Here is a 50,388-nt window from a genome sequence, read left to right as displayed (position 1 = left end):
GGTCTGCTCCGCAGACACGACGCGCCGCCGCTACGCGGCGGAAAGACCGCCACCCCTTCGGGGCGGCCCGTCCCCTCCGGGGCCGGGGCTGCTGGCCTCCGGCCGGAGCCAACCGGGCCTGCTGGCCTGTTTCTTTCCCTGTACTGCGGTGCGGCGGACGCGCGCCCCCTCCGGGGTCGCACGAAGCGTGCTACAGGGAGGGGGTGGGCCTGTCAGTCGGCTCCCAGTATGCATATGAGGGTGGGTTTTGGGGATCGGAAACACTCCCCCGCACCGTCCGAAAGTATCCCCTGACCTGAACTCAGGTATGCACAATGGGGTGCCAATTGGAGTCGCAGAGCACTGCCCGTGCGCGAACACCGCACCAAACCGGCAGCGATAAAACCGCAGAAACGTCGGCAGCCAAACCGCAAAAACGTCAGCACTATCTCAACACTGAAAAGCGACAACACTCACTGACACTCACGCGGCCAACCACTGCCAAAACAACGCGGCCCATCACTCTCTGGCCCGGAAATGAGGGAGAGCCAGCAGGCTGATCACCGTGGCTGCGGCGAAGAGGGTGCCGGCCACGAGGAACGGTGGTTGAAGACCGAGCGCACTGGCGAGCCAGCCGCCCAGCAGAGCCCCGAGGGCCAGCCCGGAGGAGGACAGCAGACGGGCAACGCGGTGCAACGTGCCCAGCGATGGCACATTCTCCAGCGAGTCATCTTTTGTCATCTGCCGGTGCAGGGCTGCGACGTTCCCGCCCAGCTGGGCCAGCCGGTTCCACTGGTGGTCATTCAGCGTGAACCCGCCCGCCCGCGCCTCGGACAACCACCGTCACACTGTCCGCGGTTTCACGCCCGCGGCCTCGGCCATCACCCGCACATGCAACGACGAGACCGACCCCTGTCCCTGGTCCACTTCCAGTAACCGACGGACCACCACACCCCGTGACAGCCGCTCTGCCTCCCTCATACACGCCGGCACACCCAGCCCCCAGGACCGCGTGCACAGGAATGAGCAATCCCATGACAGCCACCAGCGCGAGAAGAAACGACGGCCTACCAGGCCGACACCCCGTCACCCCCGGCTGACACCCAACCCGCCGCCACCACACCACCCGCTCACACCTTCCCCGTCTCATTTCAGGGAATTGGTGAGGCGGGGGCTGTAGAGGGCCCGGCCGCCGGGTCCGAACTGGCCGATTTCGGTGATCAGGGCCGCGCCGTCGGCCAGCTCTTCGTCACCGCATCCGGTGACGTCGAGCGGTCCGCCGACCATTTCGCGGTAGACGTGACCAGGGCGGGCGTAGGGGTGTCGGTCGTCGTGACCGCTGCAATAGACCCGCCGGCGCGGAACGCCCATGCCAAGCAGCCTCCCACCCAACACTGACACCGCCGCAGAGCCTCCAGGACGCTGCGGCGGGGCAGTGTTGGGTGAGAATCTGGCGGTGACTGACCGCCGCCCGCTGGGCACCGGACCGACCCGAACCGACATAGCCCGTCCGGCAGATGCTGTGCAGCGTTCTCCGCTCGCTGCTGAACGCCTCCACCGCCAGGACGTCCCGGAGCTGCCCGCTACCGCTTTGCCCGGCGCGGCGGGCGGGCGGCGGCGGCTGGGTGTCCGTCGCCCCGACGAAGCCCCGGCGTCCGTTCCAGCCCCCGCCCCCGTCCCTGTGGCAGGCGCTCCGGAGGGGTAGTCGGGCTCCCGGCCGCCACTCACCAGGCGCTGCGACCTGTACGGGAGGCCGGGCTGCACAGCCGTGCGGGGACCCTGCTGTGTGCCCTGCACTGTGCCCGGCGTGGTGAGCTGTGTGCGGCGGTCAATGGGCACCTGTGGCGACGGTGACGGCGACGTTGGCCGTCGTCGCCAGGAGCGTCGCTCCGCCCAGAGCGACCGTCAGCGGCGCCACGAGGGCGGGGTGGCGGTGGACGGCGTAGCCGAGGACGGTGATGGCCAGGACGCCGAGTACGGCCAGCAGCAGAGCATTCATCAGGATGAGCGCGAACATGGGCTTCCCCCTCGGGATCGTGTGGACAGCCGAGGGAGTGTGAGTGGTCCCCGGCCCTGGTGTCGCGGGCAGCGGCCCGGACAGGAGGCGTCAGGATCAGGGGTCGAGGGGTAAGCCCCGCAACCCTGGCCTGGGCAGGGGGTTTTGCCGCTGGCGTGGGGAGCGCAGGGTGGGGAGGTGCGGTGGGGGCAGGGTGCGCGCCGTTCGGTTCCGCAGTGGAGGGCTCGCCGGGCAGGCCGCCGATAGATTGAGAGCCGTGTGATCACGAGCAGTAGGGGGTGGAGATGGCCGGAGAGTCCTGGGTATCGGGGGAATGAGGACAGGCCCGCGGCGCAGGCGCCCTCGGTGCCGGCACCGGCGGCTGTGCCGCCGCCACCGAGGCAGCCGCCACCGTCTGCGGTGCCTGCGTTGGTGGCGTGGCTGCGGGTGCCCCGGCCCGGGGCGGAGCCGGGGATTTGGTGGTGCGGTCATGTGCCGCCCAAACCTGGAAGCGTAGACGGCACTCCAACTCGGCAACTCGTGGCCGGAGCGCTCGCCTCGGGCCTGATTTGCTGGGTTTTTGTGGCCAGGCTGTGGAACAACTGCTTGGGGAAGTGGTGGCTGTGACCGTATGTGGCGATCAGGCCGGATTCCATGCGAGGGGAAATGTCCTGGGTCGTCGGCTCATGGATCTACGCCCTCGGGATTGTCGCCGCGATCCTCGTGTTCTTTTTCCGGCTGGGGCGCTGGCCCGAATTGCTGCGGTGGATCTGGCACCGGATGACCCAACCGGTACAGCCGCCCGGGGCGCCGCCCATTCCGCTGCAGCAGCCAACGCCCCCTCCCGAGACGGACGCTGTGCAGTGGCCGCAGCTGCGCGCCGAGGGCGCCGAGGGGCGCTGCGGACCGGCTCCGGGATGAGCTGCTCGCCGGAATGCTGGGGGACGTCGACCGGGCGCGGCTCCTGCGTGCGTGGCAGGTGGCGCGGCTCCAGCGGCGTCAGGAGGCTTTCGTGCGGGAGGTGCTGGCTGAGGGAGCGGCAGCGTGCCCGCATGGGTCCTGGCAGCGTGATGTGCCCGGCTGGGTGGCCCTGCACGGCCTGGTGGTGCGGCAGGTGCGGATCGGGCAGGCGGATACGACCGAGCGCAGCCCGCACGCGTACCGGGGAGCTGGCATCGTACTGGATCCTGGGGTGCTGGGCACCTCGGTCCTGGCGGTCGGCCTGCCCGGATCCGGGAAGACCGCACGGATCGTGCGGCCGGTGGTTGAATCGCTGTGTGTGCAGGCCCTGTCGGGGCAGGCCGCGGTCGTCTACCTGACGTCGGGTGGCGCCCACCGCCCGTCCGACGACGCTTTCGACGTGATCGTGCGCGTCGGTGACCCGGACTCGGCGTACGGGCTGGACCTGTACGGCGGGGTCACCGACCTCGACGAGGCCGCGGCCATGCTCGCCGAGGCGCTGGTGGGCGGTCTGACGGCCACGGCGAGTGGCCGGGGACAGTCGTGCTGGCGCAGCTCATCGGCCCGTTCCAGGCCGTGCACGGCCGCTTCCCCGATGTGCCCGAGCTGCGGGACCCAGCGAGGAGACTGTGGCCGAGCTGGAGGCCAAGGGCGGGCGCGCCGGCACGTGGGTGCGGGAGGTCGATGCCTACCGGCGGCAGGCACGCACAGGTCAGCTCATCTCTTTGTTGGAGGACCGTGTGGCGCTGCTGGGCCGGCCCATCTTCGAGGGGTTCTTCACCGCCCCTGGTTCAGTTCCGGGAGCGCACCGGCCCTTCAGCGTCCGGGCGCTGGACCGGCTGGTGCGCGCACGGATCGACCTGCCGGAGCGCGGGCACGTCGATGCCTCCCGGATCCTGGCGCGGCTGCTCGTGGCGCAGTTCACCGTGTGCGCGGTGGCGCGCGGTGACCAGTCGCTGTTGGCCGGTCTGGTGCTGGACGACGTCGTGCAGACGGTCACCTCGCAGGCGCTGCGCGGGCTCCAGCGGCTGCGGTCGGCGCATGCGGGGGTGCCTGCTGACCTTGCGCGGCCTGGACAGGTGGCCCGCCGAATGCGTGCCTGCGTGGGTTCTGTGGCCGGATGCCACGAAGCCGGAACGCTACGGGAGCGGCACGGCGCATCGCCGCTCCGCCTTCGTTGGTCAGATGCGTGGGCCGAGGAACAGGCCACCGCTCGCGTCGATGGTCTGGCCGGTGATCCAGCGGGCGGCGTCGGAGGCGAGGAAGGCGACCACGTCGGCTACGTCGTCGGGTTCGCCCAGCCGGTTGAGTGCCGTCATGCCGGATATCTGTTCGGTGAGGCCCGGCGTGTCGAAGGCAACTCCGTTGGTCGCCGTCCTGGTGGCCCCAGGGGCGACCGCGTTCACTGTGATCCCTTGGGGGCCGAGTTGGACGGCGATGGTTTTGGTCATCGTCTCGATCGCGCCCTTCGTCATGGCGAAAGATGTCTGGGTCGAGTTGGCCATCCGGGTCGCCACCGACGAGACCGAGACGATCCGGGCGCCCTGGCTCAACAGAGGCAGCGCCCGCTCGGTGATGAAGTACGGCGCTCGCACGTTCACCGCGAACAAGTGGTCGAACTCTGCCCGGGTCGTCACGCCGAGCGGGCCGGCCGGTGCGGCCGCCGCATTGTTGACGAGGATGTCGAGCGGCCGACCGGCCAGGGCGGCCTCCACGCCGGTGAACAGCGTCTCGACGTCGCCGTCCACGCCCAGTTCGGCTCGGATGGAGAAGGCGGTCCCACCGGCGCGTTCCATCGCGTCGACCGTGGCAGCCGCCCCGTTCTCATCCGTGCCGAAGTGCACGATGACCGTGGCCCCTTCGGTCGCGAGCCGAATGGCGATTGCCTGCCCGATGCCGCGCGACGCGCCCGTCACCAAAGCCGTTCTTCCCGTCAGATCGCTCATGTCTTCACCCCATCTAAGTGTTAGTCACTAACGTGATGGTAGTGTCTAGCACATGAGTGAGCGGCAACCAACCCTGCGGGAACGACGGCGATCCGAGACACGGCGCCTGGTCCAGGCGCATGCAGTACGGCTGTTCACCGACCACGGCTACGACGCGGTGACGGTGGCCGACGTCGCCGAGGCCGCCGGCGTCTCGGCAATGACCGTGTACCGGCACTTTCCCACCAAGGAAGACCTCGTCCTCATCGACCAGCCCGCCCAGCTCATCACCGAGCAGGTCGCCGCGTCCTCCGCGATGCACCCCCTGGTGCGCCGCGTCGGCGGCGCACTCATCGACGCGGCCACCGCCCTGACGGGCGGCAACGGGGACGAACCGGGGGCGAACGAGCAGTTCCTGCTGGACTGCCTCCGGCTCATGGTCTCGACGCCCGCGCTGCGGGCCCGGCACCTGGACAGCCAGTACGCGCTGCAACAGGCCATCGTCGACGCCCTCGGGGATGACGCGACCGATCCCGACGCCGCGTTCCGGGCCCAGGCGGCGACCAGCGCCTGCATGGCCGCGATGCACACGGCGCTGACGCGTTGGGCCGAAGACGACGGACACACCAAGCTGCCCGACCTGATCGCACAGGCGCTCGCCGCGTCCTTCGGAGATGACGCCGTCGCCACCCACCGGGACGACTGAGGCGCCACGGACCAGGAACTGTCATCCCTCTTGACCATCGAACACAGCGCGGTGCCGGTGCCTCCCGAAGCACTCAACAATCGCTGTCGACACTCGTGAACAAAGCCACCCGATCCTGAGGCGGCGGGACGTCAGGCCGACCGGCACCAGGCCCCGCGACGTGATGCCGTACACCATGCGACGCGGGACCCACACGGCACGGCACGGAGCGCGGAGCGGGGCGAGGAGCGGGGCGAGGAGCGGGGCGAGGGCAGACAGCGACGTGGTGACGCGCGGCGGACTGCCACGGCGTCCCCCACGTCCGACCAAGGGCCGACACGTCCCCCACGTCGAACTCGCCCCCCGGGGCCGGCGCCGTTGCACCGCCTTGCCGTACCGCCCCGGCCGTCGGGACGGCACGGCCCAGGGAGCGGCCACCAACTCGGCACCGGCCCCCGCCCTCCCACCTTCCCGCCCTTTCTGCCGCACGGTTCAAGGAAAGGAGTGTCGTAATGGGGAGTAGCCGGGCTCCGCCCCAGCGCCTACCACGCTGCCCGACCTCGGCCCATGCGCCCCGGCCACGGACCGTGACATGCCCTGCCGTATGCCTCGCTGTGTACCCTGCCCCGCCCCCTTGCCCAACCCCCTGCCCCGGCCCTGCCCGCAGTACACGCCACGCACAAAAGCCAATCCAGGCAATGAGCCGCCAGAGCAGGACACGAGCCGCGACCCCAACTCCCAGCGAACTACGGGCTACTGCCGCATCAGGCGATGTTTGCCCTGTTGTCGGTCGGCGGTGCCAACGTGTGCTGAGTAGCGCGGCTACTCGGCGTCGAGTTGGTGGTCGGCCCAGACGTAGCTTTCGGGCAGCAGGTCAGTGATGGGGACGGTTCGGATGTGATCGTCTTCGCCGACGATGACATTGAGGGCTGGGAAGTAGTCGAGGAGAACCTGGCGACACCGGCCGCATGGGGGAACAACTCCTCGGTCGCGGTCGCCCACTGCGACGATCGTGTTGAGCTCGTAGGCGCCCTGGGCGGCTGCCGCGCCGATGAGGACCAGCTCGGCGCAGGGGCCTCCCGTGAAATGGTAGGCGTTCACGGCGGTGACGATTCGGCCGTCCTGGGCGCGGGCCGCGGCTGCCATGGTGTGGTTGTCGCCCCGGCAGCGAGTGCGAGCAACGTGTGCCGCGGCCTGGATGAGTTCGTGGTCGACGGGGTGGGTCTGCGTGGTCATTTCTCTGCCTTCGTCAGGTGTCACGTGACGTTGACCCGAGTGACGTGGGAGCGCAAGCAATTATCGGCGGTGTGCCTGTTCCGCCAGATGAGGTAGCGGCGGATCATGCTGCCCTGTTCCTTGTGGCTGACGTGGTTTGGTGCCGTCGAGTGTGAAGTAGCGCAGGGCGGTGAACTGGGCTTCGATGCGGTTGAGCCAGGAGCTGTTGGTCGGGGTGTAGGCGATCTCGACGTTGTTCGCGGTGGCCCAGGTGCCGACCCGCTGGCACTTCTTCGTGGTCAGGAGCGGGGAGAAGTTGTCACAGACGACCGCGATACGGACCTCGGGCGGTTGAGGGTTCGCAGGTAGCGGCAGAACTCCAGGAACTGGGTGCGCTTCTTGACCGGCTTGATATGGCCGTAGACCTTGTCCTTGGCCAGGTCCAGTGCGGCGAACAGGTGCCGTGCTCCGCCGTAGCGGTTGTAGGTCGCCCGCCGCTTGCGGCGTGGTTCCCGGTCGGGATCCTTGTGCCTGCCGCCACGCTCGGCCCACCGCCGGCCCGGGTGGGGTATCAGGTTCAGCGGTCCGAACTCGTCCATGCAGAAGACGACTTCGGGCTCGCCCGCCTCGGGTAGACCTCGCCGTCGGCGATCGCGTAGAGCTGCTCAAGTTCGAGGTCATCAACCCATCCGAAGCGGGCCGCACTCTTCGCGGAGGGGACTCCGACCGAGCAGCCGTAACCCGCCAGCGAGGCCGAGGGAGGCGCGCCCTTGCGGCACGTTCGGCGCACCGCTCTCCCGGCCCCCTTTGCCACCCGCCAGCGTGCTGGCCAGCCGCTGACAGCCGTCTGGTCCACACCGCCAATGCGAGGCTAGCGCGGCTGGTGGCGTCGCTGCCTCCTGCCCTGCCAGGTCAGTGCGGCCGCGAGGAGAACAGCGATGGTGAGCGCGGTCAGCGAGGCCGTCGCGGCGTCGTCTTGCTGTGCGATCGCATCCGCCGCTTGGAGCGTCTTCGCGGCGCCGTGGACGGCGAAGCCGGCGGCGAAGCAGCCGAAGCCGAAGCCGGCGGCCTGTGCGAGAAGGGTAACGGCCCTGCCGACAGCCGTCGGCAGGAACTGGGCCAGGCTCGCGCACAGCAGCCCGCTGGCGAAGACGTCGAACACGGCGATGACCACCCGGCTGTCGTGCTCGACTCGTCCCCATGTGGGACCGGCATCCGGGAGGCCCGCGACACCGAATGCGGTGATCAGTGCCATGGTGACCGCAATTGCCCGGTACTCCCTGCTTGTTGTGGGTATCGGCGCGGGAAGGCTCCTGGTGTCGTGCTGTATGTGGACCCGCGGCCGGATCCGGACCCGAGTGGGCTGCTCCCCACGGACGATGGCCAGCGCCTCGGCGACCGTCGGCCGCGCGTCCGGGTCCTTGTCCAACAGTCGGGTGATGAGCTGGGTGAGCCGCCCGGCCCGTTGCGGCGCCGGGGCCTCCTCCAGCAAAACCGCCGCCAGCGTTGCATCGCGGGTGGCGCGGTGAAATGGCGAGACTCCCTCGATAGCCTGGTAGAGCGTCACACCGAGGGAGAACAGATCACTGGCGGGGAGCCCGTCCGTGCCGCGCAGGCGCTCGGGGGCTGTGTACTCCGCCGAGCCGACGAGCATCCCCGTGGCGGTCAGCACGGTGTCCGTGTCGTGGACCGCGATGCCGAAATCAGTGAGCAGCGTCTTCCCGTCTCCGGCGAGCATGACGTTGCCCGGCTTGATGTCTCGGTGCACGACGCCTTCCTCATGTGCAGCGCCGATCGCCGTCAGCAGCGAGACGGCGACGTCGGCGGCCCGGTCCACCGACAGCGGGCCGATCTGCTCGATGTGCTCGCCCAGGGAACGGCCGTCAATCAACTCCATGACGATCCAGGGCAGATCATCCTCCACGAGCACGTCGTGGATCGTGACGATGCCCTCATGTCTGCGCAACCGGGCAGCGTTGCGGGCCTCGCGTGTGGTACGCGCGAGTCGGTCCGCGTGGTCGGCCTCGGACATCCCCGGCACCAGTCGCAGTTCCTTGATCGCCACATCGACGCCCAGGGTCTCGTCGTGGGCGCGCCAGACTCGCCCGAACCCTCCAGCCCCCAGCTCGGCGGCAAGCCGGTAGCGCCCGCCGATCACGTCACCGGCTTGCCTCGTCGTCATGAACACCCGCCTGCCTTGCCGAGTACGCCAATTGGGTCAAGCCGGAGACTAACTGTTGCGGGTCATGAGGTTGTAGACGCTGGGGCTGGTATGTGAGGCCAAGACTTTGCAGAAGCCTTCGGGGGGGTGCCATCACTGGGCAAGACCCGGGTCAGCCTCCTCGCTAGACACCCGGTGGTCAGGCGTCCTGCTGCCCTGCTGCGGCCATGACTCGTGCGGTGCGGCGCTGGTCGTCCTCGCACAGGGTCCGGCCGATCTGCACCTCGAAGCGACCGGACTGGCGGACGGTACGAGCCATCCCACCGCGTGCGGTGCAGGCCAGGCGGTCACGTCCAGGAGCAGCCCCGTCCAACGGCCCGCCCACCAGCTCCCAGTAGGAACGGCCGGAGTGGGGCATCAGCGTCTGCAGCAGGAAAGAGGAGAAAACCGCTGCCACAAGATTGGCAACACCCGGGCAACATTGCCGGGCCGCTCCAGCCCACAGGCAGGTCGGTCCAGGACGTGCGTTGGTCCGGGCGGCAGATGTCGCACAGGCGGTCCGGGGGCAGTGCGGCCAGGATCCGGCGGGCTTCATCCGTGGTGACCAGCTGGCGGCGCCAGCCGCCGCGGGCCTGCCCGCAGGAGCGGTGGTGCAGCTGCCACCACGGGCCGCCCCCGTGCACGCCCGAGGACCGAATGGCCAGCCACTGGCGGCCGGCCACCGCGCCCTCGCTCGGCACCTGCTCGTAGGACTCGCCCGGGATGGGCGCGATGTGCTCCGCAGCGACGCTGATGGCCACCAGGACGCCCCCGGGCGGGGCGTGGCCGTTCCGGTCGGGGCGGGCCGGGAGGATCGCCTGGCACTCGTACCACCAGCAGCCGTCCCTGGCACGGGTCCGGGAGACGACCACGAACATCCAGCTCCTGGCCGTCAGGCATCCACGCCCGCGCCCACGACCCCACACCCTGCCCCGACCCACCCATATCCGAATTCCAGTTCGAACGGGCAGGTGGGGCCTCAGGAAGCCCGGCGCTTCACCTGGCGTCAGGGGCAGTCGCCTTCCCGGTCCTGGGGCGGCGGGGCGTCAGGCCGACCGGCACCAGGTCCCGCGACGTGGTGCCGTACGCGGTGCGACGCGGTGCCCACGTGGCCCAGGCGGCGCGGCGCGGGGCGCGGGCAGGCAGCGACGTGGTGACGCGGGACCGGCTGCCACGTCCGGCCAGGGCTGACACGTCGCCCACGTCGATACTCGACCCCCGACTGGGCGGGGGCCGTGCGCCGCGTCGCCGTGCCGCCCCGGGCCGTCGGGGCGGCACGGCCCGGGGCCGGCCACCAGTTCGCCAACACGGCGCACCGGCCCCCGCCCTCCCGCCTTCCCGCCTTCCCGCCTTCCTGCCTTCCTGCCTTTTCTGCCGCGCGGTCGAGGAGAGGAGTGCCGTGATGGGGAGTAGTCGGGCTCCGTGCTGGCACTTACCACGCTGCCCGGCCTGGGCGGATGCCGTCCGGCCACGGACGGTGACCTGCCCTGCCCTTTGCCCTGCCGTGTGCCTGGCTGTGTGCCCTGCCCTGTGCCCTGCCCTGTGCCCTGCCCAGCCCCCTGCCCTGTGCCCTGCCCTGTGCCCTGCCCTGTGCCCTGTCCAGCCCCCTGCCCGGCCCTGTCCGCGGTACAGGCCGCGGGCAAGAGCAGCTGCTATGACAGCCACCAGCACGAGAAGAACATCACCGGCTCACAGCCCAGCAAGCCGTCGTTCCTGATGACACCCAACCCGCCGCCACCACACCCCCAACCCACACGCGCACCGCGTCCGATCCGAGCACGGCGACGGAACTCTGCCTGAGCGCCGTCCCCCACATCGCGCTCGCCGTCACCCTGGACTGACCCAGATCAGCACTGCTCGGTGCCGTACGTCTTGGTCGATGGCCCAGGCCCGCGAACGGCCGACCACCGGTAGGCAGCCCCGCGAACGGGGAGCGCCGTCCTGGCGTTGCAGCCGCCCGCACGGCCTCCCAGTCGATGTCGGCGCGCTTCCCAGGAGGGCTTGGAGGTCACCGAGGCGGTAGAGGGGCACGGTAGGGGCTTCCCGGCGGCGCTGCCACCGGCTGAGGGTGTAGCGCACGGGTCAGAACAACACCGACGACGTCAACCCGACGCTGTTCATCCAGCTGGCCGGAGCACGTCGCGCGCTCCAGCCACCGGGCGGTTCCCTTCGTCAGGTGCGGCTCACTTCATCAGGTCGAGGTGCCACTGACCGCTCTCGTCGCTCCAGCACGCGTAACCCTTGTACTGAGGATTCGCACCCTGTGTGAGCAGCTTGCCCCAGTAGTGGCAACCATTGGGCCCGTTGACCTTGTAGGTCGCGTCCGGAATGCCGTCACCCGGCGTGCCCGGACCGTCGGCCAGGGCGGATCCTGCGGACATGCCGGAGAAGGCGGCGACACCAGCGATGACGATGGCCATCTTCGTAAGCTTCTTACGCATCTTGCTCCCTGCATACTGTGGACAGTCGTACGGCAGGTTCGATGGCGGACCCGGCGCAGAAGTTCACAATGCCGGGGGAAATATTTACGTCTCAGACGGATCCAGCAGCCGGTGCGGCTTCAACGTCACATGAGTACCGGGGACCTGGTGGGATGAGAGGCCATCACCTGGCAGGGGCGGCACCTGAGGCGGGCGCTGGAGCTTTGGGCCGAGCGCTGTGCACGCGCCGCCGCTGCGTGCAGCGAACTTCCCCTGGAGACAGCGTCGTGCTACCGGTAATGGTTGTGGTGCTGCCGCTTGCAGCACCACGCGGGGGCCCGGCGGGCTCGGAGAGCGTGACTCCGTGCCGGAGTCTTGCCAGGGCGGGTGGCACAACTCTGTCAGCCCGGCCACAAAGATTCTCCCGTCTCCAGCACCACCGAGAACGCGGTCGTCGGCGCCGTGACGGGTCCGATCGCCATGCCGCACACGCTGCTGCTGGGATGCTGGGACCTGACCGGGCGACTGCGCCTGGTCGCCCACACAACTCCCCTGTCCCCGTCGCTGAGGCAGCAGATCGACGGGGTTCCTCGGGCCGGCCGCGCCGGATCACCCTGGCGCAATGTCACCATCTCCGCGGGCTGGGGAACGCGGAAGCCGCTGCAGCACCGATGCATCGACCCCAGGGTGGCGGTCGAGTTCGAGGGCGACGCCGGGCGGGACTCCGGCAGGTTCCGGCATCCGGTGCGGGTGCGGCGTCTGGCCCCGACCTGCCTCCCGGCGAGCTGCCGCAGTTCTGAGCAAGGTCCACGGTGTCGACGGTCAAGTGATTCCCCACACTCGACGGCTTGTGCGTCACGTAATTCCCCCGGGGGAAGACGTTGCCCAGTAACGGAGAACGTCAAGAAGCCTCAGGGGCGAGCAGGTGTCGCAGTGCCGTCGGTGTGCGGCCCAGGTACTGACGCATAGCCCTGCACAGGTGTGCCTGGTCGGCGAAGCCGAGGTCTGCGGCGAGCGCGCCGAGGCTGTTCTCTCCCTCCTCCAGGCGGTCGAGGGCGCGGCCGATGCGCACGCGATTGCGGTAGCGGGTCACTGACACCCCCAGTTCGCGGCTGAAGGACCGGCTCAGGCGGTAGGGCGAGACCCCCAGCATTTCGGCGAGCGGGAGCAAGCCGGCCGAGGCCGGTTGGCCTTCGGTGATTGCCTGGCGGGCCGCCGCGACAAGAGCCGCTTCGTTTCCAGAGGCTTGCGTGCCGAGCGGGGTTCGCCCGGAGACGACCTGGCCAACGGTGGTGGCGAGCAGGCCCAGCAATTCCTCCGTCAGCGCATAGTCCACGTCCCCGGTCCGGGCGGCCGCCAGGAGCCGGCGATGGGTGAGGTCGAGTCGGGCATCGACATAAACGCCCTGTGCGGCCAGGCGCGCGACGTCACCTGCCATGACGCGCCAGAGCGCCGGCGTCAGGCTGATTGAGGTGCAGTCGTCGCCTCCGGCAGGGTGGGCGAAGTGCTCCTCCTCACCCGGCACGCCGACATAGGCCATCGTCGAATCGACGTCGGCGTCGACTCCGGCTGCGCGCCTGCGGAATCGGCCACGGCGCACGAGCACTACCCGGTAGTCCTCCCGTACTTCGGGCTGCGACCAGCGCGCATGGCCGTCCTGGCATGCCACAGCCGTGATGCTGAAGTCGGGTCGGGTGGCGAGAGCGGTGGCGGCGAGCACCCTTGAACGCTACGCCGAGGCTCTGACAATCACCCCCGCAAGGATGTTCAAGACGGGGACCCACTGCCGCGAGCAGGCTGGTCGACGTGCCGGCCCGGCCGCCCGGCCCAGTGCACCAAGACCGCGTCATCGGTACGGGCAGGGCCCGTTACACCTCACCAACACCCATACGAAGGGTTCCTCGCATGCCCGCTCTCGAGGAGTTCACCGCGGTCGTCATCGACTGCACCGATCCGACCATGCTCGCCGGGTTCTACAGGAAGGCCACCGGCTGGGAGGTCACCTACAGCGACCAGGACTTCGCCTCCCTGGGCAACGGCGGTCGAATGCAGATCGCCTTCGTGCGCATCGATGGCTACCAGGCGACAGGGTGGCCCGACGCACGCAAGCACGCGCACCTCGACCTCACCGTCACCGACCTGGAGAGCGCCGTCAAGGAGCTGCTCGCTCTCGGAGCAGCGAAGCCCGAGTTCCAGCCCGACGAGGGCAAGTGGGTGGTGCTCACCGACCCCGAAGGGCACCCCTTTTACCTCACAACCGGCGACTGACAACCCACCAGACAGGGAGACCACACATGGCTCACATCCACAAGGAATTTCTGGTCGAGAGCGCCCCCGACGACGTCTGGGCGGCGGTCCGCGATGTCGGCGAGATACACCGGCGCCTGGCACCCGGCTTGGTCACAGACACACATCTCAAGGCGGATACCAGGGTCGTGACCTTCGCGAACGGCGTCGTGGTGCATGAGCTTCTCGTCGACATCGACGACGAAGCCCGCCGGGTCGCTTATGCGGTGGTCGGCGGTTCACTGGCGCCGAGGCATCATCACGCGTCGATGCAGGTCTTCGCCCACGGCGAGGAACACAGTCGGTTCGTCTGGATCACCGATGTGACGCCGTACGATCTCGCGGGGCCTATCGCCGAAATGGTCGACCAGGGGGCACTCGTCATGAAGCGAACGCTGGAGACCTCGGCCACGCAGGAAAACTGAACCGAGCGCCATGAAGTGCGGCGCGGCTCCGGCAGGGGCAGGCCTGCTCCCGACGGAGCCGCGTCCGGGGATCCCCATGGGGAAGCTCGTGGACCTCTCCCTGGGGTGAGGTGGGTCAAAGTGCGTGAATGGTTGATGCCCCCCGATTGGGCAGCTCGTGCTCGCTCGCGCGTCTTGAGGCCACGCGTCGGCGGCGCCGCTCAGAGGCTGCACACGACGAGGCTTCGCCCCTCCGGGAGGGATTCACAGCGCCGGCGCATCCCTGCTGCTGTTGCCGCGAGCAGGGTCGGCACCGACACGACCACCGCCCAGCCGAGGTGCCGTGTGTGGGCCGCCCTGCATGCGTCATCTGCACCAGGCTCGGACCCGCCGTGGAGCGGCTCCTGGCGGGCGTCCACCGAGTATCACTTGATCTGTGGGTAGCTCCTGTCGCTGATGTCGGGTTCGCTGTCGAGGAGCCAAAGGATCACCCCGAAACCCGAGAGGGCTAAGAACTCCTAACGAAATGATCTAATGATCTCTGGTGGTTGCAGTGCTCTGGGATCGATGACGTCACCTCAGCAAGACTGACGTTCTAATGTGGCCGTCGACCGAAGGAGGCGGCACATGGCCGACGTGATGGAGCTGATCTGCTATCCCATCAAGGGATGCGCAGGCACGTCGATGAGCGATGCGCTCCTCACGCCGGCGGGCCTCGCGCACGACCGCAGCTTCATGGTCATCGGCGAGGACGGGGTCTACCGCACCCAGCGCCGCCACCCCCGCCTCGCCCTGATCCGGCCCGCCGTCAGCGCCGACGGCACTCGACTTACGCTCGACTCGGCCGACAGGACGGGCCGTTACGGCACGGTGCGCCTCGCGGTGACCACGTCCGCGCCGCGCCGCGACGTCGATCTGTTCGGCGCCGCCTTCCAGGGGATTGACCAGGGTGACGACGCCGCCGCCTGGCTCTCGGAGGTCCTCGGTACCCCCAGCCGCCTGGTCCGCGTGCCGCCGGAGCACGACCGGGTCGCCGACGGCCTGACCCCTGGCCCCTCCGGCTATGCCAACAGCAGCGCCGTGCACCTGCTGTCCCGCGCCTCCCTCACCCTCCTCAACCGGCGGATGGCCGAGCGTGGCGCCCCGCCTGTGTCGATGAACCGCTTTCGCCCGAACATCGTCGTCGACAGCCGCGACGGTCACGGTCCTGACAGCGACGGCGGCGGCTGGGCAGCCGTACCGCACGCCGAGGACCGTGTACGCCGCATCACCATCGGCGGGGCCGAGTTGGGCTATGCCAAGCTCGCTGTGCGCTGTGCGGTCACTCTGGTTGAGCAGGAGGTCGGAGCGCGGCGGGGACGGGAGCCTCTGCGCACCCTCGCGGACTACCGGCGAGCGGCGAGCGGGGGCGTAGTGTTCGGCGCGAAGTTCTCCGTGATCCGGCCGGGGAAGCTGTCGGTCGGCGACGAGGTGGTCGTCCAGCAGTGGGGCGACGCCGAACTGTAAAAACACCTAGTCTTCTGAGTCAGAAATTCCGTTCAGATATGAGGCAAGGCGTTCGAGGGTCTCGTCCGCAGCCTTGGTCCAGATGTAGGGCCTGGGGTCGGTGTTCCAGTCTGCGATCCATGTCCGGTTGTCCTTCTCCAGGGCCTGGACGGTCTTGTGAACGCCTCGCCGTATCTGTGCACGGCACGAGCGTTTCCTACGCGAGCGGGGAGGTGCGGCGCAGTTGGGGGTCGAGCGGTGGGAACTGACGGGCTGCCAGGTATACGCCGAGAAGTCCTGGGGGCGAGGTTTTTCCGCCCGCTTGGTGGTGGGGCCAGGCCCAGGGCTTCGACCGGCCCGACGTGCGGGTGGCCTTCGCCGGAGGTCTGCTGCGGGCCAACCGCTGGTACGTTTCGGCTGCCGTGCCGCGCCACCGGGTGCGGCTGCGCGGTGAGGGAGCGGGCGACCCGCTCCTGGGGCTGCCCATCCCCTCGCTGACTCCCCACCGTCTCGGCTACTCGGAGCAGCACTTGGCAGGCGAGGTCCGGCCGGAGGTCGACCGCGACGGCAAGCCGCTGTACGCGGCCCCCCGCCCCCCCCCCGCCTCGCCAGCCTGGAGAGGGGCCGAGCACCCGGTCTTCTTGAGAGGGAGGCCGACGCTCGCAACGGAACGCCGGCCTCCGTGCGGGTGACGCGCGGCAACGCGTATCCGCTGGAGTCCCTGGTCGTGTTGGTGGAGCCCGCAATTCTCAGGGAGCGGCACGGGGGGTGTTCCCCGCACTTTGAAGATGGTTACAGAGCCCCGTCATCAATTGGCAACCGGATTTGGGACGACGCTGCATCTTCGATCCCCAGTTCAGCACCGAGCACCGGCGCTTGTATGTCCGCTGCTGGTCAGAAGCGTTGTTGCCGCATGTGGATGGGACAGTTCTGCAGGTGGGCACCGGGACAGGAACGCATCATTCCTTCCCCGTCGCCTGGAGCCCCTGTTTCTCCAGCTGGCGGGTGGCACGATGCTGTTCCGCCACCGGTGTCGGCAAGCACCGGTCGGCGTACAGACATGTGGAGCCCGCAACGCGCCCGGTGAACCAACATCCGGGCGGCCGAACCTCAGGAGGCATTCCGATGTCCCGCCTTCCTTCCCTGCCTTGCTGTGTCGAGCCGAGGCTGCCCGACCGGCATCGGCTGTCCACACCGGACGTCGTGGTCATCGTCGTGATCACCGTGCTGGCGAGTATGCTGGCGGTCGGCGGACTGCCGCCGTCTGCGATCCTGGACGTGCTGGGCGTCGCGAGCGTGGTGGCGCTCGGCGTACTGGTCGCGCTGCGCGGTGGCAGCAGGCTGAGCCACCTGGTGATACGGGGCATGCAGGTCAGCTCCCCGGTCTGAGGAATCGGGACCGTGGGGCGCAGGGAGAAGCCGATCATCACGTCGAACCGTGCGCTGGCCGACCTCGCCCGGTGGCTGCGTCAGCAACGAGTGGCGCACGGCCTGACGTACGCACAGCTCGCCGCCCGCACGGGGCGGCACGCCACAACGCTGCAGCGGGCTGCTTCGGCGGCTTCGGTGCCTACGGCTGCTGTCGTCGAGGCGTACGCCCGGGGTTGCGGTGCGTCGGTCGAAGTCGCTCTTCAGCTGTGGCGGCGGGCGCGGCAGGAGCGGCTACGCACGTCCGCGAAGGCGAAGGACCGGCAGTCGGTGGAACCGGAAGCCGTCACCGACGCTGCTGCGCTGGCCGCCGCCCTGTGGGAGCTCTACAGCAAGGCAGGCGGACCCTCCGTGCGAGAGATGGAGCGCCGCGCGGGCGGCTTCGGTAGGCTGCCGCACAGTACGGTCCACCGGATCCTGCGTGGGCAGGCAGTTCCCCGCGACGTTCAGCAGCTTGTGGCGTTCCTCATCGCGTGTGAGATGCCCGCCGGAGAACAGCAGCCCTGGGTGGACGCGTGGCGCCGCGTGTGCGAGAGCGCGCCACCGGTTGCCACTGAGGCCGACGCCGAAATGCCGTCTTCTGGAGGGGCGCTGGCGGCTGAGCGCACTGTCATGGCAGCCGAACCGATGCGCCAGGAGCCGGCGTCCGGGGCGCGCGACCGAGAGATTTTGCTGGGCGAACGGCGGGAAGGAGGGCTGCGCTTCTCCGTCCTCGGCCCGGTGCGTGCCTGGCGGGACGGCCAGGCGCTGAGCATGGGATCACCACAGCAGCGCGCGCTGCTTGCGACCCTGCTGCTGCGCGGCGGCCGTACGGCGACCGCCGAGGAACTCATAGACGCCATCTGGGGCGAGGAGCCGCCGGAGCAGGCCAAGGCTGCGCTGCGCACCTATGCCTCTCGGCTCCGCAAGACACTGGGTGGTGAACTGCTGGTCAGCGAGTCCGGTGGCTACGCCGTCCGCACCGGGCTCGACGCCGCGCTGGACGTAGAAACCGCACACGAGCTGGCCGTACGCGCCGAGAAAGCCGCCACCGGCGGCGACCGCGCCCAGGCCCGCGAGCTGTACATCGCAGCCCTGGCCCAATGGGACGGCGCACCACTCGCCCACATCCCCGGCCCATTCGCCGAACACCAGCGCGTCCGCCTGGAAGAATGGCGCCTGGGCCTGCTGGAACTGCGCCTCGACCTCGACCTTCAGGTCGGCTGCCACGCCGAAGCCGTCAGCGAACTGACCGCACTGACCGCAGCCCACCCCCTGCGCGAACGCCTCCGCGAACTGCTGATGCTCGCCCTCTACCGCAGCGGACGACAAGCCGAAGCACTCGCCGTCTACACCGACACCCGCCGACTGCTCGCCGACGAGCTCGGCGTCGACCCCCGCCCCGAACTCGCCGAACTCCAGCAGCGCATCCTCGAAGCCGACGACGAACTCGCCTACCGGGCCGACACCCGCTCACCCTCCGCAGCCATCGCTGTCACCCGGCCCGCACAACTGCCCGCGACCGTCGCCGACTTTACTGGCCGAGCCTCCTTCGTCGCCGAACTCAGTGACCAGCTCACCCAGGCCGAAGGCACCGTCATGGCCGTCTCCGCCGTCGCAGGCATCGGCGGCGTCGGCAAGACGACCCTCGCCATCCACGTCGCACACGCCGCCGCCGACCACTTCCCCGACGGCCAGCTCTACGTCGACCTCCAAGGCACCGGAGCCTCACCCACTGACCCCGAAGCCGTACTGGGCGCCTTTCTCCGCTCCTTCGGTATCCCTGCCGCCTCCGTCCCCGATGGCGCCGAGGAGCGCTCCGCCCTCTTCCGCTCCCTGCTCGCGGGCCGCCGCATCCTCGTCCTCCTCGACAACGCCCGGGACGCCGCGCAGGTGCGGCCCCTGCTGCCAGGCACCGCCGGGTGCGCGGCCCTGGTCACCAGCCGCGCCCGCATGGTCGATCTCGTCGGTGCCCACCTCGTCGATCTCGACGTGCTGTGCCCCGACGAGGCCATGACCCTCTTCACCCGCGTCGTGGGCGAGGAACGGGTGCTCCCGGAGCGCGAAGCCGCGATGGATGTCGTTGCGGCCTGTGGGTTCCTGCCGCTGGCCATCCGCATCGCGGCGGCCCGGCTCTCGGCCCGCCGCACCTGGACGGTCTCCGCCCTCGCCGCCAAGCTGCGCAACAAGTCGCGCCGCCTGGATGAACTCCAGGTCGGTGACCAGGCCGTCAAAGCCACCTTCGAACTCAGCTACAGCCAGCTCGACCGCGAACAGGCCCGCGCCTTCAGGCTGCTGGGCCTCACCGAGAGCCCTGACATCTCGCTCGACGCCGCCGCGGCCCTGCTCGATCGCACCCTTGCCGAGACGGAAGCCGTTCTTGAGGTCGTGGTGGACACCTCTCTGCTGGAATCCGCAGGGCCGGGGCATTATCGGTTCCACAACCTCGTGCGTCTGAGTGCGAGGAGTCGAACGGATCAGCAGCAGGGAGATGCCACGTGATCCCAAACGACCATGGGGCCGCCCTCCTCCGTGCCGGTAAGGGGCCCCTTGCTTGTCGTCCGCGCGGCGCAGGAGCAGGCACCGTAAGGCTGCACGGCCGATGCGGATGCTGATGGTCCGGCGGTCTGGTGCCTAGTGCTGTGGCCGGGAAGGTTTGCCGGGTTGGGGTGGCCTGAGCCCGTTGTCAGAGCCTCCCGATAGCGTTCCGGCAGCCAGAGCCGACTCTTCTCCGGGAGAACATCCGTGGACATCCTGCTCATCGCTGGCCTGTGGTTCGACGGATCCGCGTGGGACGACGTCGTGCCCGAACTCACCGCGCTCGGCCACCGTCCCGTGCCGCTCACCCTCCCCGGCCAGGGCGACGGCACCACCTCCGCGACGCTCGACGACCAGCTGGCAGCAGTACTCGCCGCCGTTGACGCGGCGCCCGGGAAGCCCCTGGTGGTGGGGCACTCCGCGGCGTCGAGCCTGGCCTGGCTGGCCGCCGACGCGCGACCGGAGAAGGTGGCCAAGGTCGCACTGATCGGCGGCTTCCCCGCCGCCGACGGGCGGGCTTACGCCGATCACTTCGCGATTGAGGGCGGCACCATGCCCTTCCCAGGCTGGAGCCCTTTCGAGGGAGCGGACTCCGCCGACCTGGACCAGGAGACCCGGCACCGCCTTGCGTCCGCCGCTATTCCTGTCCCCAAGGGGGTCGCCCGGGGAGTCATGCGCCTGACCGACGAGCGCCGCTTCGACGTCCCCGTCGTGGTCGTGTGTCCCGAGTTCACCACCGCCCAGGCCAAGGAGTGGATCGCCGCCGGCGAGAGCCCTGACCTCGCCCGCGCCACCCACCTTGAGTACGTGGATCTCGACTCGGGCCATTGGCCGATGGCCACCCGCCCCCGCGAGCTCGCCCGCGTCCTGGCGGAGGCCGCGAGCTCGTAGTGCTGGGGGGGTAGGCCACTACCGGTAGTGGCCTACCCCCCCCAGCGGATGCCCTTTTCACTGCGGATGCGGGCGCGTTCCTTGCGTTGGGCGGCGAGTATGTCGGGGTGGCGGGCGTTGGCGTTGCGCCAGCGCAGGTAGGCGTGCAGGGCCCCGTGTCTGCACCGTGTGGTTCGGATGGTTGGAGTTGGCCAGGGTGAACTGCCGCAGCGGGCCGAAGTGCGCCTCGATCGGGTTGGCCCAGGAGACGTAGGCCGGGGTGAAGCACAGCTCGACCTTGTTCTTTTTCGCCCAGCGGCGGAGGTCCGTGCCGGTGTGGGCGGAGAGGTTATCCAAGATGATGTAGATGGGGGCGCCGTCGGGCCGGGCGGCGCGGATCGACTTCTATGCGGCCAGGGTATTGGCGGTGCCTTTGTGGCGGCGGTTGACGCCCCACAGCCGGTCGTCGCCGACGGAGTAGCAGTCGTGGAAGTAGGTGATGCCGTGAGAGCGGCAGTAGGTCGCCAGCAGGCAGTCGGGCTTGCCCTGCTTGGCCCAGCAGGAGCCTGTGGTCGGCCGGATGCCCAACGGTCCGAACTCGTCGAAGGCGAAGACTTGGCCCGGGAAGTGCTCCAGGACATGCTCGATGCGGTCGAGCTTGGCGTCGCGGCCGGGGACGGGGTCGGGGGACTCCTGCCACGTCTTGGTGCGCTGGAAGGTGACGCCGCGGCGCCGGAGCAGGCACCGTAAGGCTTTCCGACCGATACGGATGACACGTCCGTGCACGTAGCGCAGGTAGGCGGCGAGTTTGCGGATCGACCAGCGGATGAAGGGCTGGCCGAGCTTGGTGGGGCGGGTGGTGGCCGCCTGGACGACGATGTCCTCGTCGTCAGTGCTGAGCAGGCGGGGACGGCCTCCCGCCCATCGAGGGTCCAGGCAGGCCAAGCCGATCTCGTTGAACCGGTGGATCACCTCTCGCACCGTGTCCTCGTCGGCCTGGACCAGGTGGGCATCACCGGAACGTGGTTCCCGCCGGCGGACGCCAGCAGCATCATCGCCCGCCGGTAGCGCACCGAGCTGGTACTGCCACGGCGCACGATCTGCTGCCGCTTCTGCCCTTCCTGATCGGTCAGTCTGCGCACCCGCACAGGCTCGGCCACCACACCTCCAGCGGTCGGAACGGACGTCACCGCCCATCCAACCGCCAACCTGGCGAACCTTCCCGGTCACAGCACTAGACAGACCCTCAGCCACTTCACGAATCTCCTCGTCGACGCTGCCACGTGCCCGGGCGCACAGGTCGTGGAGAGCAGCGTGCAGGCCGAGGTGGTCGAGCAGTTCGGCCATGCGCCGGTAGTCGTCGCTCTCCGCCGCCTCGTCCAGCAGCTTCCATGCGGCTGGTGGGACAGCAGCCTCGGCGGCGGAATGGGACAGCCTGCCGAGGACCTGCCGCACCCGAAGCGTGTCTCGGACCCGCAGTGCGGTCCTGAGCAAAGAGGGGACGAGCGCTTCGGTGATGTCGGTGTCGAGGGCCGCCAGGAGCAGTAGCGCCTCTTCCCGTGTTTCGAAGGACTTCAGGGCTTCCCCGAGCGCGCGCACGGCGGCGTCCCCGTCCTGTCGCAGCGGGACGAGTGAGCGGCTCAGGGCGCCGGCTGCCGCGAGAGCATCTGAGAAGGGCTCCCACTCCGGTTCGGTGTTCGACACGTCAGTGTTCCCTTTCACTGCACCCGGTCCCAGAAGTCACCAGCACTCATCTGCTCCGTGGGACAAATTGTTCGGTGCCCCCACCGTACGTTGCGACCCCGGCATCACAGCCGCCCTCACAGCTTCCCAACGGAGCCCTTCGCGCTCCAAGAGCGCCAAGACGAGGACGAAGCAAGGGTCTGTACGGTCAACGGTCCTGTCTCACATTCGGCGGTGACGGAGAGTCGTGAGGGTATAACCGGATTGCGCATCGTAATCCGTGCGGTATGAACCGTCATGCTTTCATTTGGGCGAACAGTTGGAATCCCTGGGGGCCACCGTCGTTGCGGGCCTGCCAGCAGCCCCGGCGGTCACGTCCCACGACTCTTCCGTGCGGGCGCCGTTATGGCGCGTACGGGAACGACTGGCGGCCGCCTGGATGCCCGTGGTGTACGGCGGTGTGGTCTGGGCGGCTCGATCCTCGCTGTTGTTGTGAAGCCGAGGATCAGTCTCGGAACCCCTTTGTGGTAACGGTTCCCCTATTGGCGATCGAGACTTGGGAATAGGTCCCTGTCTTCCCAGTCTTGAGTGAATGCTTCCAGCATTCTCTCGTAGTGGCGGGTAAGTTTGTGGTTTACGGTGGCGAGAGAGTTGCTATGCCGTTTCTCGAGCTCACTCCTCAGCCAGTTCCATCGAAATCGGTGAGCGAAATACTGGACAATCTCTGCGGATCCGGACAACTCGCGCGAATCGACGGTGTACAGGATGGCGGTCTTCACTTCATCCGGCTCAGGAGCTGTTTCGACACGAGCAGCGAGATCGGCCAATGCGGGATCGACTGCGAGCGTGGAATGCCTCTGGTCAAGGATCGCGGATATCTCGCGGAAACCGCTGACAAGCGTTTCGTGGAGTGATGATTCGGGCATTGTGCTGTTCTCTGGCCCATCAGGCGGTTGGCTCATTGAGCCATATTATTTACCGCTGCTCCTTGCGGCACCAGCAACAGCAGAAGTGATCTCACGCCGTCCCGGCCAGGCCGGCGCAGCAAGGCACGGGGGATCACACGGTGAGGCGCGCGCGGATCAGGTTGTGGTCCGAGAGACCGTCCGTACTCTCGACGGCGGCACTGCTGACCCCAGCGCCGCGCACGACCACATGGTCGATCCACTGCGACGCCGAGCCTGATGTGTGCGGCCGTGTCGGCAGGGCGCCCGGCGGGAGATCCACGACCGCGAAGCCCGGTCCCAGAACCGATACCACGGTGGCACGGCCGGTGTTGAAGTCACCGAGGAGCACCGCCGGGCATCCCGCCGGTGTGGCGGCCAGCTCGGCCAGACGTGCCAACTGGCCCGTGCGCCGTTGATCGCCGCTCACATGCGTGGCGACGACCAGCATGCCGTCGGTCTCGACAGCGAGTGCGCCCTTCCCCGAATCATCCTCGAAGGACTCAGCAGCGATCTGGCGGCTCGGTCCGTCGACCAGAAGCACGAGATGTTCCCCGGGCTCTCGCAGCGAGCAGGTGCCCCGACGCTGTGCCGGAACGCGCGGATACCTCAACGCGTGCACCGTCCGGCCGGGCAGCGCACCGCGGAGGGCGTCCAACTGGTCACCGCTGACTTCCTGAAGAGCGATGACCTGCTCGTCTCGGCCCTTCAGAAGGGCTGTGACCGCAGTGATCCGCCCGGACTCGTCCGGGCAGCGCACAAGGACGTCCTCGTCCCAGTTCTCGGCATGCACGCGGTGCAGGACATTCCAGCTGGCGACCGTCATCACACTAGGTTGCGCGGCCACAAGCCTCACTGAAGCCTTCACACCGAACCACTGAAAATGACCCCGGGCAGTTGGCATTGCAATCCGGCATCCAACGTCAACAACCTTCACCTCTCCCTACCGACCATGCTGTCCGAGCAAAGTCGACTAGCGTACCACTCCGCGACGACAGATCCCGTGAGGTGAAGTTTTCGTCTCCTGGTGCTGGGCGCACCAGGCGGTATTCGGCGACGACAAGAGCCGTCCGTCGCCCCCGGCTCTCTCCTCGGCGCGGTCACCGACGAGCGCGCGGGTCCTGACCGCCCGCACCGGGACCGGACCATTGCTGCGGGGTGCTACGAGCCGCCACGACGGTCCTCGATGATCCAGTCGTCACCCAGTTCGCAGCGCAGAGTCTCCAGTGCTGCGTCTGCCTGCTGCCGGAACAGCGTCCACTGCTCCGGCGTCCACGGGGACGGGTCGGGTGGGTACTCCCAGCCGATGGAGGACTGGTACCACTCGCACAGCCGTTCCAGCTCGTTACGTGTTGCTGTGCTGAGAGGCAGGCGTTCCAGCTCGCAGGGGAAGCCGTAGGGGCTGTCGAGGTCTGAAAGGCCTGGCCACAAAGGGGTGTGCGGAACACCGGCTTCGAAGAAGTACCGCAGGTGATAAGCCATACGGCACCCTACTTACGGCACCTGGCAAGGGTCCGCTCAGCTTCGCCCCAATCGCGCATACGCTGGGCGACACCCCTGAGCCGCGGCGGCGTATCGCCCTGGATGAGTACGAGATCGCCCTGCTGGCACAGAGGTGGGAGCAGGTGGACAGGTATGACGCAGACGGGCTCGCGGTCCTGGCGCTCCGTGGCCCGGCCGCCTCCTTCGAAACGGTGGGCAAGAGCAGTCCATAGCCGCCCCGGCGCCCCAAGCACGTGCGTGCCCCCGGTACATTCCTACCCGCACGCCGATGCCCGCCGGTTGTGGGCGGCGGACTGGTGGCCTCCGGGCTGAACCGGGGTCAAAGCTGCTGCGGGCGGTCGGCGGCCCGGTCGACTCGGGCGTCAGGAGTGACTGGCAGGTATTCGATGTGAGGCTTGCTTCGGGTGTGCTGGGCGGTCTCAGCGCTGCAGCCGACGTAGGTGGACAGCAGGACGTAGTCGCTCGTGACCAGCCAACTGCGGTCCTGCAGCCACCAATACGCAGGCCCGCCCTCCCCAACCCGCTCTGCTGCCGCCTCCCGCGCCGACTCCAGGTCGGCCAGGGAGGGCCGGACAACGGCAGGCGCGTTGCTCAGCTGACCAGCCGGCGGACATATTGATCACGTCTCGCACTGTGACCACTTCATCAGTGTCAGCGGCGCTGATGCGGATGCCGAAATCGTCCTCCAGCAACAACCGCAACATCGCCAAATCCAGGTCGCCCGCGCCGAGGTCCTCCAGGAGTCGCGCAGTGGCAGTGACCTGAGCCAGTGGCACGCCGAACGTCTCGGGGATAGGTGGCCGCACCCGCTGCTCCAGGTACTGCGCTGCAACGGAAGGTGCCGACAGCGGCAGCATGCCGGCAGCAGCCAGGACTGGTGCGGGGGCGCCTGCCAACAGTGGAGGGAGAGCAGTGCCAGTGTGGCCGTACGGTGCCGGGTGTTCAGCAAGTGGCACGAGTGGACACCGCCCCGCTGACAGTGGCGGGCGCTCGCTCCGGAGGTGTCGACGCAGTTGTGAGTTGGGGGGCGGGTTGGGTGTCAGCGGAGGTGACGGACTGTTGGCCTGGTAGGCCGTCGTTTCTTCTCGCGCTGGTGGCTGTCAGGGGGTGACCAGACGGCTGTCAGCGGCTGGCTAGTACTGCAGTCGCATATCGTTGCCTGAGCTGGTCGGTTTCGTTGTCCCGGGCATGGTGGGGGTGGACGAGGCTTGCCTGGGGGCGGCTGAGCTGGAGTCGGTGTTCGCGCGGGTGGCGGGCCGGTTCTCGCGTGTGGATCTGCGGTGGCGGATGCGGGACTACGTGCGCGGCCTGCTGGCGCCGGTGGAACGGAAGAACGGCTGGCAGCTCGCCGAGTATGCAGGCCACCGCGGCCCCGCTGGCTTCCAGCACCTGCTCAACGGTTCGACCTGGGACGCCGACGCGCTCCGGGACGACGTGCAGCACTACGTCGCCGAACGATTCGGCCGCTCAGGCGGCGATTGATCGTGGACGACACCGGCTTCATCAAGAAGGGCACGGCCTCGGCTGGTGTCCAGCGGCAGTACTCCGGCACGGCCAGCCGCACCGAGAACTGCCGGATCGGAGTCTTCGCCACCTACGCCTCGACCAAGGGTCGGGCACTGGTGGACCGACAGCTCTACCTTCCGAAGTCCTGGACAGGTGACACGGATCGGTGCCGGGCAGCGGGCATTCCGAAGAACCGCGGGTTTGCGACCAAGGGCGAGCTGGCGCACGGGCGATGATCCTGCGGGGCCTGCCCTCGCCCTTGCCGATCGCCTGGGTGACCGGTGACTGTGCTTACGCCAGGAATGGCGGATGCGCCGCACCCTGGAGGAGGCCGGTGTTGGCTATGTCCTGGCCGTGCCGAAGTCCCAGCAGTTCCACGCTCCTTTCGCACGTATCGACCACGCCATCGCCCAGGCGCCGGAGGAAGCCTGGGAGCGGATGCCTGCGGCGACGGCGCGAAGGGCCCTCGGGTTTACGACTGGGTCGCCGCCTGCCTGTCGGCCATCGATGTCTTCGACGGCGACACACCGCCCCATCAGCGGTGGGCTGGCCCGCCGCAGTCTGACCAGGGCTGATGAGATCGCCTACTACGTCGCCTACGCGCCCAACGGCACCACGGTGGCCGACCTGGTCCGGGTCGCCGGGGCCCGCTGGGCGATCGAGGAAGCCTTCCACGCGGCCAAGAACGAGTGCGGCCTGGACCAGTACGAGATCCGCCGCTATCCGGGCTGGTACCGGCACATCACCCTGGCCATGCTCGCCCACGCCATCCTGGCCGTCCTCGCAGCCCAGGCCACCGAAAAGGTGGCTGCAGAAACGACGCCACCAGCACTGTCCCCGTCACCGTGGCAGAAGTCCGGCGACTCCTGGACGTACTGCTTCCCCACCCCGAGCCCCGAGGCGACCCCATCGCACACGCCCTGAGATGGTCCCGCTGGCGCAGACAGCACCAGGCCGTAGCCCGGCACTGCCACTACCGAAGAAGAACCAGCTCAGGCAACGGTTTGCGACTGGAGTACTAGCCGCCCGGTGGCAGCCGTTCGGCCACTTCATCACAGCCACCACAGCAGAAGAACATCACCGGCTCACAGCCCAGCAGGCCGTCGTTCCTGATGACACCCCACCCGCAACTCACATCACGAGTAGCGCCGCCAGTTGTTGGTTTGGGAGGCATCCGGATTCGCAGTCGAGTCATGTTCAAGAAGTTCGGTTCTGGCTCGAGTTCCGTGTCCTGCACACGTCGAGTGCCGATCGGGCGGCGGGGTCGGCATCGGGAAAATTGCCCGGACATCGCCATCCGTTCTCCTGGACGTTCGAGATCCAAGTCTCCCCGGTATCCCGGGCCTCAGGGCCCGTTTTGAGCCCTGGCCCGATAGGTGCGCTTCTTGGCGAGGGCGCCGCAGGTCTTCATCGAGCACCAGCGGCGGGCGCCCGCACGGGAGGTGTCGACGAACGGTGTACCGCACGCGGGGTTTCCGCAGATGCGGACGCGTGTGCGGTGTTCCGAGCAGCAGAGTTCGATCAGATCCCGCGCAACCATGGAGAGCACCGCCGCGACCCTGTCTCCGTGCCAGCGCACGGAGGTCGCGTCGGCCGAGAGTTCGGGTACGGAGGTGGGCTCGGCGGCCGCGCTGTTGATGAGCGCGATGTCCTCGCGGGCGGGCGGGGCTCCGTCGGCCAAAGCCTGGCCCGTCCGCTGGATCGCCTCGCGTAGTCGTCTGGCGTGGTCCAGGTCGGATTCGGTGCAGTCCGGCGCCACCGTGGTGCAGCCGCTCTCGACGCTCCAGCGTCCCAGGTCGTTGGGCCGGGCCAGCCGTTCGAAGGGCGTGTCCGTGCCGCGATCGGCCAGGGTGCCGACGAAGGCGAAGCACAGGCGCGCGTCGTCAAAGCGGAAGTCGGCCTTGGTGCGCTGGCGCCCTCCGCGTCGACCGCCCTTGTCGTTCATGTCCACCACTTTATGCGGTTGACATCGCGTCGGACAAGTACTTGGCTTCAAAGTCCACCGCTTGAACCGGTGCACTTTGAGGTCCTCGCCGCATCACGAGCCACAAGGAGGTCGCGTCCATGCGCGCCGCAGTCATCGAAGAACTCAACAAGCCGCTCGTCATCCGCGACGTGCCCGACCCCGACTGCCCGCCGGACGGCGCGATCCTGCGCGTCGGCGCCAACGGGATCTGCCGCACCGACTGGGCACTATGGTCCGGGAACTTCTGGACGGGCGGCCCGAGCGTCAAGCCCCCGTTCGTCCTCGGCCACGAGTTCGCCGGCACCGTCATGGAAGTCGGCCGGGACGTACGGCACTGGCGGGAGGGTGACCGCGTCATCTTCCCGATGAACCCCGGCGAGGGCTCCTGCGAGATGTGCCGCAGCGGCAACCAGCAGGTGTGCGAGCACGTGGACTCGCTCGTGCCCGGGGTCTCCTACTGGGGCGCCTTCGCCGAGTACGTCATCGTCCGCTTCGCCGACGTCAACCTGGTCCGCGTGCCGGAGTCCGCCGACTTCGTCGACGTCGCCGCTCTCGCCTGCCGCTACATGACAGCCTTCCACGGCGTCGTCGACCAGGCGAAGGTCCGCGGCGGGGAATGGGTCGCGGTGTACGGAGCCGGCGGCGGCATGGGCCTGTCGACGGTGGAGGTCGCCGCGGCGACGGGCGCCAACGTCATCGCGATCGACATCACGGACGAGAAGCTGGAGGCCGCGCGGGCCTTGGGCGCGGTCCATACCATCAACGCGGCGAAGGACCAGCCCACGGAGGCGGTGAAGAACCTCACCAGGGGTGGAGCGCATGTGTCGGTCGACGCCGTCGGGATCGCCGAGGCCTGCCGCAACTCCGTCCTGTCCCTGCGTACACGGGGCCGCCACCTCCAGCTCGGGCACACCACCGCCGCGGAGAAGGGGGAGGTGGCGCTGCCGATCGACGTCATGATGGTCAAGGAGCTGGAGATTCTGAGTGCCTTCGGCATGCAGGGCCAGCGATTCGGCACCATGCTGAACATGATCTCCGCGGGCCGCCTCAACCCCGGCCGGATCGTGACCCGCACCGTCGGCCTGCACGAGGCGAACGGGGTGCTGGAGTCCCTGGAGACGTACGGACCGACCGGCGTTGTGGTCATCGACGAGTTCCAGGCCTGAGCCATCCCGCCCGGCACCGCACGCAGCAGCACCCCTCTCGGGGAAGGAGGATAGTTCGGGGCGTCGAACGTCGTGCCGTCGCCGGCAGAGCAAGCCGTTCTGCCTGCCGGCGGGGTCGCCGTACCCTCCTGTGCGGTTTGCCCGCCGGATGTGAGCAGCGGCTGGATACCCCCGCGACCGGTATGCGGTGGCCGGTCGGGTTGCAGGTCAACGAGACTCGCGCGCTGTGGATGAGGACAATGACTCCGGCGGCGTCCTCTCTCCGAGGGCTGGACGTTGGTGACACTGCCGCAAAAGGCGTGATGCCGGCGGCTGGTCGTCGGCGCCGCTGTGCGGCCGGTGACAGTTGTAGTGGATGTTCCAGACGGCAATCGCAGCCGATCGCGCGTCTTCGCTGGTGAAGTCCCGGGCGCAGAGCAGTTCTTCGGCCAGGACGCGCTGGTGGCGTTCCACCGTCCCGTTGTGGCGGGCTGTGCAGGGCTTGGTCTTCTGGTGGCGGGTCTGGTTACCGACGATCCGGGCGAAGTCGCCGGATCGTCGGCAGGCGCCGTTGTCGGTGACGATCCTCTGGATGTGGTTGATGCCGTGGGCAAACCAAACCCTCGCACGGGCGAGGAACGCCGCCGCGGTGAAGCCCTTCTCGTCGTCCAGGGGTTCGATGCAGACGAGCCGAAAGTGACCGTCGACGATGGAGTGCAGGTAGATGTGGCCGCGCTTCGCGCCGGCCGTCTTCGCCCGTGCCGTCACCTTGGCCTGGTCGCTGTTTCGGCCGTGGATCCGCCGGCCCCCGCCGTCGGGGATCCGGCAGGCCTTGTTCAGCCCAAGTGGACCATGTGCCCGGGCCGGCGGGCAATGATCTTGCCGGGCCCTGCGGTCGGTGCCGCCGCTGGGGTCGATGAACCGTGGTCGGCCCAGCCCGAGCCGGCTCAGGTGGCGGCCGACCGTGCGTCGGTCGATGACGGTGCCCAGGTCGGCGGGTTCGTCGGTGATCCGTCGGCGGGCCACTTGTGCTCACGCGGCCATGCCTCGACCTGTTGGATCGCCTCGGGCGGCGTCGCGGTCGGGCTGCTGTGCGGTGTCGAGGGGCGGCCTGGAAGACCGGCTTCGCCATATCGCCGCCATCGGTCGACCCACTTGGACGCGCACGCACGCGAGATACCCGTCTCGGCTGCTACGTGAGCGATCGGTCGGGTCCCACACCGAGCGATCAGGCGGCGCCACCCCTCCAGGCTGAGCGGGGCGTTGCGATGCACCATGAGCACGTCCATTCTCGTCGGTGGCAGGGTTACGCCGTGGTCGGACGGTCGCGCTGCATCTCGCACAGCTCCCAGATGGTGTTGCGGGTGGTGTCGTCCAGGACGGCATCGGGCCACGGGGTCGGCTTGGCCTTGCTGTTGAAGTAGACGCCGTTCGTTTTGCGCTCCTCGGGGCTGGAGGCGAGGTACACGCTGGAGCGCGTGGCCCTCAGCAGCGCCCGGTGGCCGTAGACGACGGGCATCGCCAGCCGCAGCAACGGGACGATCGGGCGGGCCAGTGGCGGATAGGTGCCGACGGTGAGGTTCTTGTTCATCGAGGTATAGGCATGTCCGGGGTAGGCGACGTTCAGCGTCACCGGTGTGGCCGCAAGTTCCTGGGCGAAGCGGTAGCTCATCGCCATCTGCGCCAGCTTGGTCTGGTTGTAGAACGACAGCCCGACATAGGACTTCTCGCCCTGCAGGTTGTCGAGGTCGATCCGCCCCCGGGGGATGCCGCCGGTGATGTTGATGACCCGGGCCTGCCCGGACGCGGTCAGGGCCGGCATCAGCCAGTGGGTGAGGCAGAACGGCGCGACCACGTTGACCGCGAACGCGGTCTCGATACCGTCCTCGGTCACCTCGCGGTGGGAACGGGTCGCTCCGGCGTTGTTGATCAGCACGTCCACGCCGCCGGCCCGGCCGCCGGCCTCCTGGGCGAGGCGACGGACGTCGCGCAGCCGGGACATGTCGGCCGTGATCGCCGTGACGTCGTCATTCCCGCTGGTGTGACGGAGGTCCGCCACGGCAGCGTCGGCGCGGCACTTGTCCCGTCCGACGAGGATCACGCTCGCGCCGAGCGCGGCCAACTGCCGCGCAGTCTCCTTGCCGATGCCACCCGTGCTGCCGGTCACCAGGACGATCTTGCCTTCCATGGACACCATCCCATTCGCCATCTGTCACTTGGTGACATGATAGTCATCGAATGAAGCAAAGTAGACTGAGTGCATGAAAGAAGGACTGCGCGAACGCACCCGCCGAGCAGTGCGGGCGGAGCTCACGCAAGTGGCCATCGACCTGTTCGCCCGCCAGGGCTTCGACGAGACGACCGTCGAGGACATCGCCCGAGCAGCCGGCATGACCAAGCGCAGCTTCTTCCGTTACTTCCCGACCAAGGAAGACGTCGTCTTCGACGGCATCGACCTCACCGGAGAGAACGTCGTCGCCGACATCGCAGCGCGACCAGCAGGCGAAGGGCCGTGGGAGTGCCTGCACCACGTCCTGAAGGCTTGGCAGGAAGAGATCCACGCCAGTGAGCAGGCACTCGCCACCATCCGCCTGATCGAGGCAACGCCCGCACTGGCCGGGCGACTCCACCAACGCAGAACCGAATGGCGCAGGCGAGTCAGCGACGCACTCCAAGATCGGCCAGGGACCGACCTCGACCCCTACACCGCGGACCTGCTCACCAACGCCGCTACGGCCGTACTCGACGCCATATCCAGCCAGTGGGCCCGATCAGACGGGAACGCGGACCGCCCAGCCCTCCTAGACCAGGGGTTCAACCAGGTCCACGTTGATCCCAGCCCGCGGCAGGTGTGACCCGCCTCCCCGTCAAACTGACCGCAACCAGAGCGCACGCATCGTCGATTCGACCGCGTCCACGCACGTCTCCGGGTACCCGGGGAACGCGCCTGCGCCCGGCTCGATCAGTGGCCCATCCTGCGTCTGGCCAGCTGCTCGGCCCACCCCGTCGGAACCGTCATCGCTGCTGTTCATACGCTTCTGACCTGCGGCGTTTCCGCATGAAAGAGGTTCACTGAGCAGCAGGTGGCCGTCAGGTCGTTGGCCAAGAGCGCGTGGCAGTCCGGGAGCAGGGCGTCGAGCGGGTCCCGGGGGGGGACGGGAGCGGTCGAGCGGTCCGACGGCCGCGAACGTCTCCCGTACGTCGGGGCAGAGGATGGCGGTGAAGCGCTCGAAGTACAGGCGGGCGGCCGTGCCCTCGACACCGCAGAGTTCGTCGATGCGACTGACCCCGGCTGCCTGCGCCGCGAAGGCGGTCAGGGCGTCGAGGACCGGGGCGAGAGAGCGCTTGCTGCCTGGCGGCTGTTGCGGCGCAGGCCCCCGAGGTGATCGGGCACGCGGTACGAGCCGTGCTGCGGCTTCGGCGACGCGAGATCCGCCTCGGGGATCAGGCTCGTGCACGTGTCGGCCGTGATGGTGATCGAGGAATGGCCGAGCATCCCTCTGGATGCCCTTCAGGTTGGCCCGGCCTCATGGGCCGGCGTCGCCGCACCGTGGCGGAGGTCGTGGAGCCGGACCGGCGGGAGGCCGATCTCCTCGTACAGTTCGATGCGTCACCGTGTGACGTTAGCGCGGTGGCGTTGGCGCGGTGGTTCATCTCGCCGCTCTCCTGGGGGAAGACGCGCCCCGTCTCCACCCAGGCGCTCCCCCACTCCTCTCGCTCCTTGTTGCCTGTCAGCGCGGTGATGCGAGGAACCCGTCGACAACGCGACGAACCATTGAGACCGCGTCACTTTCACCCACGCGCAGGGCGGTGTTTGCGGCGTTGAGCACCGCGTCGATCTGAAAAGCCGCGAGGTTCACGTCCAGTTGGGCGATCTCCCCGGTGTCCACGGCCCGGCGTAGTTCGCCGGCGAGGAGAGCGAGCCATGTACGGCGATGGAGCAACAGGGTGTCACGGACGTGTCCGGGCCGGCTGTCGAAGTCGGGGAGGCTGGCCGCCCAGAAACAGCCTCCGGCGAACAGGGGCGCCTCGATGTAGGAGATCCAGCGTTCCGTCAGTGCGCGGAGCCGGGCGCCACCCCAGCCCCCCACAGCATGGTCAACCTGACGCCGAGTGGGATCCAACCACACCGTTGATCATTTTGTTATAAGTTCTTAAGTTTGAACCGGGGCATGCCAGGCCCTCCCTCCCCCAGGCCCGTTCGTCACGGCTGACCGCCACCGGCGCTGCTGCGACGTCCTCGGTGCAGGAGAACGAATGCTCCGCGTCGGGGTTGCCGTGGACGAGGGCCAGTTCGCCGTCGCGGACTCGGGGTGCGACCAGCAGCATGTGAGCGGCGGCCTCGCGCGCGTGGAACCACACGACGGCCCGCTGGCCACCTGCACCCCTCCAGCGGGCTCCCCATGCGGACCGGGAAGGCAAAGTGGCCATACAGTGAGGCTCGCCCGCACAGCGAGAGGTGCGCCAGCACCACACGCACCGTCAACCCGGTGCACAGCGACGGGGTCGCCCAGCCCGCGCCCGCCTTCCGGCCGAGGGCGTGCGTCGACCATGCGCTGGACGAGCGGTGGAGCGGCGTACAGCGGCTCCTTGAACTCCAGGTAGATGGAGGCGGAGCGGTAGAGCTCAAACGTCGGTGGGTTGCCGGGCAATCACCAGTGGCGGGACGGGGTGCCCACAGCCTGGCTCATGACCGCCTTCGCAGGATCGTCGTCGGTGGCAACCGCGCGCTTGCCGAGGAAATCGGGCCTGGGTACAGCTCTCCCGATCAGCGGTCTTGGGACTTCGACAGTACGCTCCGATCCGGGAGGCCGGAGCCGCACAGGCGGGGAATTGCGGCGGGAATCAATGGGCGGTGGGCTGACTCGGTTGGAAATAGTGCCCCTGGTCGAGATCCTCGAGCAGGCCGATCTCGGTCGGAGCCCAGCCGGTGACCTCTCGGGTGAGGGTGTTGGAGACGGGGCTGTCGGGCTTGAGGAACATCCCGACGAACCCGAAGTGCTCGTCGACTTGGTCCATCGGTACCGATCGTGTCGGAATGCCGAGGTGGCGCCCGATGGCCGCGGCGATCTTGCGGATCGCGATACCCTCCTCAGCCGCGGCGTGCAGGTATCCCGTCGGTGCGGCCTCGATCGCCAGCCGGAAGAGCCGGGCGGTGTCCCGGACGTGTACTGCAGGCCAGCGCGACGACCCGTCACCTGGGTAGCCCGAGAACCCGGCCCGGCGAGCGGTCTCGATGAGGTGCGGGACGAAGCCGTTGTCCCCCTTGCCGTGGTTGGTCGGAGCCAAACGCAGGACAGTGGGCCGCGCCCCCTGCTCGGCGAGCGCGAGCGCGGCGTCGTCCGAGGGCTGTCGCACGGCAACCAGCGCGTCGGGCGAGGGGCGATCGTGCTCAGTGGCAGGCACCCCGTGCCGCGACAGTCCCACGGTGCCGGAAGCGACAGCGATTGCCCCGCCAGAAGCGAGCCCCTCACCGAGCGTCTGGATGGTCGTGACGTCGGAGGCGACTGCCTCAGCCATCCCTCCGCTCAAGGAACGCTCAACCGGAAATGCGAGGTGGACTACGGCGTCGACGCGGGCGGCGGCGTCGCGCAGCACGTCGAGGTCCTCGACGGTGCCGCGGACGCTCGCGGCGCCGGCGGCCTCGACAGCGGCTGCCGACTCCTCCGAGCGGGCCAGCCCGGTGACATGGTGTCCGGCTGCGAGGAGCTCGGGTACGACGGCGGAGCCGACCCAGCCGGATGCGCCGGTGACAAGAACGCGCACGAGAAGAACCTCCATACAGTGGTAGTGGTCGCTCACCGCGGTAGGGAGACGGACGCTCCACTTGATCGCCCGTCTCCGCCCTGTCTTCCAGGGCCCGAGTCGTGGACCGATTGCCTTCCCCATCGGCTGCTCCCGGAGAGGCGGGCGAGGCCCGCCGCGGCGCGACTGCCCAAGGTCGACGGGGCGTCTCCTCACCGGCGCGTGACGGGAGGGGTCACGCTTACTGGCCACAGCGGCGAGTGCCCCACTCACCTGTCAGTTCGTCGAAGCGGATGGCGTCGAGGATGCGGCCATTCCGGCCGCACATCCGGACGCTGGTCCATTCAGGCACAGGATTCTCCTCGTGGGGCGGGGCTGCCTGGGAAGCACCGTGGGGGAGGCGCTTCGTCACAAGCATCACGGCAACGTGCGGTGACAACCAGGGCGCATCTATCGTCGGACTCAGAGACCGTGGATAACCCGCCGTGGCCGCCCGACACTGAAGGAACCGGAGGACCGAGCCGTACCGTCCGGATCGGCGTCCGAGCCCTTGGCAAACGCCTCGTCCCGACCTGCACCCCGGAGCACACCGCGATGACCGACCGAACTGAACTCGGCCGCTTTCTGCGGGCTCGCCGTGCGGCCCTGCGGCCGGCCGACGTCGGGCTGATGCCAGGTGGTCGCCGACGTACGCCCGGTCTGCGCCGCGAAGAGGTGGCGGTGCTCGCGAACATATCCACCGACTACTATGAGCGGCTCGAGCAGGCCCGCGGCGTCAATCCGTCGGAAACCCTGCTCGCCGCGCTCGCCAGGGCGCTGCGCCTGTCGACCGACGCACGCGATCATCTCTACGCGGTTGCCGGGTATCAGCCGCCCCCGGGCCTGCCCCACGACGGTTACGCCGATCCCGGCCTGACGCACATCCTCGACTCCCTCAAGGACGATCCGGCCCAGATCGTCGATGACCTCGGCACGGTCGTCATCCAGAATCCGATGGCCGTCGCTCTGCTCGGCCCGCTGGTCGACCGCCCCGGCCACGAGGCCAACGGCGCCTGGCTCTGGTTCGTGCGGCCCGAGCATCGCGGTATCTACGCCGAGGAGGAGCACGAGGCGATCGGGCGCACCATCGTCGCCGACCTGCGTGCGTCCGTCTTCCGTCACGGCCACCACCCGGCTGGGCAGGCCCTTGTCGACGAACTCCGCGAGAAGAGCACGGAGTTCGCTGCGCTCTGGGAGCTCGGCGAGGTCGCCACCGTCAGGTCGACCCGCAAGTCCGTCCTGCATTCCCAGGCCGGCCGGCTGGATCTGCACTGCGACATCGTCCTCAGCCCGGGCACCAGCAAGCGGCTCTTCCTCTACCGGCCGCGACCCGGCACCGAAACGGCCGAACGCCTGGAGTTCCTCCGGCCGCCGCCTCGCCCGGGCGGAGAGAGCCGGTCCGGAGCGGGTTCCGCTGCTCAGCTCCCCGGCGGGGCCAAGGCGCTCTCCCCCACCGGAGCGGGCCGGATGAGCCGCGTCCCGCCTTCCTCGGGGCAGAGGATCTCCATGTGACCGCGGAGCTGACCCCCACCCTCTTCCCCGACATCGACGCATCTGGCCAACCGGCCACCGCAGATCAACCGTTCAAGGAACGGACGTCCGCGCCGGACGTACCCGACTGCCTCGACGGCTTGGCCGTCCGGCAGTGGGACACTCCGGCGGTACCCGGGCCTTGGGGCGGGTACCGGCGGCGTGGTCACAGGAGGATGACGGTGCGCTCGCCCGGTGCGTCCTGGTGGGCCCAGGCCGCCTCGACCTGGTCGAGCGGGAACGGGTGCGGGTGCACGGTCATGCCGCCTGCGGCGATCGCCGCGACGAGTTCGGTGAGCTCCCGCTGCATGATCTGCATCTCCACCGAGCCGAAGCCGCTGCCCAGGATGCGGAACGCGTTGGAGCGCAGGGTGTGCCCGGACAGGGTGATCGAGTCTCCGCCCACGCCGCCGATCTGCACCCAGTCGAGCAAGCGGGTGTGCTGGGTGCGTGCCCCGAGGACGGCACGCATGGCGAGTTCGGTGGGTGGGCCCCAGATGTAGTCGAGGACCACGTCGACCTCTGCGGCGGCCGCGGCGAGCGAGGCCGCGGTGGCGTCCTGGTCGGGGGCGAGCTGGACAGTATCGTCCGCGCCTTCGGCACGGAGTTCGTCGAGGCGGGTGCGGTTGCGGCCGGCGGCGATCACCCGCCCGGCACCGAGGTGCTTGGCCACCTTGACAGCCATCGATCCGGCGTTGCCGGTCGCGCCGTGCACCAGGACCGACTGCCCGGCCTGGAAGGGCACACGGGTGCGCAGCACCAACCATGAGGACATGGCGGGGTTCATGGTCGCGGCCAGCGGTGCGGGAGCGGCTCCGGCCGGGACCGGGATGGCGGCGGCCGGATCGATGACGATGCGTTCGGCCAAGGAGCCGGCGCCCATCACCATGACGTATCCGAGGCTGCCGTCCGCCCGGCGGACGACGGCGTCGGCACCGGCCAGCGCGGGCAGTGTCCTGGGACTCGTGTAGTGCTTGCCGGCGGCGATGCCGCGGGTGGCGGGGTGCACGCCGACGGCGAGGACTTCCACCACCTCTTGGCCGGGGGCGGCATCGGGGGCGGGGATGGAGCGGAAGTGCGGCGGCTCATCGTAGGACTCTACGAGCGCGGCATTCATCATGGACATGCGAGCTTCCCTGGCGGCGATTGGCGGTGAGGGGGCTGCGGCTCAGCTGGGACGGAACCGGCGGGTGAACTGTAAGATACGGAGAAGTGTCTTATAAGCCAGGAGGATAGGGGCTCACGTTAAGATACGCAAGCGAATCTAATCGTCCGGCGGGACGCCGCGAGAATGGATGTGTGGGCGCAATGGATACTGGGGGCAGCGGTGAGTGAGCGGCGTACGGAGAGCACTCCCACCCGACGCAGGGGCGCCGCCCTGGAGAAGGCGATCACCGACGCCGCCTGGGAGGTCCTGGTCGAGCAGGGCTACAACGGCTTCACCTTCGAGGCCATCGCAGCGCGTGCCGGCACCAGCAAGCCGGTGCTCTACCGGCGCTGGCCCCAGCGCGAGGACCTCCTCATCACCACACTCGCCCGGCACTGGCGTCCACTCGACACCCCTGACACCGGGAACCTGCGCCAGGACGCCCTTACTCTCCTGCGCACGGTCAACGCCGAGCGCGCCCAAGCACTGATACTCATGCAGATCCACCTGGCGGACTACTTCCGCGCAACCGGCACCAACTTCAGCGACCTACGCAGCCGCCTCCTCACCGCAGACCAGACGTCTCCCTTCAAGCGGCTCGTGGACCGCGCCGTCGAGCGCGGCGAACTTGCGCAGGTGCCGCGAACCGAACGCATGGTGAACCTGCCCTTCGACCTCGTGCGCCACGACATGCTGATGCGCATGGGCCCGGTGGCGGACGAGACGATCGTCGAGATCGTGGACACGGTGTGGCTGCCCCTGCTCGACCTGCCGCCGCACGGTGCGCACGCAGGACGTTGAGAAGGCCGAGGCCGAGGACTGGTCGAAGGCCCGGCGGTAGCCTGGACCACCGGGAGCCCGCCAGTGTGCGGCTTGTCGAAGGACTCCTCCAGGTAGGCGGTCTCGTGCGGCTGGTAGGGCTCCAGGGCGACTGGGCCGGGGACAGACCCCGCTCGCCCGCGATCTCGTGGACGCGCTCGGCCACTGCCTGATCCTCGTCGCGGTAGAGGATCCTGCCGCCCTCGTCGGTCTCGGCACGCGCCGTGGCGGTGTCCCGGGTCCGCGTCAGCCCCGGCTCCAAGCACCATCTGATCGTCGCCCGCCACAGAATTCCGCTCACCAGGACGCTTGCCGGCGGCAACCGGCACGATGTCGCCGGATCCCGCTTCTTCTGGGCTGTCTGTTCGACTGATCCGGCGTCTGACAGCAGTCGGCAGAAGCCACTCAGGTCCGGAAACGGCTTCGCAACTTGTTCTTCAACCTGAGCGCAGTCGGGCGCGCAGGACTGCCGCACCGTCCCCCTCAAGGTCCTCGCAGGCCGCTGCGCGGCCCGCCATCGCCATCACCAGCGAGAGGGTCGACCCCCGGAGCAGATCCCCCGAGCCGCCGGTGAACGGCCCGTCTGTGGCCTCGACCCGCAAGCCCGCAATCGCAGTCTTGCTCGCGACGGTGAAATCGCGACCGGCGAAGAACCGGGCCGCGGCGGTCGTCGTGGCTACCGGCGGCGTCCGCGCAAGACCCAGTGGCCGGCGGATGTCCTCGCCGTGGACGACTATTTCGCCCAGCCAGGCCGCAGTATGTCCTGTCGGTCCGGCGGGCCCGGCGACAACTTCGCGGAATCGCCGCAGGGTCTCTTCGGGTGTAGCACCACGGTGCTCTGCGAGTCGTCGGTCGTTGTGCAGATCGGGGTTGAAGCGCGCGGCCAGCATGCTCAGCAACCAGCGCCACATCCTCGTACTGGCACCTGCGGTCAGATGGGCTACGACCTCCTCCACGGTCCAGCGTTCACACAGTGATGCTTTCGCCCACTCGGCCTCGCTGAGCCCGGTGAGGTCTTGAGCGAGCGCGGACCGCTCGACGTGTATCGCCCTTTCCAGCGCTTTCCGGGTTTCCAGCACGTGTGGTTCAGCCATGGGGCGGCCTCCAGAGATCGGTGTTCTCCATCAGGGACTCCTGCCGCCGCCCAAACTCATCGACCGCACCCCGTGGCGAGCCCTTTTCGACGCTCCAGTATCGAAAGGGGCTGGAACCAAGCTGCTCACCTGGGCATTCCCCTGCCGCTGAGGCACGGCGCGATGTCGACGGCCCGGCCGATGGCTGGCCGGCCCGGGAGATCGAGGACCCCGACCTGGAAGAGTGCCTCGACGGCCCGGAGAAACGCCTCGACAGTCTGGAGAAGGACGTCGACCGCGACTGGGCCGGGCCGGCGGCATCGTGCGCGGCTTCGCCACGCTGGTGGCGCGGATGCGGCCCGGCGGACCGAGGGCGACGAGCCACTGGCCGACCGGGCCGCGGACCGGGTGGTGGCGCGTGCCGTACGCCGCGAGCTGGCGGCGGCGCTGGCCGCACTGCCCCCCGGCACCGGGACGTGCTGCTGGTGGTGGCCTGGGGTGGTCTCGGCTACGAGGAGGCGGCCCAGGCCCTCGGTATCCCCGTGGGCACGGTCAGATCACGGCTGCACCGGGCTCGCAGCAAGCTGCGCGAAGCAGTGGGCGGATCCGATCCGACGGCGCTGCGAGAGGTATCCGACCATGAATGACGCACTCGAACTCTTGAGGGAGTGGGACGCGGACGCGGCCCCGCTCAGCGGTCCGGCCCGGGACCGGGCCCGGCACCAGCTGCTCAACGCGATGGCCTACGCGGACCAGCGCACCGGCACCGGCACCAGTCGCCGCCATGCACTGCGCCTCGCGGCCGCCGCGGTGGTCGCCACGGCGGTTACGGGGACGGGAGTCCTGATCGCCACGGACCTTGTGCCCGGCGTCAAGACGATCCCGGGAGTGAAGGACTCCGCCGGGCGGACCGGGGTGGGGATCGCCTGCACCGAGCGCGGATCCTACGAAGGCAAGTACCTGATCTTCGACCCGGCCTCGTATGAATTCCTGGGCTTCCCCAACGAGCGGACCTCGGCTTCCGGGAAGAAGAAGTACATCCAGCTGTCGCACGTGGTGGACTGGGGATCGTCGACCGGGTGAAGCAATAGCTCGGCCTCGCCGGGAGCGACCGGCCCGGACCGCGTCATCCGAGCAGGTCGCGGGCTGGAGTCAAGGGCCCAGCGTCCAGATGAGCTGCGATGCGCCTGATCGTCCCGGCAGTGTCCTCGAACAGATGCGCCTGCATGCCCGCCGCCTGGGCGGCCTCAACATTGGCTGCGACATCGTCCACGAAGAGACAGCGCTCCGGCCGCACCTCCAAGCTGGCGCAAGCAGCTTCGAAAGCACGCAGATCAGGCTTCTCGATGCCGAGTTCGTGCGAGTAGACGATCTGCTCCACCAACTCGTCGAAGTGGTACAGCGCCGCCTCCCGCTCCCTGGCCCCGACGAAGCTGTTGCTCAGGATGCCCAGCCTGCATCTTCCCTGCAGCCCCCGCACATAGGCGATGAGCTCCTCGTTCGGCGTCCCCAGATACTCCGTCCAGAGATCAGCCATGAAGGCGTCAGCCTGGGACGCTTCTAGACCCAGGCGGACCGCTACCTGTTCATACACCTCCCGTTCGCTGATGCTCCCGACACTCCCAGCACGCCACACGTCGCGCATCCGCTCATACACGCTGCCCAGCGGCAGCCCCAGCCCCTCTTCCCACCGTCGCATCCACCCCGTCTCCGGCGTGATCTCCAGTACGCCGCCGATATCGAGAATTACGCAGGTCGCGGTCACACGCCCCCTTTCGCCCCGTCCGGCCAACGAGCACACTCCTGTGATCCACGGAAGCACTGTTGCCCTTCCCCTGGGAGCAAAGGCAAGCAATCTTGGAAGCCCTGTGACAGCCCTGTCGCGAGCCGCTGACACGATCGGCCGCATCAGCAGGTGCGATCAAAGGCCGTGAAGCGAGAAACGATCGAAACCACCCCAGGGGACAGAATCACGCACGGAGGGCAGCAGATGCAGGGACTGTGCTGCACCGCCGCCGTCTTGCCCACCCCAGGCTCCCCGAACCCGCACCCGATCCCGATTCCCCGAGCTGCGACCGTGTGCCCGACCGTCTGCACACGGCGATGCGGAGCCCGCGCCTTCGGGAGTGGATCTCTGGGCACATGCGATCTGGCCGACTCCGGTCGAAAGAACATTGGTCACCCCGCTCGCCAAGGCTTGCGGATGAGCTGATGAGCGGCGAGACATACCGCTTCCGGGTCAGGGTGAGCTGGGTGGACCGGGACGCTCACAACGCTCCGCTGCTCGATGCCGTAACTCTTGTGCTCGACGGCCAGACCCGGCCGTCTCCCAACGGCACCTGGCCCGAGGTCGCCTGGCGCACCGCAGACGGCACTTTCCGCCCTCTTGACCAGGCCGGGCAGGGATGTGCCAACGGAGAACGCCGCTACCTGTCGGAGGACCCGGTCCCCCGTGACGGTCCTCCGACCCTTCGCATCCGTTGGCCACACCTCAATGTCGCCACGACGCAGAATGGCAGAGCGAGTGTGGTCGTTCGTCGCAACGAGCAACTGACCGACGGCACGGCGACGGACTCCGCTTTCGTGATGCGCACGGCGACGGTCACTGCACCTGAGGTCGCCACGCCGTCGCTGGTGGTAACACAGGCTTTGCCCCTCACAGGCGCAGACCTCGGCAGGGCGCTCACGGCGGCGATCGGTGACCTGTTCGGTACAGCGGAAGGCCCCCCTGTGACCATTCAGCTCGCCCACGGCCACCAACTCGTCGGAACCGTGCGCAGTTGGTGGCCCGTCGGGCTGTACCCACACCAGCCTCTCGGACCCTCGATCGGGGCCACCGTCGCAGCCGCCGCCGACGCCTGGGAACAGTGCGCTCATCCCAGTCCGGTTGGCGCGGCCTGGTCGATCGCTGTGAGTCTGTCATCGAATGTCCCGGGTTGTGAGAGCCGGCCGCTCCTCACCCTCCAGCGCCTGATCTACGAGGTTCCCGGAGGCGAGGGTTCCCCATAGGAGCAACTGCGGCGGAGGTCGGAGCAAAGGCGTAGGCCGGCCGACATCGCACCGGAACACCGGAGCCCGGGCCGCTCGAACGACCGACACCCGGACCACCCGCGGGAGCCAGCCACGCCCCTCACCTGTAGGGGGATCACCGAACCACCGGCTGCGCCCCGCGCGGTCACGGCTTCCGGGCGACGACGACCCCGTTGGCGGCCGGTGCGGTGAGAGTGGGGCGCCGGGGCCGTTCCGGCTCCGCCGACAACGCGACCGGGCGTTCACCGGGCGTGCGGGCACCTCAGCCGACCACCTGCTTCACGAGCGCGGCGATCCGCGCCTCTTCCTCGGCCGTCCCCTCGGTCAGCGCGACACCGGCGGCCCACATCGTCCCCTCGTCCCCTCGTCCAGCTTCGCCTGGGCGCTGAAGCCGAGCGTCGCGTAGCGCGCCTTGAACTTCGCCGTGACACGGGCTGCGGACAACTTGTGTTCACGGCGCATGGACTCGATGCGGGCCACGGTCTCGCCTGGTGTCCGGGTGGGTTGGTGACGTGGGGTGCTGGGCCGGTCATGCAGACCCCAGCACCCCGTGGCGGCGGTAGCCCGCCGCGCCAATCAGCGCTCTCCATCCGTTGCGCCCCGCGCCGTGGATCGTTGCCGCATCGGCCTGTCTGCGTATCGCGCACAGGGCTCAGCCATCAACACCTCCAGCAGTCGGCACAGCTGTCTGCTGCCCCTCCAACTGCTCCAAGCGCCAACCCGGCGAACCTGTGCGGTCAGAGCACTGGCGAGTGATGGCCGGGAGGCGCAGGCGGCCGTCGTGGATTTCGGCGATCTGGTCGACGGTGGTGAGGTGGGTGCGGTCGTGGGTGACCATGACGGTGGCGGTGGCCTGCTGGTGGGTGAGGCGGGTGATGAGATCGATGACGGCGACGCCGCGTTCGTGGTCGAGGGCGCTGGTGGGTTCGTCGACCAGGAGGACGGTGGGGTTGTTCATCAGGGCGCGGGCGATGTTGACCCGCTGGCGCTGGCCGCCGGAGAGCTGGTGGGGGCGGCGGTCGGCCTGGTCGGTCAGGCCGACGGCGTCGAGGAGTTCCATGGCCCGGTTTCGGGCGGTACGGGGTTTGCGGCCGTCGATCTGGGCCATGACCTGGAGTTGTTCGGCGGCGGTGAGTGAGGGCAGCAGGTTGGGCTGCTGGAAGACGATGCCGATTTTGTGGCGGCGCAGTTCGGTGAGTTGTCCGCGGGTGAGGCCAACGGTGGAGGTGCCGTCGATGGTGACGGTGCCGGCGTCGGGGGTGATGAGGGTGGCGGCGACGGCCAGGAGGCTGGACTTGCCGGAGCCGGAGGGACCGACCACGGCGGTCAGGCTGCCCTGGGGCACATCGAGTGTGACGTGGTCGAGAGCGGTCAGGCGGGTGTCGCCGTCGGGGAAGGTGAGGGTGATGTCGGTCAGGTACAGGCTCATCGTGTGCTCCCCAAGGCGGTCAGCGGGTCGACGGAGGTGATGCGTCGGATGGACAGGGCGGCTCCGAGAGCGCCGAGGAGGATCATCACGGCGGCCGGGATCAGGACGGTGGCGGGTGTGAGGAGGAACGGCACGGCGGAGCCGGATACGAGTGCGCCGAGGGCGGCGGCGATGCCGATGCCGAGCAGGGTGCCGCCGGCGAGGAGGGCGACGGCCTGGCCGAGGGCGTCCTTGAGCAGGCTGGCGGTGGAGGCGCCCAATGCCTTCAGGACGGCGACGTCGCCGCTGCGCTGGATGGTCCAGACGGTGAAGAAGGCGCCGATGACGAGGGCGGAGATGGCGAACAGGAAGCCGCGCATCAGCTGCAGGGAGCCGTTTTCGGACGTATAGGAGCCGATCGCGGACAGCGAGTCCTCGGTGGAGACCGTCCTGGTGCCGACCTGCTGGTCGATGGCCTGCGTATCGGCTTCGGGGGTGGTGCTCAGGGCGATCACGGAGGCCCTCGGGCCCTGGCTGCTGCCGGTGGCCGGCGCTGTTTCCTGCCAGATGCCCAGGCTGGTCCACACGACGGGGGTGTGACTGAAGTAGGCGTCGCCCTTGACGGCAGCCACCTCCAGTTGCCGGCCTGCCAGGGTGAGGGAGTCGCCGACCTGCACGCCGAGGTCGTCGGCGGCTGCGGTGGACAGCACCACCGCTCTGTCACTGATCTTGTCGCTGTCGGGGGCGAGGCGGGAGCCGAGCTCGATGCCGAAGGCCGAGACGGCGGTGTTCTTACCCCTAGCGGTGGCCTTGGTCGTGGTGATCCCCAGTGGTTCGGCGCTTTCGACGCCGGACGCCTTGGACCACTGCTGCCACTGCGCTTGCGCGACGGTGGAGTTGGAGTACGACAGGTCCTGCCCGCCGCTGGGGGCCTGGAAGGCGATCTTGTCGGCGGGCAGTCCCGTGATCGCGGAGATGTTCTGCTGACCCAGTCCGGCAGTCAGCCCGGACAGCAGCCCGACCAGCAGGGTGATCAGCACGATGACGGTCCCCATCAGGGCGAAGCGCCCCTTGGCGAACTTCAGGTCTCTCCAGGCGACGAACACGGCCGTGATCTGTCCTTTCCGCGGGGAAGCGGTACGCCTCCACCGTCGCGGCCCACCCCCTGTGTGCGCGTCTGGCGCAGGACGGCACTTCGCGGACCAAAAGACATCACACGGGTTCTGACTTTCGATGGAGGCCCCCGCGACGTCGGCCTCCGTAACCTGGGACGCACTATGAACACCGTCGCCCCCGCCCTGACCCCGACCGCCCGGGCCCTGACCTGGTGCCTGCACCTGATGGTCATCGGCCTGCTCGCCCTGGCTGCCGGCCGGGCCGTGACCGGCGACCGGCTCCACGTCGGATTGATCATTGCCACGGCAGCGGCGTGCGGCCTGGTGTACGCGGCCGGGCCCGTGCTGCCGGGCGTACGCGGCTCGCGACGGGCCGCCGGGCTATGGCTGGCCGCGGTGGGCGGTTGCTGGCTGCTGTTGCTGGCCCTGTCCCCCGACGCCGTGTGGGTGGCCTTCCCGCTGTACTTCCTCCAGCTGCACCTGCTGCCCCGCCGCGCCGGCCTGGCCGCCGTGGCCGCCACCGCCGCCGCGGCCATCGCGGGCTTCGCCGCCCACCAGCACTCCTTCAGCCCCGCCATGGCCATCGGTCCCGCGCTCGGCGCCGCCGTGGCGGTCGCGGTGGTGCGGGGGTATCAGGCTCTGTACCGGGAGAGCGAACACCGCCGCCAACTGATCGAGGAGCTCACCACCACCCGCGCCGACCTGGCCGCAGCCCAGCACACCGCCGGTGTGCTGGCCGAACGCGACCGCCTGGCCCGCGAGATCCACGACACCCTCGCCCAAGGCCTCTCCAGCATCCAACTGCTGCTGCGCGCCACCGAACGAGCTCTGCCCCACACACCGCAGAACGCCGCCCACTACGTCGAGCAGGCACGGCAGGCGGCCGTCGACAACCTCGCCGAGGCCCGTCGCTTCGTCGCCGCCCTCACCCCACCCGCGCTGGAAGGCACCACCCTGGCCGACGCCCTGGAACGTCTGTGCACCACGACCTCCGCCCGGCACCGGCTCACCACACGCTTCCACCTCACCGGTGAGCCCACCCCGCTGGCAACCGCGCACGAGGTCGCGCTGCTGCGCGTCGCCCAGTCCGCCCTGGCCAACACCGTCCGCCACGCCGAGGCCACCACCGCCGACGTCACCCTCAGCTACCTCGGCGACCGCGTTACCCTCGACGTCGTCGACGACGGATGCGGCTTCGACCCTGCCCGCCTGCCCGCCCCCGACCCCGAGGCCGGCGGGTTCGGGCTGGTCGCCATGCGCACCCGCGCCCAAGCCCTCCAAGGCACCCTCACCGTCGAATCCGCCCCCAGCCACGGCACCGCTCTGGCCGCCCAGCTGCCCCTCACCCCGCCAGCCGAGACCGAGCCCGAGGCCCGCCCGTGACCGACGAAGTCCCCATCCGCCTGCTCCTGGCCGACGACCACCCCGTCGTACGGGCCGGACTGCGCGCCGTGCTGGAAAGCGAGCCCGGCCTCGTCGTCATGGCTGAAGCCGCCACTGCCGAGGACGCCGTCACCCGCGCCGCAGAGGGCGACATCGACGTCGTCTTGATGGACCTGCAGTTCGGCAAGGGCATGGGCGGCGCCGAAGCCACCGCCCGGATCACTGCCCGGCCAGGAGCCCCGCACGTGCTGATCGTCACCACCTACGACTCCGACGCCGACACCCTGCCCGCCATCGAGGCCGGCGCCACCGGCTACCTCCTCAAGGACGCCCCGCCCGAGGACCTGGCCGCCGCCGTACGCACCGCAGCCGCCGGACGCACCGCCCTGGCGCCCACGGTCGCCGACCGGCTGATGAACCGGCTACGCACCCCGGGCACCCACCTGACCCGGCGCGAGACCGAAGTCCTCGCCCTGGTCGCCGACGGCCTGTCCAACCATGCCATCGGCGACCGCCTCCACCTGACCGAAGGCACCGTCAAGTCCCACCTGGCCCGCATCTACGCCAAGCTCGACGTCGACTCACGCACCGCCGCCGTTGCCACGGCAACCGACCTCGGCCTCATCCGCCGCTGACCCGAACGCACGGACGTTGGAGCTGCCGCGAAGCAGATGCAGCACCGGGCGTGCAGCCGCCGCGGACGACTACGGTTCCCACGAACGGGGCCCGCCTGGAAGGCCGCCTCGGGTCCAGGAGTTGTCCTCAAAGCGTCAGGTCCACTTCGGGGGCGGTGCGAGGAACACGCGGGCCGAGGCGTTCTCGATGTGTCCCGCAGCGCCGGTGTATTGCCTCTATGGTCGTCGCGGACAGCATCGGCAGTCCCAGCGGGCGTCGCGCAGCAGACCTTGCATGGGTCGCGGCCGGGCATGGCCCGCCTGTCCGGCGGACTGTCAGCAGTTCTTCCGTTCGACGTTCGACAGCAGTCCGAGCAGGTAGGAGCGGGCGGTCGCCCGCGGCTCAACTCAGCCGACGCGTCCCGCGAGCCGGGCCATGACCTGGCCGGACTCGGCTCGCCACCGGCCAGGGTCTATGCGCTGGCCTGCGGGCCCCCGCGTGATCTCCAGGAGTCCACAGAGCCCCTGGTGATCACGCAGTTGCTTCACCCGTTCCCAGTCCGGCCCGGTCCGGCCCGGTCCGCGTCAGGATCGCGACCGCCGCCCGCACTGCGATTCCCGGAGAGGGAACCCGCCCGAGTGCGCCCCGTCGCAAGCAGGGATTCCAGAACTCAGCGCGGGTTCTTGCGCATGCACCATGTGTGGGGGCCGCCGTCGGGGAGGGTGACAGCAGCCGTGACCCGGAAGCCGAGTCGCTCGTAGAACCGCACGTTCCGCTCGCTGGAGGTCTCCAGGAACGCCGGGTACCCGGCGTTCCTTGCCTCCTCGATGCCGGGAACCAGCACCGCGCTGCCAAGGCCCTTCCCCTGCGCTTCGGGAGAGACGGCCACCGTATTGAGGAACCACGCCGGCTCCTGCGGCCGGTACGGGGCAACAGCCTGCTCCGCGGATTCGTAGGCGGCCTGCCGGTCACCGGCCAGCTCACCGAGCACCGGGCCGACCTCGGCGAAAGCAGGCGAGGGATCCTCGTCGGGAGTGGTCCACACGGCGACAGCGCGCCCTTCGTCGGCGACCCACACGCGGCCGTACACCATGCCGATTCGGGTGAGACAGATTTCCTGGAAACGCCGGACCCGTTCCTCATGGCCTTCTGCGGCGATCATGTGCCGGGTGAAGGGGTAGTCGGCGAAGGCTCGGGCAAGTACGTCGACCGAGGTGGAGATGTCGGCGTCGGTGATGGGACGTACGACAGGGACGTTTTCACGGTGTGCCATGTTCACCGCATCATCTTGTCAGCAGGCGAACGTTTGAGCCGCCCGGCCCCGTTGTCGGCCTGGACACCCGGTTCCGGGAGCCGTCAACCTGCCGCAAGATCGCGAAGTCATTCTGGGCGGGGTGTTAGAAGAGGTCGGCCGAGGTGCCCTGCGTAAGGTTCTCGAGGATCGTGCGCAGCCACGGGCTGCGAACTGCAGGTAGCCGGACCAAGGTGTGCTGGAACATTCTCCAGTCGGCCCGGGCTTCGTAGTCGTCCGAGAGGTGGTCAACAGCCCAACTGGACGGGGTGACCTCTGCTGGTAGTGGGCCACGCGGTCAGCTATGGGCCCGTGACACGGTCAGTTGACCGCCGACTCCCGCCGCTCCGAGGAAACCCCACGATCGAGTGATGTAACTGCGACCGCCTTCACGCAGCGCCCGATCCGTTGATCATGCTGGGGTGACTCATCGATCCCGTATCGGCCGCCGTAGGGTGCTGTACCCGACAGGCGCCGCCGTACTCTGTCTGCTGTCCGCGCTGTCCGCGCTGCCGGCCGCTGCCCAGCCCGACGGGGCCCGGTCCGACAAGGTCGGTCCCGCCGCCGGTCCCGCCGTCCGGCCGCCCGCCACGGCCGCCGAGGCACGCACCGCCGCCTATCTGGAATCCGCCCGCAATGACCCCGGCCGACTGCAGGACTTCTTCCGGAAGCTGCCCAAGGGCGGCGACCTGCACAACCACCTCTCCGGCGCCGTGAGCACGGAGTACCTCATCGAACTCGCCGCGCAGGACGGGCTGTGCATCGAGAAGAAGACGATGACCGCGGTGCAGCCGCCGTGCAAGGACGGCGCCCGCCCGGCCGCCGAGGCGCGCACCGACAAGGCGTTCCACAAGGAGCTGGTGCGGGCCTGGTCCATGGAGGATTTCCCGCAGGGCGAGTCCGGGCACGACCACTTCTTCGCCGCCTTCGGCAAGTTCGGCGAGGTGACCTGGCGCCACCCGGGCAAGCTCCTCGCGGAGGTCGCCGAGCACGCGGCCCGGCAAAACCAGTCGTACCTGGAGACGATGGCGACCCCCGCCTCCGACGGTGCGAAGAAGCTCGCCGAGGAGGTCGGCTGGGACCCGGACCCGGCCCGGATGCACCGCAAGCTCCTAGCCGGGGGCAAGCTGGACCGGCTGGTGGCGCAGGCCCGCAAGGAGGCCGACCGCACCAACGCCGAGTTCCGTACCGAGGCACGCTGCGACACCACCCACCCCCGCCGCGCCTGCACGCTGCCCGTCCGGTGGATCTCACAGGTCTCCCGCGGCAGCTCACCGGAGCGTGTCTTCACCCAGATCGCACTCGGCCTGCGGCTGGCCGAACGCGACCCCCGGTTCGTCGCCGTCAACCTCGTCCAGCCCGAGGACGGCCAGAGCGCACTGCGCAACTACCGGCTCCAGATGCGGATGCTGAACTACCTGGGCAAGCAGTACCCGAAGGCCCACATCACCCTGCACGCCGGGGAGCTGTGGCCCGGGTTGGTCAAGCCGGAGGATCTGTCCTTCCACATCGGCGAGGCGGTGAACGTGGCGAAGGCCGAACGCATCGGCCACGGCGTCGACCTCGTCCACGAGAACAACTGGCAGCAACTGGCCCGCACCATGGCCCGCCGGGAGACGGCCGTCGAGGTGCCGCTCACCAGCAACGCGCAGATCCTCGGCGTGAAGGGTGACGACCACCCGTTCAACACCTACCGGGCCTACGGCGTGCCCGTCGTCCTGTCCACCGACGACCCGGGCATCTCCCGCACCGACATCAGCCACGAGTACCAGTACGCGTCCACCACCTACCGGCTGCGCTACCCCGAACTGAAAGACCTGGCGCGGGCCTCGCTGGAATACGCCTTCCTCCCCGGCCGCAGCCTGTGGCGCGGCAATCCGACGCGCGACGGCTACCAGCCCACCTCGGCCTGCGCGAACGAACGCCCCGGCACCGGCAGGCCCGCCGGCGCATGCGGCCGTCTCCTGGCCGACAGCCCGAAGGCAGCCGCCCAATGGCACCTGGAGTCCGCCTTCACCACCTTCGAACGCACCCAGGTGAGCTAGCGCTGACCCCGTCCTGGTCACCCACCCCGGC

The 50,388-nt window shown here is 69.0% G+C and carries 46 protein-coding genes and 7 pseudogenes; 22 read left to right on the top strand and 31 right to left on the bottom strand.

Annotation, left to right across the window (positions count from 1 at the left end):
- Positions 1–498: 498 nt before the first annotated feature.
- The 5 genes from KBY19_RS23250 to KBY19_RS23230 form a co-directional block, all read right to left on the bottom strand.
- Positions 499–816 carry a hypothetical protein gene (locus KBY19_RS23250; protein WP_210966621.1) on the bottom strand — a complete coding sequence of 106 codons (318 nt, stop codon included), beginning with the start codon at positions 814–816 and terminating at the stop codon, positions 499–501.
- Positions 817–1,125: 309 nt separating this feature from the next.
- Complete coding sequence (locus KBY19_RS23245) at positions 1,126–1,350, bottom strand: hypothetical protein (protein ID WP_210966620.1); 225 nt, start codon at positions 1,348–1,350, stop codon at positions 1,126–1,128.
- 457 nt (positions 1,351–1,807) lie between these two features.
- The gene (locus KBY19_RS23240) at positions 1,808–1,996 is read right to left on the bottom strand and encodes a hypothetical protein (RefSeq protein WP_099887060.1); all 189 of its coding nucleotides are present in this window, start codon (positions 1,994–1,996) and stop codon (positions 1,808–1,810) included.
- A gap of 1,730 nt (positions 1,997–3,726) precedes the next feature.
- Complete coding sequence (locus tag KBY19_RS23235; protein ID WP_210966619.1) at positions 3,727–3,978, bottom strand: hypothetical protein; 252 nt, start codon at positions 3,976–3,978, stop codon at positions 3,727–3,729.
- A 138-nt stretch (positions 3,979–4,116) separates the two neighbouring features.
- The gene (locus tag KBY19_RS23230; RefSeq protein WP_210966618.1) at positions 4,117–4,881 is read right to left on the bottom strand and encodes an SDR family oxidoreductase; all 765 of its coding nucleotides are present in this window, start codon (positions 4,879–4,881) and stop codon (positions 4,117–4,119) included.
- 52 nt (positions 4,882–4,933) lie between these two features.
- On the opposite strand from KBY19_RS23230, the gene KBY19_RS23225 reads away from it, so the two are divergent.
- Complete coding sequence (locus KBY19_RS23225) at positions 4,934–5,566, top strand: TetR/AcrR family transcriptional regulator (RefSeq protein ID WP_210966617.1); 633 nt, start codon at positions 4,934–4,936, stop codon at positions 5,564–5,566.
- Positions 5,567–6,367: 801 nt separating this feature from the next.
- Here KBY19_RS23225 and KBY19_RS23220 read toward each other — a convergent pair.
- From KBY19_RS23220 to KBY19_RS37570, 7 genes and pseudogenes are all read right to left on the bottom strand, one after another.
- The gene (locus KBY19_RS23220) at positions 6,368–6,781 is read right to left on the bottom strand and encodes a cytidine deaminase (RefSeq protein WP_210966616.1); all 414 of its coding nucleotides are present in this window, start codon (positions 6,779–6,781) and stop codon (positions 6,368–6,370) included.
- Positions 6,782–6,801: 20 nt separating this feature from the next.
- Positions 6,802–7,430: pseudogene (locus KBY19_RS37575) on the bottom strand (transposase); the annotation flags it as partial.
- A gap of 201 nt (positions 7,431–7,631) precedes the next feature.
- Positions 7,632–8,942 carry a serine/threonine-protein kinase gene (locus KBY19_RS23210; RefSeq protein WP_210966615.1) on the bottom strand — a complete coding sequence of 437 codons (1,311 nt, stop codon included), beginning with the start codon at positions 8,940–8,942 and terminating at the stop codon, positions 7,632–7,634.
- Between the two features lie 178 nt (positions 8,943–9,120).
- A complete protein-coding gene (locus KBY19_RS23205; protein ID WP_210966614.1) occupies positions 9,121–9,378 on the bottom strand; it encodes a hypothetical protein in 258 nt (85 codons plus the stop codon).
- On the bottom strand, positions 9,269–9,838 hold the full coding sequence (locus KBY19_RS36790) for a DUF6233 domain-containing protein (RefSeq protein ID WP_247691319.1): 570 nt from the start codon (positions 9,836–9,838) through the stop codon (positions 9,269–9,271). Before KBY19_RS36790 ends, KBY19_RS23205 begins: the two co-directional genes overlap by 110 nt.
- 1,305 nt (positions 9,839–11,143) lie before the next feature.
- The gene (locus KBY19_RS23200; protein ID WP_210966613.1) at positions 11,144–11,401 is read right to left on the bottom strand and encodes a hypothetical protein; all 258 of its coding nucleotides are present in this window, start codon (positions 11,399–11,401) and stop codon (positions 11,144–11,146) included.
- 880 nt (positions 11,402–12,281) lie between these two features.
- Positions 12,282–13,100: a helix-turn-helix transcriptional regulator gene (locus KBY19_RS37570; protein WP_210966612.1), complete on the bottom strand. Its 819-nt coding sequence runs from the start codon at positions 13,098–13,100 to the stop codon at positions 12,282–12,284.
- A gap of 185 nt (positions 13,101–13,285) precedes the next feature.
- Between KBY19_RS37570 and KBY19_RS23190 the strand changes: the two genes are divergently transcribed.
- The 3 genes from KBY19_RS23190 (at position 13,286) to KBY19_RS23180 (ending at position 15,576) form a co-directional block, all read left to right on the top strand.
- Positions 13,286–13,648 carry a VOC family protein gene (locus KBY19_RS23190; protein WP_210966611.1) on the top strand — a complete coding sequence of 121 codons (363 nt, stop codon included), beginning with the start codon at positions 13,286–13,288 and terminating at the stop codon, positions 13,646–13,648.
- Positions 13,649–13,674: 26 nt separating this feature from the next.
- Entirely contained in the window at positions 13,675–14,091 is a 417-nt protein-coding gene (locus KBY19_RS23185) for an SRPBCC family protein (RefSeq protein ID WP_210966610.1), read from the top strand.
- Between the two features lie 606 nt (positions 14,092–14,697).
- Positions 14,698–15,576, top strand: coding sequence for an MOSC domain-containing protein (locus KBY19_RS23180; RefSeq protein WP_210966609.1), 879 nt, complete (start codon positions 14,698–14,700; stop codon positions 15,574–15,576).
- Between the two features lie 6 nt (positions 15,577–15,582).
- Here the strand turns inward: KBY19_RS23180 and KBY19_RS36780 are convergent.
- A pseudogene (locus KBY19_RS36780) lies at positions 15,583–15,753 on the bottom strand (IS630 family transposase); the annotation flags it as partial.
- Between the two features lie 927 nt (positions 15,754–16,680).
- On the opposite strand from KBY19_RS36780, the gene KBY19_RS23175 reads away from it, so the two are divergent.
- From KBY19_RS23175 to KBY19_RS23165, 3 genes are all read left to right on the top strand, one after another.
- Positions 16,681–16,944: a hypothetical protein gene (locus KBY19_RS23175; RefSeq protein ID WP_210966608.1), complete on the top strand. Its 264-nt coding sequence runs from the start codon at positions 16,681–16,683 to the stop codon at positions 16,942–16,944.
- Positions 16,945–16,956: 12 nt separating this feature from the next.
- Entirely contained in the window at positions 16,957–19,464 is a 2,508-nt protein-coding gene (locus KBY19_RS23170; protein WP_307843594.1) for a BTAD domain-containing putative transcriptional regulator, read from the top strand.
- Positions 19,465–19,707: 243 nt separating this feature from the next.
- Positions 19,708–20,391 carry an alpha/beta fold hydrolase gene (locus KBY19_RS23165; RefSeq protein WP_210966607.1) on the top strand — a complete coding sequence of 228 codons (684 nt, stop codon included), beginning with the start codon at positions 19,708–19,710 and terminating at the stop codon, positions 20,389–20,391.
- 32 nt (positions 20,392–20,423) lie between these two features.
- On the opposite strand, the pseudogene KBY19_RS23160 reads toward KBY19_RS23165, so the two are convergent.
- Positions 20,424–21,530: pseudogene (locus KBY19_RS23160) on the bottom strand (IS630 family transposase).
- Between the two features lie 142 nt (positions 21,531–21,672).
- Between KBY19_RS23160 and KBY19_RS23155 the strand changes: the two are divergent.
- Positions 21,673–21,918, top strand: a complete 246-nt coding sequence (locus KBY19_RS23155) for a hypothetical protein (protein WP_210966606.1) — start codon at positions 21,673–21,675, stop codon at positions 21,916–21,918.
- Between the two features lie 674 nt (positions 21,919–22,592).
- On the opposite strand, the gene KBY19_RS23150 is transcribed toward KBY19_RS23155, so the two are convergent.
- From KBY19_RS23150 to KBY19_RS37820, 4 genes are all read right to left on the bottom strand, one after another.
- Entirely contained in the window at positions 22,593–23,015 is a 423-nt protein-coding gene (locus KBY19_RS23150; protein WP_210966605.1) for a hypothetical protein, read from the bottom strand.
- Positions 23,016–23,112: 97 nt separating this feature from the next.
- Positions 23,113–23,865: an endonuclease/exonuclease/phosphatase family protein gene (locus KBY19_RS23145; protein WP_307843593.1), complete on the bottom strand. Its 753-nt coding sequence runs from the start codon at positions 23,863–23,865 to the stop codon at positions 23,113–23,115.
- 293 nt (positions 23,866–24,158) lie between these two features.
- The gene (locus tag KBY19_RS23140; protein WP_210966604.1) at positions 24,159–24,479 is read right to left on the bottom strand and encodes a hypothetical protein; all 321 of its coding nucleotides are present in this window, start codon (positions 24,477–24,479) and stop codon (positions 24,159–24,161) included.
- Positions 24,480–24,919: 440 nt separating this feature from the next.
- A complete protein-coding gene (locus KBY19_RS37820; protein ID WP_368860993.1) occupies positions 24,920–25,357 on the bottom strand; it encodes a phosphopantetheine-binding protein in 438 nt (145 codons plus the stop codon).
- 298 nt (positions 25,358–25,655) lie between these two features.
- Here KBY19_RS37820 and KBY19_RS36770 point away from each other — a divergent pair, with 298 nt between their 5' ends.
- The 3 genes from KBY19_RS36770 to KBY19_RS36760 all read left to right on the top strand — a co-directional run bounded on the left by KBY19_RS36770 (position 25,656) and on the right by KBY19_RS36760 (position 26,930).
- Entirely contained in the window at positions 25,656–25,982 is a 327-nt protein-coding gene (locus KBY19_RS36770; protein WP_247691318.1) for a transposase, read from the top strand.
- A gap of 2 nt (positions 25,983–25,984) precedes the next feature.
- Positions 25,985–26,242, top strand: a complete 258-nt coding sequence (locus KBY19_RS36765) for a transposase (RefSeq protein ID WP_307843592.1) — start codon at positions 25,985–25,987, stop codon at positions 26,240–26,242.
- A 73-nt stretch (positions 26,243–26,315) separates the two neighbouring features.
- Positions 26,316–26,930, top strand: coding sequence for a transposase (locus KBY19_RS36760; RefSeq protein WP_247691316.1), 615 nt, complete (start codon positions 26,316–26,318; stop codon positions 26,928–26,930).
- Between the two features lie 421 nt (positions 26,931–27,351).
- Here the strand turns inward: KBY19_RS36760 and KBY19_RS23130 are convergent, their stop codons facing one another.
- Entirely contained in the window at positions 27,352–27,951 is a 600-nt protein-coding gene (locus KBY19_RS23130; RefSeq protein ID WP_210966603.1) for an ABATE domain-containing protein, read from the bottom strand.
- 119 nt (positions 27,952–28,070) lie between these two features.
- On the opposite strand from KBY19_RS23130, the gene KBY19_RS23125 reads away from it, so the two are divergent.
- The gene (locus tag KBY19_RS23125; protein WP_210966602.1) at positions 28,071–29,138 is read left to right on the top strand and encodes an alcohol dehydrogenase catalytic domain-containing protein; all 1,068 of its coding nucleotides are present in this window, start codon (positions 28,071–28,073) and stop codon (positions 29,136–29,138) included.
- Between the two features lie 272 nt (positions 29,139–29,410).
- On the opposite strand, the pseudogene KBY19_RS23120 reads toward KBY19_RS23125, so the two are convergent.
- Both KBY19_RS23120 and KBY19_RS23115 read right to left on the bottom strand, forming a co-directional pair.
- Positions 29,411–30,394, bottom strand: a pseudogene (locus KBY19_RS23120) (leucine zipper domain-containing protein); the annotation flags it as partial.
- A 29-nt stretch (positions 30,395–30,423) separates the two neighbouring features.
- Positions 30,424–31,326 carry an SDR family NAD(P)-dependent oxidoreductase gene (locus KBY19_RS23115; RefSeq protein WP_247691315.1) on the bottom strand — a complete coding sequence of 301 codons (903 nt, stop codon included), beginning with the start codon at positions 31,324–31,326 and terminating at the stop codon, positions 30,424–30,426.
- A gap of 52 nt (positions 31,327–31,378) precedes the next feature.
- Here KBY19_RS23115 and KBY19_RS23110 point away from each other — a divergent pair, with 52 nt between their 5' ends.
- Positions 31,379–31,972 (top strand): TetR family transcriptional regulator, encoded by a 594-nt coding sequence (locus KBY19_RS23110; protein WP_247691314.1) that lies wholly within the window; start codon positions 31,379–31,381, stop codon positions 31,970–31,972.
- Between the two features lie 12 nt (positions 31,973–31,984).
- Here the strand turns inward: KBY19_RS23110 and KBY19_RS37815 are convergent, their stop codons facing one another.
- From KBY19_RS37815 to KBY19_RS23095, 3 genes are all read right to left on the bottom strand, one after another.
- Positions 31,985–32,575: a CRISPR-associated endonuclease Cas1 gene (locus tag KBY19_RS37815; protein WP_210966601.1), complete on the bottom strand. Its 591-nt coding sequence runs from the start codon at positions 32,573–32,575 to the stop codon at positions 31,985–31,987.
- Positions 32,576–32,848: 273 nt separating this feature from the next.
- Positions 32,849–33,208 carry a hypothetical protein gene (locus KBY19_RS23100; RefSeq protein ID WP_210966600.1) on the bottom strand — a complete coding sequence of 120 codons (360 nt, stop codon included), beginning with the start codon at positions 33,206–33,208 and terminating at the stop codon, positions 32,849–32,851.
- A 754-nt stretch (positions 33,209–33,962) separates the two neighbouring features.
- A complete protein-coding gene (locus KBY19_RS23095; RefSeq protein WP_307843591.1) occupies positions 33,963–34,919 on the bottom strand; it encodes an NAD-dependent epimerase/dehydratase family protein in 957 nt (318 codons plus the stop codon).
- Between the two features lie 537 nt (positions 34,920–35,456).
- On the opposite strand from KBY19_RS23095, the gene KBY19_RS23090 reads away from it, so the two are divergent.
- Entirely contained in the window at positions 35,457–36,413 is a 957-nt protein-coding gene (locus tag KBY19_RS23090) for a helix-turn-helix transcriptional regulator (protein WP_210966599.1), read from the top strand.
- Positions 36,414–36,597: 184 nt separating this feature from the next.
- Here the strand turns inward: KBY19_RS23090 and KBY19_RS23085 are convergent, their stop codons facing one another.
- A complete protein-coding gene (locus tag KBY19_RS23085; RefSeq protein WP_210966598.1) occupies positions 36,598–37,557 on the bottom strand; it encodes a zinc-binding alcohol dehydrogenase family protein in 960 nt (319 codons plus the stop codon).
- Between the two features lie 201 nt (positions 37,558–37,758).
- On the opposite strand from KBY19_RS23085, the gene KBY19_RS23080 reads away from it, so the two are divergent.
- Positions 37,759–38,379: a TetR/AcrR family transcriptional regulator gene (locus tag KBY19_RS23080; RefSeq protein WP_307843590.1), complete on the top strand. Its 621-nt coding sequence runs from the start codon at positions 37,759–37,761 to the stop codon at positions 38,377–38,379.
- 269 nt (positions 38,380–38,648) lie between these two features.
- Positions 38,649–38,732: pseudogene (locus tag KBY19_RS23075) on the top strand (IS5/IS1182 family transposase); the annotation flags it as partial.
- Positions 38,733–38,834: 102 nt separating this feature from the next.
- On the opposite strand, the gene KBY19_RS23070 reads toward KBY19_RS23075, so the two are convergent.
- A complete protein-coding gene (locus KBY19_RS23070; RefSeq protein WP_185015888.1) occupies positions 38,835–39,491 on the bottom strand; it encodes a maleylpyruvate isomerase family mycothiol-dependent enzyme in 657 nt (218 codons plus the stop codon).
- Positions 39,492–39,839: 348 nt separating this feature from the next.
- On the opposite strand from KBY19_RS23070, the pseudogene KBY19_RS23065 reads away from it, so the two are divergent.
- Both KBY19_RS23065 and KBY19_RS23060 read left to right on the top strand, forming a co-directional pair.
- Positions 39,840–40,117: pseudogene (locus KBY19_RS23065) on the top strand (RNA polymerase sigma factor); the annotation flags it as partial.
- A complete protein-coding gene (locus KBY19_RS23060; RefSeq protein ID WP_210966597.1) occupies positions 40,110–40,553 on the top strand; it encodes a hypothetical protein in 444 nt (147 codons plus the stop codon). The pseudogene KBY19_RS23065 and the gene KBY19_RS23060, both read left to right, overlap by 8 nt.
- Positions 40,554–40,596: 43 nt before the next feature.
- Here KBY19_RS23060 and KBY19_RS23055 read toward each other — a convergent pair whose 3' ends face one another.
- Positions 40,597–41,235 carry an HAD-IA family hydrolase gene (locus KBY19_RS23055; protein ID WP_210966596.1) on the bottom strand — a complete coding sequence of 213 codons (639 nt, stop codon included), beginning with the start codon at positions 41,233–41,235 and terminating at the stop codon, positions 40,597–40,599.
- Positions 41,236–41,681: 446 nt separating this feature from the next.
- Between KBY19_RS23055 and KBY19_RS23050 the strand changes: the two genes are divergently transcribed.
- Positions 41,682–42,479: a hypothetical protein gene (locus KBY19_RS23050; protein ID WP_210966595.1), complete on the top strand. Its 798-nt coding sequence runs from the start codon at positions 41,682–41,684 to the stop codon at positions 42,477–42,479.
- Positions 42,480–42,926: 447 nt separating this feature from the next.
- Here KBY19_RS23050 and KBY19_RS36755 read toward each other — a convergent pair.
- The 3 genes and pseudogenes from KBY19_RS36755 to KBY19_RS23035 form a co-directional block, all read right to left on the bottom strand.
- Positions 42,927–43,068, bottom strand: a pseudogene (locus KBY19_RS36755) (IS481 family transposase); the annotation flags it as partial.
- 84 nt (positions 43,069–43,152) lie between these two features.
- Positions 43,153–43,929, bottom strand: coding sequence for an ABC transporter ATP-binding protein (locus KBY19_RS23040; RefSeq protein WP_185015892.1), 777 nt, complete (start codon positions 43,927–43,929; stop codon positions 43,153–43,155).
- Entirely contained in the window at positions 43,926–45,014 is a 1,089-nt protein-coding gene (locus KBY19_RS23035) for an ABC transporter permease (protein ID WP_210966594.1), read from the bottom strand. Before KBY19_RS23035 ends, KBY19_RS23040 begins: the two co-directional genes overlap by 4 nt.
- A gap of 171 nt (positions 45,015–45,185) precedes the next feature.
- Here KBY19_RS23035 and KBY19_RS23030 point away from each other — a divergent pair, with 171 nt between their 5' ends.
- A complete protein-coding gene (locus tag KBY19_RS23030; RefSeq protein ID WP_210966593.1) occupies positions 45,186–46,406 on the top strand; it encodes a sensor histidine kinase in 1,221 nt (406 codons plus the stop codon).
- Positions 46,403–47,041 (top strand): response regulator transcription factor, encoded by a 639-nt coding sequence (locus KBY19_RS23025; protein ID WP_185015895.1) that lies wholly within the window; start codon positions 46,403–46,405, stop codon positions 47,039–47,041. The genes KBY19_RS23030 and KBY19_RS23025 overlap by 4 nt, the downstream gene beginning before the upstream one ends.
- 650 nt (positions 47,042–47,691) lie before the next feature.
- Here KBY19_RS23025 and KBY19_RS23020 read toward each other — a convergent pair.
- Positions 47,692–48,294 carry a GNAT family N-acetyltransferase gene (locus tag KBY19_RS23020; protein WP_210966592.1) on the bottom strand — a complete coding sequence of 201 codons (603 nt, stop codon included), beginning with the start codon at positions 48,292–48,294 and terminating at the stop codon, positions 47,692–47,694.
- Positions 48,295–48,767: 473 nt separating this feature from the next.
- On the opposite strand from KBY19_RS23020, the gene KBY19_RS23015 reads away from it, so the two are divergent.
- A complete protein-coding gene (locus tag KBY19_RS23015) occupies positions 48,768–50,357 on the top strand; it encodes an adenosine deaminase (RefSeq protein WP_210966622.1) in 1,590 nt (529 codons plus the stop codon).
- Positions 50,358–50,388: the final 31 nt, after the last annotated feature.

The organism is Streptomyces sp. B15, assembly GCF_018070605.1.
GTDB lineage: Bacteria > Actinomycetota > Actinomycetes > Streptomycetales > Streptomycetaceae > Streptomyces > Streptomyces smyrnaeus.
This window is presented reverse-complemented; position numbering and strand designations above follow the sequence as displayed.

Bases quoted from the DNA above. Each gene is read 5' to 3' on its own strand.
- KBY19_RS23110 (WP_247691314.1), top strand. From the start codon at position 31,379: ATGAAAGAAGGACTGCGCGAACGCACCCGCCGAGCAGTGCGGGCGGAG.
- KBY19_RS23030 (WP_210966593.1), top strand. From the start codon at position 45,186: ATGAACACCGTCGCCCCCGCCCTGACCCCGACCGCCCGGGCCCTGACC.
- KBY19_RS23175 (WP_210966608.1), top strand. From the start codon at position 16,681: ATGTCCCGCCTTCCTTCCCTGCCTTGCTGTGTCGAGCCGAGGCTGCCC.
- KBY19_RS23115 (WP_247691315.1), bottom strand. From the start codon at position 31,326: ATGGCGAATGGGATGGTGTCCATGGAAGGCAAGATCGTCCTGGTGACC.
- KBY19_RS23185 (WP_210966610.1), top strand. From the start codon at position 13,675: ATGGCTCACATCCACAAGGAATTTCTGGTCGAGAGCGCCCCCGACGAC.
- KBY19_RS23220 (WP_210966616.1), bottom strand. From the start codon at position 6,781: ATGACCACGCAGACCCACCCCGTCGACCACGAACTCATCCAGGCCGCG.
- KBY19_RS23230 (WP_210966618.1), bottom strand. From the start codon at position 4,881: ATGAGCGATCTGACGGGAAGAACGGCTTTGGTGACGGGCGCGTCGCGC.
- KBY19_RS36760 (WP_247691316.1), top strand. From the start codon at position 26,316: ATGCGCCGCACCCTGGAGGAGGCCGGTGTTGGCTATGTCCTGGCCGTG.
- KBY19_RS23060 (WP_210966597.1), top strand. From the start codon at position 40,110: ATGAATGACGCACTCGAACTCTTGAGGGAGTGGGACGCGGACGCGGCC.
- KBY19_RS23210 (WP_210966615.1), bottom strand. From the start codon at position 8,942: ATGACGACGAGGCAAGCCGGTGACGTGATCGGCGGGCGCTACCGGCTT.
- KBY19_RS23125 (WP_210966602.1), top strand. From the start codon at position 28,071: ATGCGCGCCGCAGTCATCGAAGAACTCAACAAGCCGCTCGTCATCCGC.
- KBY19_RS23085 (WP_210966598.1), bottom strand. From the start codon at position 37,557: ATGTCCATGATGAATGCCGCGCTCGTAGAGTCCTACGATGAGCCGCCG.
- KBY19_RS23130 (WP_210966603.1), bottom strand. From the start codon at position 27,951: ATGAACGACAAGGGCGGTCGACGCGGAGGGCGCCAGCGCACCAAGGCC.
- KBY19_RS23235 (WP_210966619.1), bottom strand. From the start codon at position 3,978: ATGCGCCGACCGCAGCCGCTGGAGCCCGCGCAGCGCCTGCGAGGTGAC.
- KBY19_RS23190 (WP_210966611.1), top strand. From the start codon at position 13,286: ATGCCCGCTCTCGAGGAGTTCACCGCGGTCGTCATCGACTGCACCGAT.
- KBY19_RS23240 (WP_099887060.1), bottom strand. From the start codon at position 1,996: ATGTTCGCGCTCATCCTGATGAATGCTCTGCTGCTGGCCGTACTCGGC.
- KBY19_RS23090 (WP_210966599.1), top strand. From the start codon at position 35,457: ATGACCGACCGAACTGAACTCGGCCGCTTTCTGCGGGCTCGCCGTGCG.
- KBY19_RS23200 (WP_210966613.1), bottom strand. From the start codon at position 11,401: ATGCGTAAGAAGCTTACGAAGATGGCCATCGTCATCGCTGGTGTCGCC.
- KBY19_RS23140 (WP_210966604.1), bottom strand. From the start codon at position 24,479: ATGGCTTATCACCTGCGGTACTTCTTCGAAGCCGGTGTTCCGCACACC.
- KBY19_RS23050 (WP_210966595.1), top strand. From the start codon at position 41,682: ATGAGCGGCGAGACATACCGCTTCCGGGTCAGGGTGAGCTGGGTGGAC.
- KBY19_RS23245 (WP_210966620.1), bottom strand. From the start codon at position 1,350: ATGGGCGTTCCGCGCCGGCGGGTCTATTGCAGCGGTCACGACGACCGA.
- KBY19_RS23070 (WP_185015888.1), bottom strand. From the start codon at position 39,491: ATGGCTGAACCACACGTGCTGGAAACCCGGAAAGCGCTGGAAAGGGCG.
- KBY19_RS23150 (WP_210966605.1), bottom strand. From the start codon at position 23,015: ATGAGCCAACCGCCTGATGGGCCAGAGAACAGCACAATGCCCGAATCA.
- KBY19_RS36790 (WP_247691319.1), bottom strand. From the start codon at position 9,838: ATGTTCGTGGTCGTCTCCCGGACCCGTGCCAGGGACGGCTGCTGGTGG.
- KBY19_RS37820 (WP_368860993.1), bottom strand. From the start codon at position 25,357: ATGCTGCCGCTGTCGGCACCTTCCGTTGCAGCGCAGTACCTGGAGCAG.
- KBY19_RS23180 (WP_210966609.1), top strand. From the start codon at position 14,698: ATGGCCGACGTGATGGAGCTGATCTGCTATCCCATCAAGGGATGCGCA.
- KBY19_RS23020 (WP_210966592.1), bottom strand. From the start codon at position 48,294: ATGGCACACCGTGAAAACGTCCCTGTCGTACGTCCCATCACCGACGCC.
- KBY19_RS23040 (WP_185015892.1), bottom strand. From the start codon at position 43,929: ATGAGCCTGTACCTGACCGACATCACCCTCACCTTCCCCGACGGCGAC.
- KBY19_RS23225 (WP_210966617.1), top strand. From the start codon at position 4,934: ATGAGTGAGCGGCAACCAACCCTGCGGGAACGACGGCGATCCGAGACA.